The sequence below is a fragment of the Devosia sp. Leaf420 genome (assembly GCF_001425445.1).
Taxonomy (GTDB): domain Bacteria; phylum Pseudomonadota; class Alphaproteobacteria; order Rhizobiales; family Devosiaceae; genus Devosia.
Map to the genome: position 1 here is coordinate 342,269 of NZ_LMQU01000013.1, position 56,281 is coordinate 398,549.

General features: G+C 61.0%; 55 protein-coding genes and 1 pseudogene (2 of these 56 cut by a window edge). 23 read left to right on the top strand and 33 right to left on the bottom strand.

Features of this window, described 5'->3' with window-relative positions:
* Nucleotides 1-1,996, top strand: the 3' portion of a protein-coding gene (locus tag ASG47_RS17590) for a ComEC/Rec2 family competence protein (RefSeq protein ID WP_082511822.1). Its footprint begins 134 nt before the window's first position; only the last 1,996 of its 2,130 coding nucleotides appear in the window; its start codon lies off the left edge, out of view; it ends in the stop codon at nt 1,994-1,996.
* On the opposite strand, the gene ASG47_RS17595 is transcribed toward ASG47_RS17590, so the two are convergent.
* The 4 genes from ASG47_RS17595 to ASG47_RS17610 are packed head-to-tail and all read right to left on the bottom strand — an operon-like array spanning nt 1,965 to nt 6,343.
* Entirely contained in the window at nt 1,965-3,926 is a 1,962-nt protein-coding gene (locus tag ASG47_RS17595) for a beta-galactosidase (protein ID WP_082511823.1), read from the bottom strand. The genes ASG47_RS17590 and ASG47_RS17595 overlap by 32 nt on opposite strands.
* 8 nt (nt 3,927-3,934) lie before the next feature.
* Nucleotides 3,935-4,810, bottom strand: coding sequence for an SMP-30/gluconolactonase/LRE family protein (locus tag ASG47_RS17600; protein ID WP_061911443.1), 876 nt, complete (start codon nt 4,808-4,810; stop codon nt 3,935-3,937).
* Nucleotides 4,807-5,418 (bottom strand): 2-dehydro-3-deoxy-6-phosphogalactonate aldolase, encoded by a 612-nt coding sequence (locus ASG47_RS17605; RefSeq protein WP_061911445.1) that lies wholly within the window; start codon nt 5,416-5,418, stop codon nt 4,807-4,809. The genes ASG47_RS17600 and ASG47_RS17605 overlap by 4 nt, the downstream gene beginning before the upstream one ends.
* 13 nt (nt 5,419-5,431) lie before the next feature.
* The gene (locus ASG47_RS17610; protein ID WP_061911446.1) at nt 5,432-6,343 is read right to left on the bottom strand and encodes a 2-dehydro-3-deoxygalactonokinase; all 912 of its coding nucleotides are present in this window, start codon (nt 6,341-6,343) and stop codon (nt 5,432-5,434) included.
* A 283-nt stretch (nt 6,344-6,626) separates the two neighbouring features.
* On the opposite strand from ASG47_RS17610, the gene ASG47_RS17615 reads away from it, so the two are divergent.
* Nucleotides 6,627-8,432 (top strand): IlvD/Edd family dehydratase, encoded by a 1,806-nt coding sequence (locus tag ASG47_RS17615; RefSeq protein ID WP_061911449.1) that lies wholly within the window; start codon nt 6,627-6,629, stop codon nt 8,430-8,432.
* Nucleotides 8,433-9,137: 705 nt separating this feature from the next.
* On the opposite strand, the gene ASG47_RS17620 is transcribed toward ASG47_RS17615, so the two are convergent.
* The 9 genes from ASG47_RS17620 to ASG47_RS17660 all read right to left on the bottom strand — a co-directional run bounded on the left by ASG47_RS17620 (nt 9,138) and on the right by ASG47_RS17660 (nt 15,983).
* Complete coding sequence (locus ASG47_RS17620) at nt 9,138-9,443, bottom strand: nuclear transport factor 2 family protein (protein WP_061911451.1); 306 nt, start codon at nt 9,441-9,443, stop codon at nt 9,138-9,140.
* Nucleotides 9,443-10,156 (bottom strand): transcriptional repressor LexA, encoded by a 714-nt coding sequence (lexA, locus tag ASG47_RS17625; RefSeq protein WP_061911453.1) that lies wholly within the window; start codon nt 10,154-10,156, stop codon nt 9,443-9,445. Before lexA ends, ASG47_RS17620 begins: the two co-directional genes overlap by 1 nt.
* A gap of 143 nt (nt 10,157-10,299) precedes the next feature.
* Complete coding sequence (locus ASG47_RS17630; protein WP_061911455.1) at nt 10,300-10,716, bottom strand: HIT family protein; 417 nt, start codon at nt 10,714-10,716, stop codon at nt 10,300-10,302.
* 12 nt (nt 10,717-10,728) lie between these two features.
* Nucleotides 10,729-11,856: a hypothetical protein gene (locus ASG47_RS17635; RefSeq protein ID WP_061911456.1), complete on the bottom strand. Its 1,128-nt coding sequence runs from the start codon at nt 11,854-11,856 to the stop codon at nt 10,729-10,731.
* A 59-nt stretch (nt 11,857-11,915) separates the two neighbouring features.
* Nucleotides 11,916-13,088 carry a GNAT family N-acetyltransferase gene (locus tag ASG47_RS17640; RefSeq protein WP_061911459.1) on the bottom strand — a complete coding sequence of 391 codons (1,173 nt, stop codon included), beginning with the start codon at nt 13,086-13,088 and terminating at the stop codon, nt 11,916-11,918.
* Complete coding sequence (locus ASG47_RS17645; RefSeq protein WP_061911461.1) at nt 13,075-13,839, bottom strand: glycerophosphodiester phosphodiesterase family protein; 765 nt, start codon at nt 13,837-13,839, stop codon at nt 13,075-13,077. Before ASG47_RS17645 ends, ASG47_RS17640 begins: the two co-directional genes overlap by 14 nt.
* A 72-nt stretch (nt 13,840-13,911) precedes the next feature.
* On the bottom strand, nt 13,912-14,370 hold the full coding sequence (locus ASG47_RS17650; RefSeq protein WP_061911463.1) for a RidA family protein: 459 nt from the start codon (nt 14,368-14,370) through the stop codon (nt 13,912-13,914).
* A complete protein-coding gene (locus tag ASG47_RS17655) occupies nt 14,367-15,695 on the bottom strand; it encodes a DNA polymerase IV (protein ID WP_061911465.1) in 1,329 nt (442 codons plus the stop codon). The genes ASG47_RS17650 and ASG47_RS17655 overlap by 4 nt, the downstream gene beginning before the upstream one ends.
* Before the next feature lie 9 nt (nt 15,696-15,704).
* Complete coding sequence (locus ASG47_RS17660; protein WP_061911467.1) at nt 15,705-15,983, bottom strand: DUF3572 family protein; 279 nt, start codon at nt 15,981-15,983, stop codon at nt 15,705-15,707.
* Between the two features lie 123 nt (nt 15,984-16,106).
* On the opposite strand from ASG47_RS17660, the gene ASG47_RS17665 reads away from it, so the two are divergent.
* Both ASG47_RS17665 and ASG47_RS17670 read left to right on the top strand, forming a co-directional pair.
* A complete protein-coding gene (locus ASG47_RS17665) occupies nt 16,107-16,478 on the top strand; it encodes a response regulator (RefSeq protein ID WP_061911469.1) in 372 nt (123 codons plus the stop codon).
* 85 nt (nt 16,479-16,563) lie between these two features.
* Complete coding sequence (locus ASG47_RS17670; RefSeq protein WP_061911471.1) at nt 16,564-17,934, top strand: PleD family two-component system response regulator; 1,371 nt, start codon at nt 16,564-16,566, stop codon at nt 17,932-17,934.
* A gap of 396 nt (nt 17,935-18,330) precedes the next feature.
* Here the strand turns inward: ASG47_RS17670 and rpmG are convergent, their stop codons facing one another.
* The 5 genes and pseudogenes from rpmG to rnr all read right to left on the bottom strand — a co-directional run bounded on the left by rpmG (nt 18,331) and on the right by rnr (nt 21,974).
* Nucleotides 18,331-18,498, bottom strand: coding sequence for a 50S ribosomal protein L33 (rpmG, locus tag ASG47_RS17675; protein ID WP_046104197.1), 168 nt, complete (start codon nt 18,496-18,498; stop codon nt 18,331-18,333).
* Nucleotides 18,499-18,651: 153 nt separating this feature from the next.
* Nucleotides 18,652-18,938, bottom strand: a pseudogene (locus ASG47_RS20460) (type II toxin-antitoxin system RelE/ParE family toxin).
* Between the two features lie 2 nt (nt 18,939-18,940).
* Entirely contained in the window at nt 18,941-19,183 is a 243-nt protein-coding gene (locus ASG47_RS17680) for a type II toxin-antitoxin system ParD family antitoxin (protein ID WP_061911473.1), read from the bottom strand.
* 111 nt (nt 19,184-19,294) lie between these two features.
* The gene (locus ASG47_RS17685) at nt 19,295-19,693 is read right to left on the bottom strand and encodes a DUF983 domain-containing protein (RefSeq protein ID WP_061911475.1); all 399 of its coding nucleotides are present in this window, start codon (nt 19,691-19,693) and stop codon (nt 19,295-19,297) included.
* 4 nt (nt 19,694-19,697) lie between these two features.
* Entirely contained in the window at nt 19,698-21,974 is a 2,277-nt protein-coding gene (gene rnr / locus ASG47_RS17690; RefSeq protein WP_061911477.1) for a ribonuclease R, read from the bottom strand.
* A gap of 293 nt (nt 21,975-22,267) precedes the next feature.
* On the opposite strand from rnr, the gene ASG47_RS17695 reads away from it, so the two are divergent.
* Nucleotides 22,268-23,311, top strand: a complete 1,044-nt coding sequence (locus ASG47_RS17695; RefSeq protein WP_082511824.1) for a dipeptidase — start codon at nt 22,268-22,270, stop codon at nt 23,309-23,311.
* Between the two features lie 119 nt (nt 23,312-23,430).
* Here the strand turns inward: ASG47_RS17695 and topA are convergent, their stop codons facing one another.
* From topA to ruvX, 7 genes are all read right to left on the bottom strand, one after another.
* A complete protein-coding gene (gene topA, locus ASG47_RS17700; RefSeq protein WP_061911481.1) occupies nt 23,431-26,088 on the bottom strand; it encodes a type I DNA topoisomerase in 2,658 nt (885 codons plus the stop codon).
* Between the two features lie 79 nt (nt 26,089-26,167).
* Nucleotides 26,168-27,283 carry a DNA-processing protein DprA gene (gene dprA, locus ASG47_RS17705; RefSeq protein ID WP_061911619.1) on the bottom strand — a complete coding sequence of 372 codons (1,116 nt, stop codon included), beginning with the start codon at nt 27,281-27,283 and terminating at the stop codon, nt 26,168-26,170.
* Between the two features lie 17 nt (nt 27,284-27,300).
* Nucleotides 27,301-27,906, bottom strand: coding sequence for a glycerol-3-phosphate 1-O-acyltransferase PlsY (gene plsY, locus ASG47_RS17710; protein WP_061911483.1), 606 nt, complete (start codon nt 27,904-27,906; stop codon nt 27,301-27,303).
* 338 nt (nt 27,907-28,244) lie between these two features.
* On the bottom strand, nt 28,245-28,745 hold the full coding sequence (locus ASG47_RS17715; RefSeq protein ID WP_061911485.1) for a DUF1993 family protein: 501 nt from the start codon (nt 28,743-28,745) through the stop codon (nt 28,245-28,247).
* A gap of 186 nt (nt 28,746-28,931) precedes the next feature.
* Nucleotides 28,932-30,224 (bottom strand): dihydroorotase, encoded by a 1,293-nt coding sequence (gene pyrC / locus ASG47_RS17720; protein ID WP_061911487.1) that lies wholly within the window; start codon nt 30,222-30,224, stop codon nt 28,932-28,934.
* A complete protein-coding gene (locus ASG47_RS17725; RefSeq protein ID WP_061911489.1) occupies nt 30,221-31,186 on the bottom strand; it encodes an aspartate carbamoyltransferase catalytic subunit in 966 nt (321 codons plus the stop codon). The genes pyrC and ASG47_RS17725 overlap by 4 nt, the downstream gene beginning before the upstream one ends.
* A gap of 76 nt (nt 31,187-31,262) precedes the next feature.
* Entirely contained in the window at nt 31,263-31,715 is a 453-nt protein-coding gene (gene ruvX / locus ASG47_RS17730) for a Holliday junction resolvase RuvX (protein ID WP_156464154.1), read from the bottom strand.
* Nucleotides 31,716-31,785: 70 nt separating this feature from the next.
* On the opposite strand from ruvX, the gene ASG47_RS17735 reads away from it, so the two are divergent.
* From ASG47_RS17735 to ASG47_RS17765, 7 genes are all read left to right on the top strand, one after another.
* A complete protein-coding gene (locus ASG47_RS17735; RefSeq protein ID WP_061911492.1) occupies nt 31,786-32,304 on the top strand; it encodes a hypothetical protein in 519 nt (172 codons plus the stop codon).
* Between the two features lie 87 nt (nt 32,305-32,391).
* The gene (gatC, locus tag ASG47_RS17740) at nt 32,392-32,679 is read left to right on the top strand and encodes an Asp-tRNA(Asn)/Glu-tRNA(Gln) amidotransferase subunit GatC (RefSeq protein WP_061911494.1); all 288 of its coding nucleotides are present in this window, start codon (nt 32,392-32,394) and stop codon (nt 32,677-32,679) included.
* Nucleotides 32,679-33,161: a GNAT family N-acetyltransferase gene (locus tag ASG47_RS17745; RefSeq protein WP_061911496.1), complete on the top strand. Its 483-nt coding sequence runs from the start codon at nt 32,679-32,681 to the stop codon at nt 33,159-33,161. The genes gatC and ASG47_RS17745 overlap by 1 nt, the downstream gene beginning before the upstream one ends.
* Nucleotides 33,158-33,667, top strand: coding sequence for a hypothetical protein (locus ASG47_RS17750; RefSeq protein WP_061911498.1), 510 nt, complete (start codon nt 33,158-33,160; stop codon nt 33,665-33,667). Before ASG47_RS17745 ends, ASG47_RS17750 begins: the two co-directional genes overlap by 4 nt.
* Nucleotides 33,655-34,122: a hypothetical protein gene (locus ASG47_RS17755; protein WP_061911501.1), complete on the top strand. Its 468-nt coding sequence runs from the start codon at nt 33,655-33,657 to the stop codon at nt 34,120-34,122. Before ASG47_RS17750 ends, ASG47_RS17755 begins: the two co-directional genes overlap by 13 nt.
* Entirely contained in the window at nt 34,115-35,599 is a 1,485-nt protein-coding gene (gatA, locus tag ASG47_RS17760) for an Asp-tRNA(Asn)/Glu-tRNA(Gln) amidotransferase subunit GatA (RefSeq protein WP_061911503.1), read from the top strand. Before ASG47_RS17755 ends, gatA begins: the two co-directional genes overlap by 8 nt.
* Before the next feature lie 129 nt (nt 35,600-35,728).
* A complete protein-coding gene (locus ASG47_RS17765; protein ID WP_061911621.1) occupies nt 35,729-36,046 on the top strand; it encodes a hypothetical protein in 318 nt (105 codons plus the stop codon).
* Nucleotides 36,047-36,215: 169 nt separating this feature from the next.
* Here the strand turns inward: ASG47_RS17765 and ASG47_RS17770 are convergent, their stop codons facing one another.
* Nucleotides 36,216-36,473 carry a YjhX family toxin gene (locus ASG47_RS17770; protein WP_061911505.1) on the bottom strand — a complete coding sequence of 86 codons (258 nt, stop codon included), beginning with the start codon at nt 36,471-36,473 and terminating at the stop codon, nt 36,216-36,218.
* Between the two features lie 256 nt (nt 36,474-36,729).
* Between ASG47_RS17770 and ASG47_RS17775 the strand changes: the two genes are divergently transcribed.
* From ASG47_RS17775 to gatB, 3 genes are all read left to right on the top strand, one after another.
* The gene (locus ASG47_RS17775; protein ID WP_061911506.1) at nt 36,730-37,047 is read left to right on the top strand and encodes a chorismate mutase; all 318 of its coding nucleotides are present in this window, start codon (nt 36,730-36,732) and stop codon (nt 37,045-37,047) included.
* Between the two features lie 39 nt (nt 37,048-37,086).
* A complete protein-coding gene (locus ASG47_RS17780) occupies nt 37,087-37,596 on the top strand; it encodes a GNAT family N-acetyltransferase (protein ID WP_061911509.1) in 510 nt (169 codons plus the stop codon).
* A 100-nt stretch (nt 37,597-37,696) separates the two neighbouring features.
* Nucleotides 37,697-39,196: an Asp-tRNA(Asn)/Glu-tRNA(Gln) amidotransferase subunit GatB gene (gene gatB / locus ASG47_RS17785; RefSeq protein ID WP_061911510.1), complete on the top strand. Its 1,500-nt coding sequence runs from the start codon at nt 37,697-37,699 to the stop codon at nt 39,194-39,196.
* A 12-nt stretch (nt 39,197-39,208) separates the two neighbouring features.
* On the opposite strand, the gene ASG47_RS17790 is transcribed toward gatB, so the two are convergent.
* Genes ASG47_RS17790 through ASG47_RS17800 form a run of 3 tightly spaced genes read right to left on the bottom strand, consistent with a single transcriptional unit; the run spans nt 39,209 to nt 40,541 of the window.
* A complete protein-coding gene (locus ASG47_RS17790; protein ID WP_061911512.1) occupies nt 39,209-39,388 on the bottom strand; it encodes a hypothetical protein in 180 nt (59 codons plus the stop codon).
* Nucleotide 39,389: 1 nt separating this feature from the next.
* Entirely contained in the window at nt 39,390-39,596 is a 207-nt protein-coding gene (locus ASG47_RS20765) for a hypothetical protein (protein WP_156464155.1), read from the bottom strand.
* Nucleotides 39,597-39,644: 48 nt separating this feature from the next.
* A complete protein-coding gene (locus tag ASG47_RS17800) occupies nt 39,645-40,541 on the bottom strand; it encodes a DMT family transporter (protein WP_061911517.1) in 897 nt (298 codons plus the stop codon).
* Between the two features lie 166 nt (nt 40,542-40,707).
* On the opposite strand from ASG47_RS17800, the gene ASG47_RS17805 reads away from it, so the two are divergent.
* The gene (locus tag ASG47_RS17805) at nt 40,708-41,316 is read left to right on the top strand and encodes a nucleotidyltransferase family protein (RefSeq protein WP_061911519.1); all 609 of its coding nucleotides are present in this window, start codon (nt 40,708-40,710) and stop codon (nt 41,314-41,316) included.
* Here ASG47_RS17805 and purN read toward each other — a convergent pair.
* Genes purN through purM form a run of 3 tightly spaced genes read right to left on the bottom strand, consistent with a single transcriptional unit; the run spans nt 41,313 to nt 43,461 of the window.
* Nucleotides 41,313-41,912 carry a phosphoribosylglycinamide formyltransferase gene (purN, locus tag ASG47_RS17810; protein WP_061911521.1) on the bottom strand — a complete coding sequence of 200 codons (600 nt, stop codon included), beginning with the start codon at nt 41,910-41,912 and terminating at the stop codon, nt 41,313-41,315. The genes ASG47_RS17805 and purN overlap by 4 nt on opposite strands.
* Nucleotides 41,909-42,382, bottom strand: a complete 474-nt coding sequence (locus ASG47_RS17815; protein WP_061911523.1) for an AAA family ATPase — start codon at nt 42,380-42,382, stop codon at nt 41,909-41,911. The genes purN and ASG47_RS17815 overlap by 4 nt, the downstream gene beginning before the upstream one ends.
* Before the next feature lie 2 nt (nt 42,383-42,384).
* Nucleotides 42,385-43,461, bottom strand: a complete 1,077-nt coding sequence (gene purM / locus ASG47_RS17820) for a phosphoribosylformylglycinamidine cyclo-ligase (protein WP_061911525.1) — start codon at nt 43,459-43,461, stop codon at nt 42,385-42,387.
* A gap of 235 nt (nt 43,462-43,696) precedes the next feature.
* Here purM and ASG47_RS17825 point away from each other — a divergent pair, with 235 nt between their 5' ends.
* From ASG47_RS17825 to ASG47_RS17840, 4 genes are read left to right on the top strand one after another with little or no spacing between them, the layout of a single operon-like run.
* Complete coding sequence (locus tag ASG47_RS17825; protein ID WP_061911527.1) at nt 43,697-44,788, top strand: AI-2E family transporter; 1,092 nt, start codon at nt 43,697-43,699, stop codon at nt 44,786-44,788.
* A complete protein-coding gene (locus ASG47_RS17830; RefSeq protein WP_061911529.1) occupies nt 44,757-45,503 on the top strand; it encodes a hypothetical protein in 747 nt (248 codons plus the stop codon). Before ASG47_RS17825 ends, ASG47_RS17830 begins: the two co-directional genes overlap by 32 nt.
* Nucleotides 45,496-47,661: an RNA degradosome polyphosphate kinase gene (locus ASG47_RS17835; RefSeq protein WP_061911531.1), complete on the top strand. Its 2,166-nt coding sequence runs from the start codon at nt 45,496-45,498 to the stop codon at nt 47,659-47,661. Before ASG47_RS17830 ends, ASG47_RS17835 begins: the two co-directional genes overlap by 8 nt.
* Nucleotides 47,662-47,663: 2 nt before the next feature.
* Entirely contained in the window at nt 47,664-49,199 is a 1,536-nt protein-coding gene (locus ASG47_RS17840) for a Ppx/GppA phosphatase family protein (RefSeq protein WP_162243274.1), read from the top strand.
* 10 nt (nt 49,200-49,209) lie between these two features.
* On the opposite strand, the gene rnd is transcribed toward ASG47_RS17840, so the two are convergent.
* Nucleotides 49,210-50,379: a ribonuclease D gene (rnd, locus tag ASG47_RS17845; RefSeq protein ID WP_061911535.1), complete on the bottom strand. Its 1,170-nt coding sequence runs from the start codon at nt 50,377-50,379 to the stop codon at nt 49,210-49,212.
* A gap of 170 nt (nt 50,380-50,549) precedes the next feature.
* Between rnd and aspS the strand changes: the two genes are divergently transcribed.
* The 3 genes from aspS to ASG47_RS17860 all read left to right on the top strand — a co-directional run.
* Complete coding sequence (gene aspS / locus ASG47_RS17850) at nt 50,550-52,337, top strand: aspartate--tRNA ligase (RefSeq protein WP_061911622.1); 1,788 nt, start codon at nt 50,550-50,552, stop codon at nt 52,335-52,337.
* A gap of 141 nt (nt 52,338-52,478) precedes the next feature.
* Nucleotides 52,479-54,089: an EAL domain-containing protein gene (locus tag ASG47_RS17855; RefSeq protein WP_156352101.1), complete on the top strand. Its 1,611-nt coding sequence runs from the start codon at nt 52,479-52,481 to the stop codon at nt 54,087-54,089.
* Nucleotides 54,090-54,216: 127 nt separating this feature from the next.
* On the top strand, nt 54,217-56,281 hold the 5' portion of the coding sequence (locus tag ASG47_RS17860) for an NADP-dependent malic enzyme (protein WP_061911539.1). The gene runs 215 nt beyond the window's last position; the window shows 2,065 of its 2,280 coding nt (coding positions 1-2,065); it begins with the start codon at nt 54,217-54,219; its stop codon lies off the right edge, out of view.

The window sequence follows — 56,281 nt, forward strand, 5'->3', positions numbered from 1 at the left end:
TGATCGCCGCCTGTTTGCTGTGCTGCCGTTCAGCATGATCCTTGGCCTGGTTCTCTATGTCGCTTTGCCAGGTGAGCCTGCGATCCTTCATTTTGCCATTGGTTCGGTCGCCGTTACGGGTTTGGTCATTGCGGCTTTTGCGACGAACAGTATGGCGGTTCTGCGCTTGGCGGCCCAGATTGCGGCACTGTGGCTGGGCTTCGTTCTGCTTCCCCTGCACGCAGTTGTCTTTGGAACTCAAATGCTGGCCGTGCCTGCTTATGGCACCTATGCCGCGACTATTGACGAAGTCCTTTCTAGCGACGACGAGGGCATTAGGGTCGTCGTGTCTGGCCTCGAACCACTGGAGGATGCTCGCGCCGTTCCGATCCGCCGAGCCCGCGTGCTTTTGCAGACAGAACCGCAGGTGCAGATTGGCGACATCGTAAAGGGCCGGATGAGACTGGCGCCGGTGCCTGGTCCGATTTTGCCGGGCGCGTTCGACGGTCAGTTTCACGCCTACTTTGCCGGCATCGGCGCCTATGGCAGCGCCATTGCTCCCGTCGCAATCATCGAGGAAGGGAGCGAAGATGCGATCGCAAGGCGGGTTCAGAGCCTTCGGCGCGTCATAGCGGATCGAATTGATCTTGCGCTGACAGAGGACAGCGCCGCGATCGGCAAAGCTATGACCATGGGCGACCAGAGCGCGATCTCCGACGAGACACGCGAGGTCATGGCCGCGGCCGGGCTGGCGCATGTCTATTCGATTTCGGGCCTTCACCTATCGATCGTTGCCGGCGGCATATTTTGGCTGGTGCGGTTGGTTCTAGCGTGCCTGCCGTTTGCCGTTGCTTGGCCCAACAAACAAATTGCCGCGGTCGCCGGCCTTTCGACCGCCTTTGCCTATTTGATGCTGGCGGGCGGCCTCGACAACGTGCCGGCCTTTCGCTCCACATTGATGTTGGCGCTGATCTTTGGAGCCGTGCTTGCCGGGCGTCGTGCGCTGACCATGCGTAACGTCGCGATTGCGGCAATCGTCATTATCCTCATCGATCCAGCGAGCGTTTTCCGCGCCAGCTTCCAGCTTTCATTCGCAGCAGTTGTCGCCCTGATCGGTGTCTATGAACTGCCTCAAGGGCGGCCCAATAGCGGTAGCGGTGTTAGCCGACTGATCCGGTTTATATCTGCGACAGCGTGGACAAGTTTTGTCGCCGGCGCCGCGACGCTGTTATTCTCCGCCTATCATTTTCAACAGACCTCGCCCCTCGGTGTCCTCGGAAACGTGCTGGCCCTGCCGTTCGTCAGCCTGATCATGGGTTTCGGATCGCTGGCCATCGTCGCGATGCCATTTGCTCTTGATGGTCCGATGCTGCATTTGATGGGGTGGAACATCGATCGCATGGTCGATGTCTCGGTGCTTGTCGCCGGTTGGAGCGCATCACTGACAGGCAATCCCATATTGGAGGGATGGACCTTGCTGTTTGGCCTGGTTGCCTTGGCGTGGTTTGCGTTCTTCGAGGGACGATGGCGGTTTGCGGGACCAGCTCTCCTCGTGCCGGTCGTTCTCCTATGGGGATTTTCCCCGAGACCGGACATTCTGATCGCGGACACGACCCAGGCAGTGGCGGTGCGAAATGGGGCCGATCTGGCACTCATGTCTGGTAAGACAGGCAGTTTCGCAGTCGACGTTTGGAGCCGATACTACCAGACCGAGATCGGCTCCGCCCATCCTGAAGCCCGGTGCGACAGCCTCGGCTGCATTTTGAGAACAGACGATTACAGCGTCGCTGTTGTGCGCAATGCCGCTGCTTTCGCTGAGGACTGTGGAGGTTTTAACCTGATCGTCGCACGAGTACGGGCTCCGGCGAATTGCAATGCTGAGGCGCAAATCATCGGGCCCCAGGACCTCGCGGAAGGTGGCGTGCAGTGGCTCAAATGGAATGGCGAAGCCGGGCGTTTTGATATCCGCCCGGCCATAGAAACGCTCAGTCGGCCTTGGCGAGTCGTGCCACGGTGACGCCGGCCGCGGCGAGTTCCGTGCCGCCGACGACATATTCAGTTTCGTCGCTCGCCATCACCAGGCTCGCGTGACTGGCCGAATAGTTTACGTAAATGCGGAAGCCGCCGCGGCTGCGGGCGCGGACGCCGGCTGGCAGGGTGAGAACCGGCAGATCGGCCTCGGCAATCAGATAGTCAGCGATGCGCTGCATCAATCCGCGATCGCCACTCGCCGTGAGATAGAAGATCTTGCCCTGCGAGATCAGCACGGGCACGCCTTCATGGTCTTCCATGATGACTTCGCCGCGCGTTTCGACCTTTTCGCGCCAAAGCCGCGTAAAGCCGCCGCCCTTTACGGGCACGGACACATAGGCAGGGATGCTGTCGACGCGCATGACTTTTGCGTCGAGCAGATTTGGCGAGAGATCGGGACCAAGCTTGGCCGGAATGGCAAAGTTCTTGGTCTTGGAGCCCGTGCGCGGGCCGAGCAGCAGATAGCCTTCGAAACTCGCGACGGCTTCGCGCAGTTCATCGGTCCAGGCGAAGAGCGCTGGGATGGCGACGACGTCATACCCGGCAAAACTCTTGGTCTTGGGCGAGAGAATATCGATGTCGATGCCGTGTTTGCGGAAGGCGGAGTATATGTCGCGGACGTGGGCGCCGTGCTTGAAGCCGTCGGCTTGCGGCTGAACCTGCCAGGCCCATTCGCTGTCGTAATCGAAGACGATAGCGACGCGGGCTTTGCCGGCCTGACCGTCGATGCCGGTCTGCTTCAGTTCCTGCGCAACCTGGATCGCCTCGTCATAGGCAGGCGCGGGTTCGCTGTCAGGCCGGAGAAGGCCGGCATGCATCTGTTCCTGGGCGAAGGGTGCCTGGCGCCAGCGGAAATAGGAGACGACTTCGGCCCCATGGGCAAAGGCTTCCCAGGCCCAGAGGCGGGCCATGCCTGGTAGCGGATCGGGATTGAACTTGGCCCAATTCACCGGGCCCGGCTGCTGTTCCATGATCCACCAGCGACCGTGGCCGACAGTTCGGTAGAGATCGTGGTGGAAGGCCGCGTTATCCGGATCGCCCTGGCGCATATATTGGCGCTTGATGTCGTCGGGTTCATCGCTGACGGCGAGATGTCCGATCGGATAGGAATCCCAGCTCGCGACATCGAGCGTTTTAGCCACGTCGTAGTGGTCGAACTCGGTGTAGCGGCTCATGAAATTGTGGATGACCGGCAGGTCCGGGCGCTTGGCCTTGAGGATATCGTATTGGGTTTTGTTGAAGGCCGCGACCTGGTCGGACGAGTATCGCCGGAAGTCGAGCGCGTGGATCGGGTTAGGATCGGTGATCAGGAGGTTCGGCAGCTCGATCTGGTCGAAGCTGTTGTATTCCATCGACCAGAAGACATTGCCCCAGGCCTCGTTCAACGCCTCGATCGACCCGTAGCGGGACGCGAGCCATTTGCGGAAACCTTCGAGCGCAGCCGGGGAATAAGAATAGGTCGTGCCATGGCAGCCATATTCGTTGTCCGTCTGCCAGCCACCAAGTGCAGGGTGATCGCTGAGGGCATCGGCGAGGATCTGGGTGATGCGCGCTGATTCCTCGCGAAAAGGCAGGTGCGAGAAATCGTAGTGGCGGCGCGAGCCAAAGCCCTTGCGCTTACCCTGAGCGTCGACCGCCAGCATGTCCGGGTGCTTGTCGACCATCCAGCGTGGCGGCGTCGCCGTCGGCGTGCCAACGATGACCTTGTGGCCGTGCTTGCCGAGGACGTCCATCGAGCGGATCATCCAATCGAGCTGGATATCGCCAGGGGTCGGCTCCATCCGCGACCAGGCGAATTCGCCGATGCGGACATATTTGATGCCGACTTCGGCCATGCGGGCCGCGTCTTTCTCCCACCACTCTTCGGGCCAGTGTTCAGGATAATAGCAAACGCCGAGGGCGGGAGAGATGGACATGGAAGAGCTCAGATTATGATTTTGGGTTCAGGCTGACCGGCGACGTCGAGGTCGATGGCAAAGACGCCACCGGCGACTTTTTCCTCGGCCAGTTGCTCGGCGCCTAGGGTCTTGGCGGCCGTGGTGATGAAGAGCGTCTTGAGATCCTTGCCGCCAAAAGCGGGGCAGGTGACCTGGCTGACGGGTACTTCGATGATGCGGTCGATCGATCCGTCCGGCGCATGGCGGACGACGCAATTGCCGCCCCATTTGGCGTTCCAGAGATAGCCTTCGCTATCGACCACGGCGCCGTCGGGCCAGCCGCGGCCATCGGATACGTCAGCGAAAAGTTCCCATTCGCCCGCCGGCAGGCCAGTTTCGGGATCGGTCGCGCATTTGAGGATTTTCTTGGTCGGCGTATCGGTGAAATAGGCGGTCTTGCCATCGGGCGAGAAGCAGGTCGCGTTGGGGATGGCGACGTTTTCGATGATCTTGGTCAGCTTGCCGGCGCGGTAATGATAGACCGAGCCCTCTTTGGGGCCCTCTTCCTTGACCATGGTGCCGATCCAGAAAGCACCGGAGGGATGCACGCGACAATCGTTGCTGCGATTGGCTTCATTATCGCGCTCGATGTCGATTAAACGGTTAATGCCGCCGACATTGAGATCGAACTCGATGAGACCGTTTTCGGTGGCGAGGACGAGGGTGTGTTCGTCAACGATGGCAGCCGCGGTGACCGTTTCGTTGAAGAGCCAGCTATCTTCAATCTCGCCGCTTGCATTGGCGGCGAACAGGGACTGCTCATTGATATCGAACCAGAAGAGCTGCTGGCGGGCGGCGTGCCAGAACGGGCCTTCGCCCAGTTCGGATTTGCTATCGATGAGAAGACGTGCCGTTTCGGTCATGCCTTGGCTCCCTTGTCATAGGCGGCAACGGCGGTAGCGGCGCGCTCGGCGACGTCGGCTACGCTCATGCCGGGTTTGTAAATGTAAGTGCCGAGGCCGAAGCCGGCGCAGCCGACTGCGAAGAATTCGTCGAAATTATCGGGATTGGCGCCACCGACGGCGTATAGCGGCAGGGCAGGCGGCAGAACCGCTTTCATGGCCTTGATGCCCTTGGAGCCCAAGACTTCGGCGGGGAAGAATTTGAGGCCGGTTGCGCCTGTGCGGATCGCCTTGAAGGCGTCGCTGGGCGAGAAGACGCCGGGATAGGATTTGAGGCCGAGGCGGACGGTCTCGGCGATCACGGCTTCATTGGTGTCGGGCGAGACGATGAAGGTGCCGCCGGCCGCCGCGACAGCTCGGACGTCGTCTTCGGTGAGCACGGTGCCGGCGCCGATCTCGGCGCGGTCGCCCAGCGCCTTGGCGGCGCGCGAAATGCTCTCGATGGCGTTAGGCGAATTGAGCGGTACCTCGATCAGCGTGATACCGGCTTCGACGAGGGCGGTGCAGACCGGTACGGCTTCGTCATTGGTGATGCCGCGCAGGATGGCGATGATGTGGCGATGGGACATGGTGAGACTTCCTTCAAGCGGCGGCGCGGGCGGCCTTAAGGCCGGCGAGGACGACGGCGGTGGCATCGACGGGTCGGCCGGCGGCACCGGCCATTTCGAGCACCTGGCCATAAAGCGAGCAGAGAACGTGCGAGCCGATAAGCGGCACCGGCTCGTTACCGATCTGATGGCGATTGGCGGCGATCTCGGTGCCGATCAAAAGGCCAGAGAGATAGCCGGCGCACCAGTCGGAAGAGCGGCCGGAAACCAGCGCGCTGGCGCGGACGCGGAACAATTGGCCGAGCAGATCGGCGGGCCGCTCAAGGCCATCTCGCGCACCGGCAGAAAAGCCATCATGGCGCTCAGGGCCGTTTTGATCGCCGGTGAGCGAATGGCGCAGCACGGATTGGGTGGAGAGCAATTCGAACATTTCGCCGGTCATGGCCGTCGTAAAATGCTCGATTTTCGTGCCGTCGAGCAGCGCCCATTTCGAATGTGTGCCGGGCATACAGACGAGGCCGGAATAGCCGGGCAGGGTGGCTGCGAGCCCGAGGAGCTGGGTTTCTTCGCCACGCATGACGTTGTCGCCGCCTTGCCTTTGGCAGACGCCGGGCAGGATGGAGACGTTAAATTTGTCGGAGCCGCTATCGGGATGGACGGCGCCCCGAATGAGGCCGGAGAGGTCCGTCGGCGCTTCTAGATAGGGCGCTTCGAGCCAGCCCTGGCGGGCGCCGGCCATGCCGCAAACGACAACGTCGGTCTTTTCCGTCAGGGGAATATCGGCGAGCAATTCTGCAAGTGCGGCGGGAAATTCTTCGCGCGTCAGCTTGCCCATGCCTTTTGGCGAACTGCGCGAGGCAAGGACATTTCCCGCGTGATCGAGGGTCCAGCCGCGCAAATTGGACGTGCCCCAATCAACCGCAATCCAGGCAACAGATTCGCTCAAACAAGCCTCCTCGACGACCGCCTACACAATGCGGCGCGACCCTAATTGGGTTCTTGGCCCATGAACAGGGCAATCAGCGCAGGGGCTATCGGAGAGCCTGGATACGTTCTCCGCGATTGGTAAGATTTTCAGAGCGTTCCGGCACATATGCCCTCTGTTACCCCACCCAAATCAATTGTATGATTTTTTCGATGGGAGCCGTTCACAGCGGCCCTTGCCGTGCTAAAACGGCAACCAGCAAGGCCCACGGTCCGCGCGCTGCGGACGGATAAGGAATTTGACGATGACGACTGATAACAGCGGCGCTCCGAAGAAGCTGCGTTCGCGCGCATGGTTCGACAATCCCGAAAACCCGGACATGACCGCGCTTTATCTCGAGCGCTATATGAATTTCGGCGTCTCGCGCGAAGAACTTCAGTCGGGTAAGCCGATCATCGGCATTGCGCAGACCGGGTCCGACCTCAGCCCCTGCAACCGTCACCACATGGTACTGGCTGAACGCGTGCGTGAGGGCATTCGCGAAGCCGGCGGTATCGCCATAGAATTCCCGGTGCACCCGATCCAAGAAACCGGCAAGCGCCCGACCGCTGGCCTTGACCGCAACCTTGCCTATCTCGGCCTCGTCGAAGTGCTCTATGGCTACCCGCTCGATGGCGTGGTTCTGACCATCGGTTGCGACAAAACGACCCCCGCCATGCTGATGGGTGCGGCGACCGTGAACATCCCGGCGATCGCGCTGTCGGTTGGGCCGATGCTCAATGGCTGGCACAAGGGCGAACGCACTGGTTCGGGCACGATCGTCTGGAAGGCACGCCAGATGATGGCGGCCGGTGAGATCGACTATGCCCAGTTCATTGAACTCGTGGCTTCGTCGGCGCCGTCGACCGGCTACTGCAACACCATGGGCACGGCGACGACCATGAACTCGCTTGCCGAGTCGCTCGGCATGCAGCTTCCGGGTTCGGCCGCTATTCCCGCGCCTTATCGTGATCGCCAGGAAATGGCTTACCGGACCGGCAAGCGCATCGTCGACATGGTGCATGAGGACCTCAAGCCGTCCGACATCCTGACCAAGGACAATTTCATCAACACCATCGTCGTCAATTCGGCGATCGGGGGCTCGACCAATGCCCCGATCCATATCCAGGCGATCGCCAAGCATATCGGTGTCGAGCTTGAGTTGCAGGATTTCCAGACCTATGGCCACAAGGTGCCGCTGCTGGTGAACCTGCAGCCGGCCGGCGAATATCTGGGCGAAGACTACTACCATGCAGGCGGCGTGCCGGCTGTGGTCAACGAACTGATGTCGCAAGGCCTGATCCGCGAAAACGCGCCGACCGTCAACGGCAAGACCATTGGCGAGAATTGCCGCAATACGACGATCCAGGACGACAAGGTCATCCGCCACTTCGACAATCCGCTCAAGGTGGATGCCGGCTTCCTCGTGCTGCGCGGCAATCTCTTCGACAGCGCGATCATGAAGACATCGGTGATCTCGTCCGAATTCCGCGAACGCTACCTCGCCAATCCTGAGCATCCCGGCATGTTCGAAGGCAAGGCCGTGGTGTTCGATGGTCCTGAGGACTATCACCACCGGATCGACGACCCGTCGCTCGATATCGACGAAAACACGCTGCTCTTCATGCGTGGCGCTGGCCCGATTGGCTATCCGGGCGCTGCCGAAGTGGTCAACATGCGGCCGCCGGCCTACCTCATCAAGAAGGGCATTCATTCGCTCGCTTGTATCGGTGACGGCCGTCAGTCGGGGACCTCGGGTTCGCCTTCTATCCTCAACGCCTCGCCGGAAGCAGCTGCAGGCGGTAACCTTGCGATCCTCAAGACTGGTGACCGCGTACGCATCGATCTGAACAAGGGCGAAGCGGATATCCTGATCTCGGACGAAGAAATCGCGACCCGCCGCGCGGCGCTCGAAGCTGAAGGTGGCTACAAGTATCCTAAGCACCAGACGCCGTGGCAGGAAATCCAGCGCGGTATCGTCGGCCAGCTTGGCGAAGGCGCTATACTCAAGCCCGCCGAAAAGTATCAGCGGATTGCGCAGACGGAAGGTCTGCCCAGGGATAATCATTGATCGCTTGATCCTTGGGTCGTCACCACCTGGCTGGTCCGGGTGGTCCATCTTCGAGACGGATGGATTGCGCGGACAAGCCGGGCAATGACGATAGCGGAGAGGACAAACATTACAGGCCGGGCAGCACGAAGTGCCGCCCGGCCTTTTTATTGGCTGACGGTTTTTCACGGTGACGGGCGGCCATTGGCTCTACCTGTTTAGACATTGGGAGCCAAAGGCCGCCCGTCACAGGATCCGGAGTTTGCAGCGGGTCCGGGTTCAGGCGCGAACGTTATTTCAGTCGCGGCTGCCGTATTTCAACTCCCCGCCCAGACAGGCGCCCCCATCCACCGGCCATTCCGCCCGGCCCTGCGTGGGAGCCGTGTGACTGGCGGAATGGGGAGAGTATGGGCGAGGTTTTGGTGAGCGGGGAGAAGATGGATAAGTATTTTGGGGTTTTGGGGTTTACCCCACCTAGCCTTCCCCTCGCAGGGGGAGGGATCTGCCAGTGGCTCACAAGGGACGCAGCAAACTGCTTGGCTTCCAAGCCCAGGTGGGAGCCGCATATTTTGGATGCATCTGATCTATCGACCTAGCTTGAATCGAGATTAACCGAAGGTCACTTGCTCGGGAACAAAAGCTTATGGCTCCTGCACGGGCCCTCGGGTCAAGCCCGAGGGAAGAATAGGGGGTGGGGATTGTATGGAGGCAAACGGTCGTCAGGTCTCACTGCGTCGTGGCAGAGAAAGCGGAAAACTTATCGCAGCACACGGGATTCCCGCTTTCGCGGGAATGACGCCGGGATTTGAATAGTCCCAAGCGAGAAATGCCATTCCAGTACGTCTCGTTTTCAAGACGCTGCCATGTTCGTTCGAAGACACTGCGAATGGCATCGATGCCGGTGAAGCTGCCTGAACTGAACCAGAAGACTGCATCGGAATCGATCAGCGGGACCAGCAATGAAAAGTCGTGATGGTTGATCAGGTCGGCATAAGCCGCCATCACCGTTTTGGGTGTGGCGGCGCCGGGCATTAGTATTTGCGGAGGAGGCCGACGAGGCGGCCTTGAACTTTCACGCGATCAGGCGGGAAGATGCGGGTCTCGTAGGCCGGGTTGGCAGCTTCGAGTGCCACAGTATTGCCCTTGCGGCGGAGGCGTTTGAGAGTGGCTTCTTCGTCATCGACCAAGGCGACGATGATTTCGCCAGTGCTGGCCTGATCCTGTTTTTTGATAACGACCGTGTCGCCATCGAAAATGCCAGCATCGATCATCGAGTCGCCGCGGACTTCCAGGGCGTAGTGTTCGCCCGCGCCAAGCATTTCAGGCGGGACCTGAATAGTATGGGAATGAGTCTGGATCGCCTCGATGGGCGTACCGGCAGCGATGCGCCCCATGACGGGAATGGAGATCGGTCGGGCATAATCCTCGGCGGCGATACCGCGTGGCTGAGGCGCGCTAACTTTTCCGAGGCTGCCTTCGATAACCGACGGCTCAAACTTGGCTTTGCGCCCGCCGAGGGATGGGTTCATGGAATCCGGCAGCTTGACGACCTCGAGGGCTCTCGCCCGGTTGGGCAGGCGGCGGATGAAGCCACGCTCTTCGAGCGCAGTGATCAACCGATGGATGCCTGACTTCGACGCTAAATCCAGCGCATCCTTCATTTCGTCGAAGGATGGGGGAATGCCGCTTTCCTTCATCCGTTCGTGGATGAACATCAGCAATTCGTGTTGTTTGCGCGTCAGCATCGCCGGTGAGCCCTAGAATCGGAACGGATACGGAACGACTATATGTGTTCCGTCTATGTTCCGCAAGAGTCTCCCATCTTTGCCAAATGGAGGCGCAGTAGAGATTCTCGCTTTCGCGGGAAGACGTGGCGTCAGCAGCAAGACTAGAGCGCGGCGGCGAGGTCTTTCGCCAGTTGGGCGAGTTCGGCGTCGTCTGCACGTCCGCTGGCATGGGCGCCGAGGGCGGTGCCCTCGTAGGCAGGGATCAGATGGAAATGGAGATGAAAGACGGTCTGGCCAGCCGGGGCCTCGTTGAACTGGGCGAGGCGGATGCCGTCGGCTTTCGTTACAGTCTGCAGGGCCTTGGCGACGCGCTGGACGAGCGGCATGACGGCAGAAAGGGCCATGGGATCGGCATCGAGAAGGTTACGCGATGCGGCCTTGGGAATGACGAGCGTGTGCCCCTTGGACTGCGGAAAAATGTCGAGCATGACGAGGGCCGTGTCGTCCTCGTAGACCTTGTGAGAGGGCAGTTCACCCTTGAGGATTTTGGCGAAGATATTGGTTGGGTCGTAGGTCATCAAAGCCTCGGATTATTCGGCAGCGGCGAGCGCTTCGTCGCCGGCATTGTTGGCATATCGGAAGCGGAAGAAATTGAGGACGGCAAGGCCGGTAAGGGTCACCGGTACATATTTGAAGCCGCGGGTGATGAAGAAGAGAGCGATGCCGACCGCCGTTTCCGCCGACATCGCGCCCTTGCCCATGGCGGAGGTGAAGGAGGAGGGGACAATGTGGCGATAGATGAGGTCGTCGGAGCGATAATAGTGGCGGGCGCGGGCAGCGAAGGCGCGCTTCGAACTGGAATAATCGCGCAATCCATCCATGCCCATATCGCCGTGAAATTCGACCTCGGAGCCGAGCGCCCAGACCTCCGGCGCGAGGAGCCTATCCTTGCCCATGAGGGTGAAGCGCTCGATCAGGTCGCGAAACGTGACGTAATTGGCGTTCCAGCAATCGTCCGTTTTGGCGCCGTGCGAAAGGACCAGAACGTCGGCGCGCGCGAGCTTTTCGTCCATCGCGGCGTAATTTCCGGCGGTGAAATCGACGCCGGACTTTGCCGTTTCGACAATGCCGCCCCGCTTTTCGAGTGCTTTGACCATGGCCGAGCCGAAGGCGCCGCTTGCGCCGGTGATGAGGAAGCGCCGGCCGGGAATCTGGCAGGTGGTGCCGACCAGGAGATCAAAGGTATTGGCAAAGGACGAGAAAAAATTGTGCGGATAGACGTGGTGCATCGCGTGGTAATTGTTGTTTACCCACAAGAGGCCCTGTTTGCCGCCCACGCGGTCCATCGACATGTGATTGTAGTCGAGCCCTTCCTCGCGAAGGGTCAGGGCGAACATGACCGTGCGGATGACGGCAACGACGGCCACGGGCTGCCAGGGCAGCGCCAGGAGGAACAGCGCGATTGCGGCCATCGAGGTAAAGTATTCGGGCAGGACGTGAAACCAGATATTCTGGCGGGCATAGGCCGGATTGACCTGCATATCGAGGCCAAGGAATTTATGGTGGACCCAGTGCCAGGACGAGAAGGTGCGCAGCAGCGGGATCTTGGAATTTTCCCAGCGGTGCAGCAGCCAGTGCAGGGTGTCGAACAGGGTCGTTGCCACTACGAAGACGAGAAGGGCTTCGAGAATGAAGGCTACGACATCCCACAAATCCATTAGTCCCGGGTCTCCTGATCACTTGATGCGCGCTGTCTAGCACAATCGATCGGCTGGGGCTAACGCTCCTGCCGATCGCCGCGCCGGTATGGCGTAAACCCTTCAAGCGCCTCTTGTTCCCGCTCGACGGCAGGGCGTTCCGCCTCGAGATAATCCGCTACCGCGTCGCGTAAACCTGCATGAGCGATCCAGTGGACGGAGTGGGTGGTGACGGGAGTGTAGCCGCGCGCCAGCTTGTGTTCGCCTTGTGCGCCGGCCTCGACGACCGCGAGCTTGTTGGCTATGGCAAAGTCGATTGCCTGATAATAGCAAATCTCGAAATGTAGAAAGGGGACTTCGCGGGTCGAACCCCAATTGCGCCCATAGAGGCGATCCTTGCCGATGAAATTGATGGCCCCGGCAATGGGCTCGTCGCCATCATAGGCAAAGACCAGCACGATCCGCTCGGCCATATACCGGCCGAGAAGCGAGAAGAATTTCCGGTTGAGATAAGGCTGGCCCCATTTGCGCGCGCCTGTGTCTTCATAAAAATCGAAGAAGGCATCCCAGTGATGCTCCTTGATTTCATCGCCGCGCAGCCATTTGACGGTCAAGCCATCAGCGAGCGCGTCGCGACGCTCGCGGCGGATAGTCTTGCGCTTGCGCGAGGATAGCGTTTCGAGAAAATCTTCGAAGGTCGCAAAGCCCTGGTTGTGCCAATGGAATTGAGTGTCGACGCGGCCAAGCCAGCCAGTAGCCTCGGCGATGTCGGCGTCTTCATCGGGCAGGAAGGTCAGATGCACCGACGAAGCGTTTCGCTGCAAGGCGAGCTGCTGTGCGGTTTCGAGGAGCGCGGTCTTGATCTCAATTCTGTCGGACGGGACCAGAAGCTTTGGGGCGGTTGCGGGCGTAAAGGGCACCGAGCCCTGGAGCTTGGGATAATAATGCCCGCCGGCGCGCTCGAGGGCCTGGGCCCAGCCATGGTCGAAGACGTATTCGCCCATGGAATGGGATTTGAGGAACAGCGGCAAAAAGCCGACGGGCGTGTCGCCTTCCGAAACCACGACGTGTTGCGGTTGCCAGCCGGTACGGCCGGTGGCGCAGCCTGATTCTTCGAGCGCGCGGAAAAAAGCGAAGTCGAGGAACGGATTGTCGGGCACGCCATCGGTGCCCGGCACGAGTGCGTTCCACACGTCGGCCCCGATGGATGCCGTTGTGGGATGAATGGTGGCAGTCAGATTATTGGGAGACACTGTCCGGGTTGAACCCTTCGAACACGATCTGGTCGATGTAGGGGCGCGCGGCCTCTGCTTCAACCTTAGACCGGATCGTCCAGGCGGTCACGGGCTTGCCGAGCGCGCGCCAAAAGGTGATCGCGGGCAGGGTCAGGGCGTTCTTGTCGCAAGAGATGAAGTCGAACTGCGTCTCATGCCAGTGGAGAAGGTGGCGCAGGGAGTAGCGCTCGTCTTCGGAGATCCCCGGTGGGTAGTCCTCGCCCTCATAGTCATAGGTGATGATGCCCCGCGGGCCGGAGAAGCCGTAGTCGCGGATGAGGGTGATGAGCTTGGGATCAAATGATTCGACGGTGACGGGGCCGGCATATTTCGCGAGGGCGTCAGCGGCGACGCGGGCAAGGCGCTGAGTGGCTTGCGTGGTCGGCTGGTGCTTGAGCTCGATCTGAAGGAGGGCGCGGCCAGCGATCTGCTCGAGAAAGGCGTCGAGGGTTTGGGGGCAATCGCCGGCGGCGCTGTCTAGGAGCGTCAGCGCGGTCATTTCGGCGACGGTGCGGTCGCTGACGAGTCCGGTTTCGCCGGTCAGACGCTCCAGCTTTTCGTCGTGAAAAACCACCGCATGACCATCGCTGGTGAGTTGCAGGTCGCACTCAATGGCAAAGTTGCCCGCAATAGCGCCGGCAAAGGCGCTGGCGCTGTTTTCGATGACGCCGTTGGCGCGATCGTGGAGCCCGCGATGGGCGACGGGGCGGGGAAAGAGCGGCTCGGTCATGGTGAAGGTCTGCCAGCGAGAGTGGAGGCGTGGGGTTCGCACGCCTCCGTGACAGTGTGATTGCAATCCGGCTTAGACTTCGACGACCGCGTCGATTTCGACGGCAGCGCCAAAAGGTAGCGAGGTGACGCCGAAAGCTGCGCGGGCATGCTTGCCATTTTCGCCGAGGATGGCCACCAGCAGGTTTGAAGCGCCATTGGCGACGAGGTGCTGTTCGGTGAAGTCATCGGCGGAACAGACGAGAACCGTGAGCTTCAGGATTTTCTTGATATCCTGGAGCTGAACGCCAGCTGTGTGGACGATGTGTGCGAGAACGTTGAGAATGGCGAGTTCAGCAGCATTGCCGCCCTGCTGCACATTCATCGTGTCGCCGAGCCGCCCCTCGACGACGCCGGCTTCGCCGATCGAAATCTGGCCTGATACATAGATCAGGTTGCCGCTGCGGGTGATGGGGACATAGCTGGCGACGGGTGCCTTGGCGGCTGGCAGCTCATAGCCATATTCGCGGAGCTTTTGGATCGGATCGGTCATCTGGTCTTACCTTCCAGGTCTTCTGCTTCTTCTTCGGATGCCGGAGCCGAAAGAGTTTCGGACCGGTTGGTGTAAAGCTTGCCGCGAACGACCGCCGTGCGGCCGAAGCGGGATCGGACGCGGTCCATGGCCCGTTCCGCTGCAGCCTTCCGGGCCACTTGTGGTTCCAGAAGGTCGCTGGGGTCAGACCCATCTGCCGCATCGAGACCCGAGACACCGATGCCAATCAAGCGAAAGGACGTTCCGTCCGCTTCACGCTGCAACAGGGTCAGGCCGGCTTCGTAGAGGACGTTTGCAAGCTGTGTCGGCATCATCAGGTGTCTCGCCCGCGTGCGCAACTTAAATCCCGTGGTCTTGAGCTTGAGCGTCACTGTGTCGCCAACGAGCGACTTTCTTTTCAGCCGCTCAGACAGGCGTTCGCTGCATTTAAGAAGTTCGGTCGATAATTCTTCGAGTGTCGCGAGGTCGCGATTAAAGGTCGTTTCGGATGAGACGGTCTTCATTTCTCCATCGATAGAGACCCGGCGACTGTCCTGGCCTTGCGACAGCCGTGCAAGGCGCGCGCCTGATTCTCCATAGAGCCGCATGAGCTGCACCGGGTCTTCCTGCTGAAGCTGGCCGATGGTGTGATAGCCGTCTTTCTTGAGCGTTTCGGAGAACACCTTGCCAACGCCGTAGATTAGGCTGATCGGCCTTGGCGCGAGGAAAGACAGGGTTTCAGCGGCACCGATGACGGCAAATCCGCGTGGCTTATCGAGATCTGAGGCGACCTTGGCGAGGAATTTATTGTGGCTGAGACCGACTGAGATCGAAACGCCGATCTCTTCCTCGATGGCGCGCGAAAAACGCGCCAATGTCAGAGCCGGGGCGGCTTTGTGGACCTTTTCGGTGCCCGTCAGATCCATGAAGGCTTCGTCGATGGAGATGGGTTCGACGAGTGGGGTCAAGGCATCCATGTGGCGGCGGATTTGCCGGCTGACATCGACATACTTGGCCATGTTCGGCTTGATGATTACGGCGTCGGGGCAGAGTTCACGCGCCTTGAACATGGGCATTGCGGAGCGCACGCCGAACTGGCGGGCAATGTAGCAACAGGTGGAAACAACGCCCCGCGTGCCGCCGCCGATGATGAGAGGACGGTCGCGCAGGCTCGGGTCGTCCCGCTTTTCGACTGAAGCGTAGAACGCGTCGCAATCGACGTGGGCGATGGAGAGGCTGAAAAGCTCCGCGTGACTGCGAATGCGGGGCGAACCGCATTTCGGACAGCGGCGCGGTTCAGGCGCTGTCGATCCAAAGTTCAGACAATCGCGGCAGAGCCAATCCATCGTGCCGCGTTATCCGCTTGGATTGAGCTTGTGCCAAAGATGCATGAACGATTCCGGCGTTATGCCGGCATTGGCACAGAGCGCGAGAAGAATCGGTTCGTTTGAGGCAAAGTAATCGATGAGGCCGGTTTGCAGGCGCTTGGTGCCGACGGCCTGTCGAAGCGACTGCGGATCGAACCCGGCAAACTGCATGAAAGCCAGCAGCTCTTCAGGATTTTCGGCAAGATAACCGAGGCAGGCGTCAGCAACCGTGGCGAGATCGGGCGTTGACGGTTTGGCGAGGGGCACGGAAAGGCCTCATTTGAGGTTTTGTAACGGTTTCAATGTTACCCCATGCATTCGGGGAAGCGAAGAGCCGTGGATATATGGCCGGATAATCGGCCAGCATGCCAGGCGCGCAAGTGAGGACCAATGTCCAAGACTGTCATGATCGTGGAAGACAATGAGCTGAATATGAAGCTCTTCAACGATCTCCTCGAATCGCGCGGCTATCGCGTCATCCAGACACGGAACGGCCTCGAAGCGCTTGATTTGGCTCGTGCCCATATGCCCGACCTGATCCTTATGGATATCCAATTGCCTGAAGTTTCGGGGTTGGTGGTGACCAAGTGGCTCAAGGATGACGAGCACCTCGCGCATATTCCTGTGATTGCCGTCACCGCCTTTGCGATGAAGGGCGACGAAGAGCGCATTCTGCAAGGCGGTTGTGAGGGTTACATCAGTAAACCCATCTCCGTGTCTCACTTTCTGGAAACCATTGCCCGCTACATTGGACCAGCCTGACCAGATCGGGGCATGTCTCTGATCTGATTGGTATGCCCGGTCGCTTGAAGCGATCGGACTGGGGCGTGATTGCGGGAGAACTGACGTGACGGCGCGCGTATTGATTGTCGACGACATTCCAACGAATGTCCGGTTGCTCGAAGCGCGCCTAACGGCCGAATATTTTGAAGTTCTGACAGCATCTTCCGGGGCGCAGGCACTCGAAATCTGCGAGACGGCCGAGATCGACATCGTGCTGCTCGACGTGATGATGCCGGTGATGGACGGGTTCGAAGTCTGCCGGCGGCTCAAGTCCAATCCCAAAACCCACCATTTGCCGGTGCTGATGATCACGGCGCTCGATCAGCCCTCTGATCGCGTGAAGGGGCTCGAGGCGGGGGCGGACGACTTTCTGACAAAGCCGGTCGACGATACGCAGCTCATGGCGCGCGTTAAGAGCCTGTCGCGCCTCAAATCCTTGACTGACGAATTGCGTGCTCGCGCGATGACCGGCCAGCAGATCGCCATCGAAGATGCGCTGCGGGCGATGGATACGATTTCGGCGAGCGGCGGATCGGTGTTGATCATCGACAGCGATCGCCGCCATGCAGAACGCGTGCAGAGCTATCTTTCGGAAGAACACAAGGTCGACATTCTGCACGAGCCTGCAGACGCGGTTTTCCAAGTTACTGGAATAACTTACGAGCTTGTGCTCGTCAGCATGGCGCTTGGAGATTTCGACCCGCTCCGAGTTGCCTCGCAGGTGCGCACCATCGACCATTCGCGCAACATTCCTATTATCCTGATGGCGGATGACGGCGACAAGGCGCGAGTGGTGCGGGCGCTGGATCTGGGGATCAACGATTTCATCAGCCGGCCCATAGAGCGGAACGAACTGAAGGCCCGGGTGCGGACGCAAATCCGGCGGCATCGCTACGCCATGGAGCTGCGCGAAAGCGTCAATCATTCGATCGCCATGGCGGTGACGGACGATCTGACCGGGCTCTACAATCGCCGCTATTTCGATAGACATCTCAATGTGTTGCTGGGCAAGGCCCAAAGCCAGGACAAGAACCTGGCGGTGATGATTCTCGACATCGATCACTTCAAATCGGTCAACGATACCTATGGGCACGATGCCGGTGACGTGGTGCTCAAGGAGTTCTCGGCGCGGATGAAGCGGAATATCCGCGGGGTGGATCTGGCCTGCCGGTTTGGCGGCGAGGAATTCGTGGTGCTGATGCCCGATACTGACGTGCTGAACGCCGAGCTGGTGGCAGAGCGCGTGCGGCAGGCTATTGCCGAAAAGTCTTTTGATATCAAAGGGCAGCGGCCGTTGACGGTGACGGTATCGGTTGGCGTTTCGTTCAATGAGACGCACGCGGATACGCCGGAAAGTCTGATCAAGCGGGCGGACCTCGCGCTTTATCGTGCCAAGCGTGAAGGGCGGAACCGGGTTATCCTTGACGCTGCTTGATAAAATGCGACGCGTTAGGGTTATCTGTTATAATTAACAAGAGGTTACCGCTGCGCAAGCGACGGATCCGCTTGAGTTTTTCAGGCCTTAAAGTAGGTTGAATTTCAGACAGCAGCGGCTAACGGCCCAGCAGTCTTAGAGATCCCTACGGCTTTTCTCAGGTCCGCCGCAACTCCTGAGTTCCGTAGGGCGGTTGGTCCGGACGCGGCGAGAGTGGCCTCTTCGACGTGCCGCTCCGGACCAGCCACTCTTTTTCATACAGGTTATGGTTATGCGTCCCGATGTTAGCATTCCGTTAACATCGAGTTCTGCTTTTCTCAGATTTCGGTATTCCAGATGCGAAATGGCCCCGCACGATGTGCGGGGCCTTCAAACGCTTGGAAAGGTCAGATCAAATTACTTGATCTTGGCTTCCTTGAATTCGACGTGCTTGCGGACGACGGGGTCGTACTTCTTGAATGCAAGCTTTTCGGTCTGGGTGCGTGCGTTCTTCTTGGTGACATAGAAGAAGCCGGTATCAGCCGTCGACACGAGCTTGATCTTGATGGTGGCGGCTTTTGCCATTTTCGCAGTCCTTAATAAAACAAAGGGCGCTGCGAAACGGCAGCGCTGGAATTTGGGCGCAAACTACGGATTTGCGGCCGATTGTCAAGCAGGTAGAGGGTGCAGCATACATGACCGCTCGGAATCGCTGCCGCGTCTCGGCGAGGATTAGCCTCAGGCGTCGGGCCAGTTTTCGTGACCATGCCGCACGCGGATAATCAAGATGTCTCCGGCACCTTCCACGACATAGACGACGAGGTGAGCCTTGGAGGGATGGATCGGACAGGTGGGTGAATGTCGGGCCGCTCCGGGGCGATTCTTGGATTGGCGGCAATCAGATCGAACAGATCAAACAGTTCGTTGTGGTACCGCGCGGCCTGGTTTTCTCCGAAGAGGCGTATGCCGGCTTGGGCAATCTCGACCAAATCGATTTCGGCCTGCCTTGTAAGACGAAAGCCCATGATTAACCGGCCACAGCGCGCCTTTTGGCTTCAGCGAAAATGCCCTCTCTCGTGAGGGTGCCGGCGCCGCTGGCCAGGCCTTCATCGACATAGCGCTGCATGGTTGAGATTTTGTCGCTGCGTTCCTGATCCTTACGGATCAGATCGCGGACATAATCGCTCGCATTGGCATAGCGCCCGGTCTGCGCCTGGGCTTCGACCCAGTCTTTCATCGGACCGGGGAGTGAAACGTTCATCGTGGCCATATTTGCCTCCAAGAACGAATATCGCAGTTTTTGGCAAAGATTGTCAAAGCGTGTGGGACCTCGCCCTTCGACCGGCTCAGGGTGAGCTCTGGTGTGCTTCGCTAGGAGTGTTCAATCCGCCCGGCTGGGCGCGCCGAAGCCGTACATGCGGGCGGCCCATTGCAGACCCACGATCGAGCCCTTGATGGGGGGCAGGAGGGCGAGGCAGAGGACGATGGAGAGGGGAATCATCGTCAGGAGATAGGTGATCGGCTGGACATGGTAGGTCATGTCCATATGCAGCATCAGGAAGATGATGATGTGGCCGACAATGGTGATGGCGATATAGGGCGGGAAATCATCGGCGCGATGATGGCTTAGCTCTTCGCCGCAGACATTGCATTGGTCCGCGACCTTGAGATAGGCGCGGAACATCTTGCCCTGGCCACAGTGCGGGCAGCGGCAGAGGGCGCCGCGCCACATGGCCTGGCCGACACTGCGATTTTCGAGAGTGGTGGTGTTCTCTGGCATGGAACTACCTCTTTCTCCGGCCCTTGGGACCGAAGCTCTTAGATGGGCGTTTTTGCGGGCGGCGCCCAGATGGCGGATTGCCGCGGGTGCCTTCAGACAACAACTCGAAGCGGAGCGATCCGGCTACCGGAGCTGCTTCAAGTAAACGCACGGTCACGCGATCGCCGAGCGTAAAAGTTTCGCCGCCGCGTTCGCCGACCATGGCCTGCCGCTCTTCGACATAGCGATAATAGTCCTGGCCCAGGGTCGAGGCCGGGATGAAGCCATCGGCGCCGGTTTCGAGGAGGCGGATGAAGAGGCCCGAGCGGGTGACGCCGGAAACTCGGCCTTCGAAGCGGGCACCGATCTTTTGCGCGAGGAATTGCGCGAGGAGGCGATCGGAGGTTTCGCGTTCGGCCAGCATGGCGCGGCGCTCGGTGGCCGAGATGTGCTGAGCGATGCCGGTAAGTTTTGTTTCTTCCTGCTCGGTGAGGCCATCACCGCCGAAGCCGAGGGCTTTCACCAGCGCGCGGTGCACGATCAAATCGGCATAGCGGCGGATGGGCGAGGTGAAGTGGGCGTAGCGGTTGAGGTTAAGACCGAAATGGCCGTAATTCTCTGCCGAATATTCGGCCTGCGCCTGGCTGCGCAGCACCATTTCGCTGACCTGTTCAACATTGCCGGCCTTGCGGGCCTGATTGAGAATGCCGTTGAAATCGGACGCGCGGACAGAATCGGATTGTTTCACCGAAATATCGAGGCTGCCTAGGAAGTCGCGCAGGCTTTGGAGCTTTTCGGAGGAGGGCTCGTCGTGGACGCGATAGAGCAGTTCCTGGCGCTTCTGTTCGAGCGTTTCGGCGGCGGCGACATTGGCCGCGATCATCATTTCTTCGATCAGCCGATGGGCTTCAAGGCGGTCGGGGATGCGGATATCGGCGACCATGCCTTTTTCGTCGAGGATGATCTTGCGCTCGGGCAGATCGAGATCGAGCGGACCACGCTTGTCGCGGGCCGAGGCCATGGCGTCATAAGCGGCCCAGAGCGGGCGCAGGATAGGATCGAGCAGCGGGCCGGTCTTGTCGTCGGCATTGCCATCGATTGCGGCTTGCGCCTGCTGGTAGCTGAGCTTGGCGGCCGAGCGCATCAGGATGCGATGGAAAGAGTGGCTGATCTTGTTGCCATCGGCGTCGAGCACCATGCGCACAGCGAGGGCGGCGCGGGGCTCGCCTTCCTTGAGCGAACAGAGTTCGTTGGAAATGCGCTCGGGCAGCATGGGCACGACGCGGTCGGGGAAATAGACCGAATTGCCGCGGAGATAGGCTTCGCGATCAAGCGCCGTGCCGGGGCGCACATAGGCGGCGACGTCGGCGATGGCCACGGTGACCACGTGGCCGCCGGGGTTCTTCGGGTCTTCGTCGGGCGCGGCGTGGACCGCGTCGTCATGGTCCTTGGCGTCGGGCGGATCGATGGTGACCAAAGGCAGGTCGCGCCAATCCTCGCGGCCTTTCAGGGTCGCTTCCTTGGCTTCTTCGGCTTCGCGAACGACGCTGGCGGGGAAGACATAGGGGATTTCGAGATTGTGGATGGCGATCATCGAGACCGCACCTTCTGAGGCGGGGTTGCCGATGACATTGGTGACCCGAGCGCGCGGAATCATCAGCCGGCCCGAGAGCTTTACCTCCACTTCGACGAGGTCGCCGTCCTTGCTGTCGCCGAGATCGCCAAGCGGGATGCGCATTTCCTTTTGCTTGCGATCGATCGGAATGAGGCGGGCGCCCTCATTGTCCATGCGGACGATGCCGATCTGCCCACGACGGGGCTTGTCGAGCACCTTCATCGGCTTGGCGGTGTAATGCGGGATGTCGTCTTCGCCGGCATCGATCCGCGCGAGGATGCGGTCGCCGGGGGCGGGCGCTACGCGAGCGTCGCTGCCGACGAGAACTTCGACGCGCGGCTTTTCGCCTTCCTCGTCATTCCACTGGGCCGGGTAGGCGTGGAGCGCATCGGGATCGGCGTCGGACGGGATATCGAGGACAGTGACGTGGGGCAGGGCGGCGGTGCGGCGCAGCGCCTTGCGGGTGCGCGTGATGACACCATCGCCTTCTAGCTCGGCCAGCATGGCCTTGAAGGGCTTCCGCATATCACCGCGAATGCCGAAGACCTTGGCGAGATCGCGCTTGCCCTTGATATCGGCGTCCTGGGCGAGCGCGGCAAGAAGCTGTTCGCGGGTCGGCAATTCACCGGCGCGCGGCTGAACGCTGCGACGGGGGCCGGACGTGGTTTTTGGTTTTTTGGTTTTCATGTTGATGGATATGTAGGGGATTGGCGGGGTTTTGCCAATTCAACGCCGTCCCACAGGGCAAATCGCCCCAATGGGGCGATTTGAGGCGGGGAAGCCACGAGAGCCATGCTGGAATGGCCGGGACGGTACCCCCACCTAGCCTCCCCCTGGTAGGGGGAGGGATCTGCTGGTGGCTCACGAGTATTGCGGCATAGTCGATCGGTCCCTCCCCCTAGCAGGGGGAGGTTAGGTGGGGGTGCTTGCCCCGCACGGCTAACACCCGTTCAATGCGAGAGTTACAAGAAAGCGATTCCATGACTATTCCTTTTTTCGACGGCCATAATGATACGCTGCTGCGGCTGGTGGATGATCCGCGGCCGAACAAGGTGGAACTGTTCACCGACGGGATGGCGGAGGCGCATATCGATTTGCCGCGGGCCAAGTCTGCCGGGATGGTGGGCGGGTTCTTCGCGATGTTTCCGCCGCCGCTGAAGGCGAGCCTGAGCGATATTTCGACGCCAGCGAAGGCTGCGGGACAATTGCCGCCGGAACTGGATATCGCCGAGGCGCAGCGCTCGACCAATGCGATGGCGGCACTGATGTTTCAACTCGATCGCGCTGGGTCGCTCAAGGTTTGCCGGACGGCGGCGGAGATTCGCGCGGCGATGACGTCGGGGACGCTGGCAGCGATCTACCATCATGAGGGCGCCGAGGCGATCGACACCGATTTCAACGCGCTTGAGGTGCTTTACGCGGCGGGGTTCCGGTCACTGGGGATTACCTGGAGCCGGGCCAATGCTTTTGGGACGGGTGTGCCGTTCCGGCATGGGGTCGATCCCGACATCGGGCCGGGGCTGAGCGATGCAGGCAAGGAACTGGTGCGGGTGTGTGATCGCATGGGGATCATGATCGATCTCAGCCACCTCAACGCCGCGGGTTTTCGCGATGTGGCGGCGAACTCGAACAAGCCGCTCGTCGCGACGCATTCGAATGTCCACGCGATCTGTCCATCGACGCGGAATCTTGTTGATTGGCAATTGGCGGCGATCCGGGAGAGCGGCGGAGTCGTCGGGCTAAACTATGCGACTGGGTTCCTGCGGCCGGATGGGAAGATGGAGCCGGATATGGAGATCGAACTGATGGTTCGCCATGTCGATGCGCTGGTCGAGGCGCTGGGCGAGGACGGCGTGGCGCTCGGCTCGGATTTCGACGGGGCGACGATGCCGGCGCCGATCAAGGATGTGACGGGCGTGCCAAAACTGCTTCAGGCACTGCTGGATAAGGGCTATGGCGAGGGGTTGGTGCGCAAGATTGCGCTGGAGAATTGGTTGGGCGTGGTGGGGAGGACGATGGGGTAAGGGCGCTACCCCCACCTAGCCTCCCCCTGGTAGGGGGAGGGACTTATCGAGTTTGCCAAGATTTCCGAGTGCAGCCGAGCAGCTCCTCCCCTTGTCAGGGGGAGGTTGGGTGGGGCGCGTTAGAACGGCACGTCTTCGTCGGTGATGGTGCTTTTCTTGGCGGGGGCCTTTTTGGCGGCAGGCTTCTTGGCTGGCGCTTTTTTAGCCGCTGGCTTGTCTTCCGACGCTGCGGCCTTCTTTGCGGCTGGCTTCTTCGCCGCTGCCTTTTTGGCCGGGGCTTTTTTCACCTTGGTGCCGGTGGCTTCGGCGCGGGCGGCGATCCATTCGACGGCTTGTTCGACGGTTACCGCTTCGGGGGCGACGTCCTTGGGGATCGTCGCGTTGATTTTGCCCTGATTGACATAGGGGCCATAGCGGCCGGCGCGGACGGTGATCGGGCCGTTGTCGTGCTCAAAGGTCTGGATGGCGGCGACTGCCGTGCCGCCGCGCTTGAAGCCGCCAGCGGCCTTTTGGGCGAGAAGGTCGACGGCGCGGTTGAGGCCGACGGTGAAGACTTCTTCGACATCGGGCAGATTGGCATATTTGCCATCGTGCAGGATGAAGGGGCCATAGCGGCCAAGGCCGGCGGAAATGGGCAGGCCGGATTCTGGATGGAGCCCGACTTCGCGCGGCAGAGACAGAAGCTGCAGGGCTTTTTCGAGGGTCAGTGCGGCCGGTTCCCAGCCCTTGGGCAGGGACGAGCGCTTTGGCTCCTTGCCATCGCCAAGCTGAACATAGGGGCCGAAACGGCCCGATTTCAGATGCACTTCCTCGCCCGATTCGGGATCGGTGCCGAGAACGCCATCGCCGGCGGCGGCTTCAGAGGATTGGCCATTGGCGGCGTCCGACAACTGGGTCGTGTGCTTGCACTCGGGATAGTTGGAGCAGCCGATGAAGGCGCCGAATTTTCCCAACTTCAGCGACAGCGTGCCTGTGCCGCAGGTGGGGCAGCGGCGCGGGTCCGATCCGTCTTCCTTGGGCGGGAAAATGCGGCTCGCGAGAAGATCGTTGAGCGCGTCGAGAACTTCGGAGACGCGGAGGTCCTTGATCTCGTCGATATTGCCGTTGAAGTCCTTCCAGAAGTCGCGGAGGACCTGCTTGTAATCGAGCTTGCCATCGGAAATTTCGTCGAGCTGCTCTTCGAGGCCGGCGGTGAAACCGTATTCGACATAGCGCGTGAAGAAGCTTTCGAGGAAGGCGGTGACGATGCGGCCACGATCCTCGGGGACGAGCGCCTTGCCCTCGAGACGCACATAATTGCGGTCCTTAAGGGTTGTGACGATGGCGGCATAGGTCGAGGGACGGCCAATGCCAACCTCTTCCATCTTCTTGATCAGACTCGCCTCGGTATAGCGGCTCGGCGGCTGGGTGAAGTGCTGCTCGATCTCGACCTTTTGGAGGGTCGGCTTGTCACCCACCTTGAGGGGCGGCAATTCGCGGCTGTCTTCGTCTTCGGTATCCTCATCGCTCTTGGCTTCGACGCCATAGAGCTTGAGGAAGCCTGGGAAGGTCACGACGGAGCCGACGGCGCGGAGGGCGACGGTGCGGCCAGGGACGTTGACGGAGATATCGGCGGTCGTGCGGTCGATCTCGGCCGAAGCCATCTGCGATGCGACTGTGCGGCGCCAGATCAGGCCATAGAGCTTTTGCTGATCGGCATCGAGATGGAGATCGTCCGGGCGCTTGAACATATCCGTCGGGCGGATCGCTTCGTGCGCTTCCTGGGCATTCTTGGCCTTGGAGGAATAGACGCGCGGCTTATCGGGCAGGAATTCGGCGCCATAGTGCTTGCCGATGACCGAGCGGGCCATGGCGATGCCTTCGGGCGCCATCTGCACGGCGTCTGTACGCATATAGGTGATGAGGCCGTCTTCGTAGAGGCGCTGGGCGATCTGCATGGTGCGGCTGGGCGAAAGGCCGAGGCGCGAGGAGGCGTCCTGCTGCAGCGAAGACGTGGTGAAAGGCGCGTAGGGATTGCGCTTGGTCGGCTTCTTCTCGACATTGGCGACGTTGAACTGGCCGCCTTCGATGAGCTTTTTGAGCGCTGCCGCGTCTTCGCCGGTCTTGATATCGAGCTTGTCGGTCTTCTTGCCATCGACGGAGAAGAGGCGCGCCACGAAGCTCTTGCCGTTTTGCGCAAGCGAAGCTTCGACGGACCAATATTCATCCGCCTTGAATTTTTCGATCTCGGCTTCGCGATCGGACACGACGCGGAGGGCGACGGACTGCACGCGACCGGCCGAACGGGAGCCGGGAAGCTTGCGCCAGAGGATCGGCGAGAGGGTGAATCCGACAAGATAATCGAGAGCACGGCGGGCAAGGTAGGCATCGACCAGCGGCATATCCACTTCGCGCGGATTGGCCATGGCCGTCGTCACGGCATCCTTGGTGATGGCGTTGAAGACGACGCGCTGGACCGGCGTGTCCTTCTTAATCGCCTTTTTCTGGCGCAGCACATCGAGGATGTGCCAGGAAATGGCTTCGCCTTCGCGATCAGGGTCGGTCGCGAGGATCAGGCCGTCAGCGCCCTTAAGCGCATTGGCAATGTCGGCCACACGCTTTTTTGAGGCCGTATCGACCTCCCAGGACATCGCGAAATCTTCGTCGGGACGGACCGAACCATCCTTGGCCGGCAAATCGCGGATATGGCCGAAGCTGGCCAGGACTTCATAGTCCTTGCCCAAATATTTGTTGATTGTCTTGGCTTTAGCCGGACTTTCAACGACGACGACCTTCATGGAGAACCCATTCCGCAACGCTTTGACTGAGGTGGCGCAACATGGTGAACCGAGGGGGCAGTGTCAACGGGGCGCAGCATCACTCACTGGGACGAAGGGCCACGAGCTGCCCGCCGGACCATTCGAGACGGCCTTCGAGATCGAGTTCAAGGAGCAGGCCCTGCATGGCGGGCGGGGCGATCAGCGTTTGGCCGATGAGCTCATCGATGTCCATGGGTGTGGTCGAGAGCGCGCTCAGGAGGCGATGGCGATCATCGGGGTTTGACTGGTCTTCGATGGTTGTGTCGCTGGGGTCGGGGCTCCAGGCGGGATCGAAGAGAAGACTGCGCGCGGGATCGGCGACGGCGATGGATTCAATGATGTCGGCGGCCGAGGTGATGAGCTTGGCGCCCTGCTGGATGAGGAGATTGCCACCCTCGGCGCGCGGATCGAGCGGGGAGCCGGGGACGGCGAAAACATCGCGGTTTTGCTCGAGGGCGAGGCGAGCGGTGATCAATGACCCCGAGCGCTTTGCAGCTTCGACGACGACCGTGCCCAAGGAGAGACCGGAAACCAGCCGGTTACGTCTTGGGAAATCGCGGGCACGCGGCTCCCAGCCGAGCGGCATTTCGGTGATCAGCGCGCCGCCAGCGTCGAGAATGGATTGGGCGAGCGGCACGTTTTCATCGGGATAGATATGGTCGAGGCCACCTGCAAGGACGGCAATGGTGCCGGTGGTGAGGCTGGCGCGATGGGCGGCGGTGTCGATGCCGCGCGCGAGGCCTGAGACGACGGTGTAGCCGGCTTCGCCGAGATCGGTCGCGAGGATACGGGTCATCTTGGCGCCGGCGGCAGAGGCATTGCGGGCGCCGACTATGGCGACCGTGCGGTGCCAATCGAGCCGATCGCCACCGACAAGGGTGATGACGGGTGGGGCGCCGTGGATGTGGGAGAGATGAGTGGGGTAGGCGGCCTCGCCAATGGCGACGATGCGGGCGCCCCATTTGGCGAGGGCGGCGACTTCATCTTCCGCTTGGCTGAGACTGGTGATGCGGGCGGCGCGCCCCGTATTGCGGAGAAGACTTGGCAGCGCATCCAAAGCAGCTTCCGCCGAACCGAAGCGATTGAGCATCTGACGAAAGGTGACGGGGCCGACATTGTCGCTGCGCGCCAGGCGCAGCCAGGCGATGCGTTGGGCCGGCGTGAGCATCTGCATCACGCGGCCCTCCACGATCACGCCGTCTTTTTGCCGCTGATGGTTGGCTCGGTGCCCTTCAACAGACGCGCGATGTTTTCGCGGTGCTGGAAGAACAGAAGAACGGCGAGGACAAGGACGGTGGAGGCGAGCCGATCGCCCACGACGACATAAGCAAAGATAGGGGCCGTCGCGGCGGCAGTGAGTGCTGCGAGGGAGGACATTTTGCGCGTGTAGGCAATGAGGAGCCAGACGGCGCAGAATATCAGGCCGACGGGCCAGGCGAGGGACAGGAGCGAACCGATCATCACCGCGACGCCCTTGCCGCCCTTGAAGCCGAGCCAGACCGGAAAACAATGGCCGAGGAAGGCGCCGAGCGAGGCAAGCATGGCGGCATCTTCACCCCAGAAATAGCGGGCGACGAGAACGGGAATCGCGGCCTTGAGCGCGTCGAGAACAAGAGTCGCGGCGGCGACTTTCTTGTTGCCGGTGCGCAGCACATTGGTCGCGCCGATATTGCCCGAGCCGATATTGCGAATATCGCCGAGGCCGGCGGCGCGCGTCAGAATGAGGCCGAAGGGAATGGAGCCGAACAAATAGCCCAGAACGAGCGCCAGAATGAGCGGAATGAAATCGTTCGGCATGGTTTCTCCCTTATTAGCGAAGGATTAACGCCCGGGCGGGAGGGGGGCAAGTGGGGGACGGGGATTTTGTTGGGGCGCTTGACGCTGTGGCTCTCGCATCCCCCCCCGGCCTCCCCTTGGAAGGGGAGGTGTTGGATCGGTGGTGGGGATGCTACCGCGCCACGCACCATGTTTCCCTCGGGCCTGTCCCGAGGGTCGCTCGCATCAGCGTAGAGGCTTGTGGCTCCCGCGCTGGCCCTCGGGTCGAGCCCGAGGGAAGAACGGGGCCTGGGATGCTTTTCGAGGTCCAGAAGCGGCGTATTCAGATGTTGCCAACACGTAGGAACGCCGTTTTGGACTTAGCCCAGATAGTCTTTCTTGCCGATCGGCACGCCCTTGTGGCGGAGAATGTCGTAGGCCGTCGTCACGTGGAAGTAGAAATTGGGCAGACCGCGGTTGAGGAGGTAAGTCTCGCCGTCGAATTCGACGTCGTTGCCGCCGATCTTGAGAGTGACGGTGCGGGTGTCGGCGCCGGTGAAGGCTTCTGGCGAAAGCGTGGCGAGATAGTCGATCGCCTTTTGCAGGCGGGCGCGAAGCTCGGCCCAGGTGACTTCGTCATCTGGCCAGCTTGGGAGCGGTTGGCCGGCGAGGCGGGCGGAGACGCCCTTGGCGCCGTCGGTGGCGATCTGGATTTGGCCGCTGAAGGGGATCATGTCATCGGCGAGGCGGCTGCCGACATAGGTCTGGAGATCGATGTTGTTTGCCGCGGCGTGCGCTTCGGCCTTATCGAAAATGGCGAGCAGGTTCTTGAGCATGCGGGTGAAGACCGGCACGGAGGCGGAGTACATTGAGAGGGTCATTTGGGTACCTGATGGTGACGTGAGTGGGGATGGATGGGAGGCAGTTAGGATCGGTTTAGTCGAGGAAGTTAAGCTCATTCCAAGCATCCCCCTCATCCGGCGCTTGCGCGCCACCTTCTCCCCGAGGGGGAGAAGAATGGTCCGGTGGCTTTTCTCCCACAAAGGGCTAGGGAAAAGCTGAGGCTCTCAGTCCTTGTGGACGAAAACCGTTTCGCCGCCGACGATCGTTCGCATGACTTTGCCGGCGAGCCTTGCGCCTTCGAAGCTGGTGTTACGGGAGCGGGAGCGGAGGTCGGTTTCGCTGACCTGCCAGGGATAATCGAGGTCGACGAGGATGAGGTCGGCCGGTGCGCTCTTGGCGATGCGGCCGGATTCGAGGCCGAGGATTTCGGCGGGGCGGCTGGTCATGGCTTTGAGAATCGTCAGCAGCGGCAGATCTTCAGAGTGGACGAGACGCAGGGCCGAGGCGAGGAGGGTTTCGAGGCCAATGGCGCCGTTGGAGGCTTCGGCAAAAGGTTGGCGTTTGACTTCGCTATCCTGCGGATCGTGATCGGAATGGATCGTGTCGATGACGCCCGAGCGGAGCCCCTCGATGATGGCGCGGCGGTCGTCTTCCGAACGCAGCGGCGTGCCAAGCTTGAAATATGTGCGGTAGCGGCCGATGTCGTTTTCGTTGAGGCAGAGATTGTTGATCGAGACGCCAGCGGTAACGCGCTTGTTTCGCTTTTTCGCTGCGATGACGATTTCGACGGAGGTTTCCGTCGAGATCTGCGCGGCGTGGTAGCGAACGCCAGTGAGCGCGGCGAGCTGGAGATCGCGCGACAGCGGGATGGTTTCGGCCTCGCGCGGAATGCCCTTCAAACCCAGGACCGTGGCGAAGAGCCCGTCGTTCATGACGCCTTCGCCGGCAAGGCTCATATCGACCGTGTGGTGGACGATCGTCATGTCATAATTGGCGGCATAGGACATGGCGGTGCGCAGAAGCGCGGTCGACTGGATGGAATTGCGGCCATCGGTAAGGCAGACGGCGCCGGCTTCGCGCATGAGGCCGAATTCGGTGAGATCGGCGCCGGCGAGACCCTTGGTGATGCCGGCGGCGGGGAGGATGTTGACCTTGGCGGTCGCTTTGGCGCGGCGGACGAGGAAATCCACGACGGCGCCATCATCGACGGCCGGCATGGTATCGGGCATCATGACAAAAGAGGTGACACCACCAGCAGCGGCGGCTTCGCCGGCCGAGGCCAGGGTTTCGCGATATTCCCAGCCGGGCTCGCCGGTAAAGACCCGCATGTCGATGAGGCCGGGGGCGAGGACGAGGCCATTGGCATTGACGACTTCGGCGCCATCGGGGACGCCGACGGGACCGCCGAGGGCGAGATCGCTGATGCGGCCATTTTCGATGAGGACTGCGCCGCGCTGATCGGTGCCCGAGGCGGGGTCGACGACGCGGGCATTTTCAATGAGGAGGGGCCGGGTCATTCTTCGTTCCTCGAAGGCAGCAGGGCATCCAGGACGGCCATGCGGACGGCGACGCCCATCTCGACCTGATCGGTGATGACCGAGCGGGCGCCATCGGCGATGGCCGGATCGATCTCGACGCCGCGGTTCATGGGGCCGGGATGCATGACGATGGAATCGGGATTGGCGAAGGCGAGCTTTTCGGCGTCGAGGCCATAAAAGCGGTAATATTCGCGGACCGAGGGGATCATCTTGCCGCTGGCGCGCTCATGCTGGAGGCGCAGCATCATGACGACGTCGACGCCCTGCAACCCCTTTTCCATGTCGGTAAAGACTTCGGTGGCCAGGTGTTCGATGCCAGCGGGAAGAAGATTGCGCGGGGCGATGACGCGGGTGCGGACATTGAGCGCGCCGAGCAGCAGCAGATTGGAACGGGCAACGCGGGAATTGGCGATGTCGCCGCAGATGGCGACGGTGAGACCGGAAATGCGGCCCTTGTGGCGGCGGATGGTCAACGCGTCGAGGAGCGCCTGGGTCGGGTGCTCATGGGCGCCGTCGCCGGCATTGATGACCGAGCAGCCGACTTTTTGGCTGAGCAGTTCGACTGCGCCGGCGGCGCCATGGCGGACCACCAGCACATCGGGGCGCATGGCGTTGAGCGTCGCGGCGGTGTCGACGAGAGTTTCGCCCTTGGAGACCGACGACGTTTTGACCGACATGTTGACGACGAGCGCGCCGAGGCGTTTGCCCGCGATCTCGAAGGACGACTGCGTGCGCGTCGAGGGCTCGAAGAAAAGATTGATCTGGGTTTTGCCGGACAGCGTGGGGAGCGATTTGCGCTCCTGCCTGCTGACGGGGACCATGCGCTCGGCGCGGTCCAGAAGATCGATGATTTCGTGCTGTTTGAGATCAGCAATGGAAACCAGGTGTCGTTGGCGGAACGGGGGAAAGTCGCCGGAGGTGCGGGCGGGCGTATCGGCCATGCGCGGATCCCTTCAGATTTGCTGCGGTCTATCCGAGGGGGGCGCGGCGTTCAACCAATAGTTGAATTTTCAACCTTTAGTTGCGCAGCCGATCGAGCGCGCCCTGCAAAATGTAACTGGCGGCGAGCTTGTCGACGACTTCGGCGCGGCGGTCGCGGCGGAGGTCTGCTTCGATCATCATGCGGGTGACAGCGGAGGTCGACAGGCGCTCGTCCCAGAAGGCGATGGGTAGGTCGAGTTTCTGGCTGAGATTGCGGGCGAAGGCGCGAGTGGATTGGACGCGGGGGCCTTCGGTGCCATCCATGTTGAGTGGCAGGCCGAGGATCAGCGCAACGGCGTTGTTTTCAGCGACAAGCGCGATGATGCGTTCGGCATCCTGGGTGAATTTCGTTCGCTTGATGGTTTCGAGAGGGGAGGCGGAATAGCGCATGCCATCGGACACGGCGATGCCGATGGTTTTGGTGCCGAGATCGAGGCCGAGGATTTTGCCGGCGGGGGGGATGGCGGCTAGGGTGTCGGTCACGGTCACATGGGGCTCGCGGTTTTGGCTTCGTCTGTCCTATAGGCTCATAGGCATATTTTGGCGATGGGACGCGCTCATGAAACTAACCTGGTTCGGCGGCAATACGTTTCGCATTCATGCGGGGGGAGCGATTGTGGTTGTGGAAGGTGAGGGGGCTTTGCTTGGGGTCGATCGGGCGGAGTTGGTGAGTGGGGCCGATGTGGTGACGCGCTGGGGTGGCAGGGATGCGGGTTCGGAGGGTTGGAAGCCGCGGGTGCCGTTGCGGATGCTGGAGCTGGATGAGACCGTGCGGCAGCCCGAGGTGGTGGGGCTGGGGCAGGGGGCAATGGTCGTCGATGCCGATGGGGAGGTGCCCTTGGTTTTGGCGAGCGGAGATTTTTCGGCGGGTGGCCGCTGGATGGGGCAGGCGGTTGTCGTGCTGATTGGCGAAGAGTTGTCTGAGCGTGGGGCTGCGCTTTTAGAGCGGGCGGGGCTGCGGCTTATGGCGCTGGCTGGCAGTGAGGGCGAGGTCGATGCGGCTTTTGTGGCGCTGCGGAATCGGCTGGATGGGACGGGACTGATTGCGCTCGAGCGTGGATTGGCTGTGGAAGTCTGATCCCTCCCATAAGCCATTTTCATTGTCTTTTGGGGCCGGCCGTTGCTAAGAACGCGGCAAAGAAGGCCTTATTCGCTGGAGTTTGCCATGTCTGTCGACGCTGCCACCGTCAAGCGCATCGGGCGCCTTGCCCGTATCCGTATCGAGGAAGAGGAAGTCGCCAGCTATCAGAGCGAGATCAACGCCATTCTCGGCTTTGTCGAGCAGCTCGGTGAAGTCAATGTCGATGGTATAGAGCCGATGACCTCAGTGACGCCGATGCAGCTGCGCCGCCGCGATGACGTCGTGACGGATGGAGGCTATCCCGAGCAGATCGTCAAGAACGCGCCGCTGACCGAAGACAACTTCTTGATGGTGCCCAAGGTGGTCGAATAATGGCGATTTCGATCGCTGCCGAGACGCCCCTGCAGGACGATGTTCGCGGGCTGGTCGCACGGTTGAACGATCATTTGCTGCCGCTGTCGCCGCTGGAATTTCAGTTCAAGATGACCGTCGAGCAGATGGCCGATAGCGATACGACGCTGTTCGTGGCGCGGGACGAAACGGGCAAAGCCGTAGGTATGGGCGCGCTCAAGGCGCATGGGCCTGAGCTTGGCGAGGTCAAGCGCATGTTCACGGTGCCCGAAGTGCGCGGCCAGCGAGTCGGCAAGCAGTTGCTGGAGCGGATCGTCGCGCTGGCGCGAGAGCGTGGCATGGGAAGCGTGATGCTCGAAACCGGCACGGGCGAGGGCATGGCCGAGGCGCATCGGCTCTATACGCGTTACGGATTCGCGCCGCGCGGGCCGTTTCTCGACTATCCGGACAGCGAATGGTCGGCGTTTTTTGAACTGAAACTGCCGCAGGAGCAGGTTGCATGAGAACCGCAATTGTCGCGGCTTTGGTGGTGTGCAGCATTGGTGGCGCACTGGCCGACGATGCATATGACACCATCTATGTTTCCGACCCGGCCGTCTGCGATCAGGCCGGCAAGGGCGACATCGAGTCGGTGCTGTTTGATCTGCAGGCGAGCGCGGTCTTGCCGCGCGAGGCGATCTGGGTCCGTGGGGAAATGATCTGCCGGCTGGTCGATGTGCGCATGTCGCCTTCGGCGATGGGCTGGGATGACGGCGACACCGAAGTGTTGGCGACAGCGCGGTGCTATGGTCCTTATGAGGACTATATGGACCAGGTGGTGCTGACCAATGTCAGCCAGAATATCAATCTCCATTACGGCGATACCGGCGAGCCGATTCCGCCGAGCCTCGAGATCATTTCGATGCGCGCCGATCTCGGCGGCGAGGAAATGGCCAAGTCCGATGGTTATGACGGGATCTACACAGCCTGTCCGGCGCTGACGGCGAAGGATTTTGCATGGCCAAAATGATCGGGATCACGCTTGCCGCGATGCTCGCGCTGCCGCTGACTGCGGCGGCGCAGGAAGATTTGCGCATCGACCAGAGCAAGATCTATGTGACCGATCCGGCCGCTTGCGACAAGCTGGAGAAGAAGGGAATCGAAGCCTTCATGGACCTCGATTTCCTGGCATTGGGCTTTCCCAAGGGCATCCAGTCCATGGAATTCCAATGCAATTTCTTCGACGTGAAAAGCCGCGAAGGCTCGACCCATCTGTTCGTCAATGCCGTCTGCGAAGCGCCGGGCGAGCTCTATCCCGATACGATGGCTATCGCCCCATATTCCGAGACGCAGATCCAATTGGTCTCGTCCTATGATGCCGCCATGACGCTGGCCGGCATTTTCGAACCCACCAGTGCTGTTGCGACGCCCGGCGCAACGCTCTACACACGCTGCGACAATCTGAGCGAGATTACCGTTGACTGACCTGACCAAGCTGAGCCTCGCCGATGCCCGCCAGGGCCTCAAGGACAAGAGCTTTACCGCGGTGGAATTGACCGACGCCTATATCGGCGCGATCGACGCTGCCAATGACAAGCTCAATGCCTATGTGGCGACGACGCCCGAGCAAGCCCGCGACATGGCCAAGACCAGCGACGCGAAACTGGCGCGGGGCGAAGCCGGACTATTGGAAGGCATTCCGCTCGGCGTGAAAGATCTCTTTGCGACCAAGGGCGTGCACACTCAGGCGGCGAGCCACATTCTTGATGGGTTCAAGCCCGAATACGAATCGAGCGTGACCGCCAACCTCTGGCGCGACGGCGCGGTGATGTTGGGCAAGCTCAACATGGACGAGTTCGCCATGGGGTCGTCTAACGAGACGAGCTACTATGGCGCCGTGGTCAATCCCTATCGCGCCGAAGGCAGCAATGCCAATCTGGTGCCGGGCGGCTCGTCGGGCGGTTCGGCTTCGGCTGTGGCGGCGTGGCTCTGTGCCGGTGCGACAGCAACCGACACCGGCGGTTCGATCCGCCAGCCCGCGGCATTTACCGGCACGGTTGGCATCAAGCCGACTTATGGCCGATGCTCGCGCTGGGGCACAGTCGCTTTTGCGTCGTCGCTCGATCAGGCAGGCCCGATCGCCCGGACCGTGGAAGATGCGGCGCTGATGCTGCAGTCGATGTCGGGGTTCGATCCAAAGGATTCGACGAGTGTCGACCTCGCGGTGCCCGATTTTGCTGCTGCCGTCGAGCGCGGCGTAAAAGGTCTCGTCATCGGCGTACCGCGCGAATATCGCATGGACGGCATGCCGGCCGAGATCGAGGCGCTGTGGAATCAGGGGCTCGAATGGCTCAAGGCTGAAGGCGCGACGGTGAAGGATATTTCGCTGCCGCACACGAAATATGCCTTGCCGGCTTATTATATCGTGGCGCCGGCCGAAGCCTCGTCGAACCTCGCGCGCTATGATGGCGTGAAGTATGGGCTCCGCGTTTCGGGCAAGGACATCACCGACCAATATGAGTTGACGCGCGCTGCCGGTTTTGGTCGCGAAGTGAAGCGCCGGATCATGATCGGTACCTATGTGCTTTCGGCCGGGTATTTTGACGCCTATTACGTCAAGGCCCAGAAGCTGCGTACGCTGATCAAGAAGGACTTTGAAGATGCCTTCAACGCTGGCGTCGACACCATCCTGACGCCCGCAACGCCTTCTGCTGCCTTCGGAATTGGCGATGAGGCCCTGGCTGCCGATCCGGTTGCGATGTATCTCAACGACGTCTTCACGGTGACCGTAAACATGGCGGGTCTTCCCGGCATTGCGGTGCCTGCGGGCAAGGACGGCAAGGGTCTGCCGCTCGGTCTTCAGCTCATCGGCAAGCCGTTCGATGAAGAGACGCTGTTTGCGGCGGCGCGGGTGATCGAAAAGAGCACCGGCACCACTTTCGCCCCCACCCAGTGGTGGTAAGCCGCGGGGCCTTGCACGACGGCAGCGCTTGATTGCGCCGCCGTTCCGCACTATTTGCGCCCCATGCACAAATTTAAACTGGTTGTGACGCGCCCGATGGCAGCGTCCGGGCCAACAGGAATGTCGCCGATGGCCGTTGATATTTTTACGACGCTCGACTGGTCCGAGCCGCCCAAGGATATGAGCAAGCCGCTGCAGGCGCTCTGGTGGCTCAAGAAGGGCGAATTCCGCGTCGGACCCGAATGGGAAAGGGCGCACGCTATCGTTCAGTCGATGGAGGGTGTGCCCGCTTTTGATTGGGTGCACGCGCTGATGCACTGGATCGAGGCGGACATGGGCAATGCGGACTATTGGTATCGCCGCGCAGGCAAGCGCCGGGCGACGGCGAGCGTGAGTGCCGAATGGGAGCACATTTCGGCGGCGCTGAGCGAAGTGACCAAGCACTAGGGGTTTTGGTGGGTTTGGATTGAGGGCCGCAGCATTGTGCTGCGGCCTTTTTGTTTTTCTGGTTTCGGTGCCGATTTAGGGCAAGTCGATTTTGAAATCTCAGGATGGGCCCCGGCTTTCGCCGGGGTGACAAATGGTGGGCATCGAGTCAGTTTTCTCTGACTTAATCCTATCGGTTGTCGACTTGGCTCCTCACCAATTCCAGTCCGCGCTTGGTGATGCGGTAGGGTTTGCCGCCTTGGGATTTGATGGCCTTTTTCGCTTTGAGTTTGGAGAAGAGAACGGGCGTGAGCCCGCTCATCTGCCAGCCTTCGCGGTTGATGAATTCGAATTCGGCGATCTTGCCGCGGGAATTTTTGATGACGGCGATGTAGCCGCCTTGGGCGAGTGCATGGAGCACGCGCTGTTCGTCTCGGGAAATGTCCACTGTGTCTGATGCCTGAGAGGCGCGTTTTTGAACGCGCGAACAAACAAGACCGTGCCGCTGGCATCGCGCTCAGCGGCTGGTCGGTTCATTCATGCCCCGCCGCCAATAGGACGGGGCTTCAAGCGGTCTCGGACTGACTAGACATGGACTTTGTCTAGCGCTTGGACTGCGGGGCGTCCACATTCTGCGCGCGAGCGGTTGAAATCCACCTCAGGCCGGTGCAAACCAGCAACAGACCAAGATCTGGGGATGGACCGTGACTGCTGCCGCAAAACTGCCTGCCGAATGTGAAAGCAAGGATGACGTTCGGTTCGAAATCGACCGGATCGACCAAGCTTTGCTGGGCCTTTTTGCCGAGCGTCACCGCTATGTTACGCGTATGGCAGAGATCAAGACCGATCCGCACGAAGCCTTCGACCCGGCGCGGATCGAAGCCGTCGTCTCCAAGGTGCGGGCGCGGAGCCTTGATCTCGACCTCGACGAAGACCAGGCCGAGCTAATCTGGCGGACGCTGATCGACTGGAATGTGAACTACGAAAAGGGCATCATCGCCGCTCGACGCCGGGCACGATAACGCTGCGCCGCGGACACGGCGAGCGAGGAGCAGACTGGAATGGCTGTTATCGACATCCGCAAAGCTGAACTCGCAGACGTGCCGCGCATGGCGCATATTGCCTTTTCGGCCTGGGATTCCGGGATACGGCCGCTGCTCGACGAAAAGCCGGGGCAACGGGACAGCGAGCGATTGCGCTTGTCGCATGCGGCCGCGTCCAATTGGCAAAATGGCGTGGTGGCGACGATCGACGGGATCGTCGTCGGCTGGTGCTGCCGATCCCGGCGTCGGAACTACATTCCATTTCTCTTCGTGATGCCCGATATGCAGGGCCATGGGATCGGCGCGCGGCTGCTGAACCGCATGGAGACCATGCTCGAGCTCGAAGGGGCTGAGCGGGTCCTGCTGGAAACGCCGGCGGACAATGTGCGGGCAGTGCGGTTTTACGAGCGGCAGGGCTATCATATCCTGGCGCTGCGCACCGCGGCGCGGGCGGCGCATGAGCCGTTCATGAGCGTGCATCTCGAAAAGGAACTGCATCCGTTCGATGGCGAGATCGGCGAGGATTGAGCGCGGGTAGCGGGCGGATTTCCGGCCATCGCGGTTGCATCGCTGCGCCAATCTCAGTAAGCACTTACGTAGATTTTGCCTCGCCTTTCAGGACATTCAATTGACCCTCGTCGACACCCGCACCCCTGACAAGAAGCGCCTGATTTCCGGTTCGACCGGTGATTGGGAAGTGATCATCGGCATGGAAGTGCACGCGCAAGTCACGAGCGAGTCCAAGCTGTTTTCGGGGTCTTCGACGGCCTTCGGCAATCCGCCCAATGCGAATGTCAGCTTCGTCGATGCAGCCATGCCGGGCATGCTGCCGACCATCAACGAGGAGTGCGTGCGCCAGGCTGTGCGCACCGGGCTCGGGCTCAAGGCGCAGATCAACAAGCGCTCGGTGTTTGATCGGAAGAACTATTTCTATCCCGATCTGCCGCAGGGCTATCAGATTTCCCAGTTCAAGGACCCGATCGTCGGCGAGGGCAAGGTTTTGCTCGATGTCGATGGCGAGCAGATCGAAATCGGGATCGAGCGCCTGCATCTCGAGCAGGACGCCGGCAAGTCGATCCACGATCAGCACCCCAATATGAGCTTTGTCGATCTCAACCGGTCGGGCGTAGCGCTGATGGAAATCGTGTCGAAGCCAGATCTGCGCTCCTCAGACGAGGCCAAAGCGTATCTGGGTAAGCTGCGGACGATCCTGCGCTATCTCGGCACCTGTGACGGCAATATGGAGCAGGGTTCCATGCGTGCCGACGTCAACGTTTCGGTGCGCCGTCCGGGCGGCGAATTCGGCACGCGCTGCGAAATCAAGAACGTCAATTCGATCCGTTTTGCCGGTCAGGCGATCGAATATGAGGCGCGGCGCCAGATCGATATTTTGGAAGATGGCGGCAAGATCGACCAGGAAACGCGCCTGTTCGACCCCAAGAACGGCGAAACGCGGTCTATGCGCTCCAAGGAAGAAGCGCATGATTATCGCTATTTCCCCGATCCCGACCTGCTGCCGCTCGAATTCGACGATGCGTTCATTGCCAAAATGGCTGAAGGGCTGCCGGAGCTTCCAGACGAGAAGCAGACGCGGTTTATCGGTGACTATGGCGTTACCGCTTATGACGCGATGGTGCTGACGCTCGACCGCGAAACGGCGGATTACTATGAGGCTTGCGTGGCCCATGGCGGCACGAAGCGTGATGGCAAGGCCGTGGCCAATATCCTCAATGCGGACGTCGCGGCGTTTGCCAATAGCCAGGGTCTGGCTGTTTGGGAGACGCATCTGCAGCCGGCGCAGATTGCGGGGCTGGTCGACCTAATTGCAGGCGGCACGATCTCGTCCAAAGGTGGCAAGGATGTGCTGCAGATTCTCATTGCCGAGGAACCCGAGGGCGATCCGGCGGAGATCGTGGAGCGCCGTGGGCTCAAGCAGGTGACCGATCTTGGCGCGATCGAAAAGATCGTCGACGAGATCATTGCGGCCAATCCCGATCAGGTGGCCAAGGTGATCGCCAAGCCGACAATGATCGGCTGGTTCGTCGGTCAGGCGATGAAGGCCTCGGGCGGCAAGGCCAACCCGCAGGCTCTCAACGACCTGATGAAGCGCAAGCTCGGGATCGAATAAGCGCTGTCTGCGCTAGGGATTGATATCGTGGCCCGGCTCCGGCGGTAGTGCCGGGTCGGGCTTTTCCGTATCCTGATCATGCCGCAAGGGCGAGGTGTGCGGGTTGAGTGCATCGCCCGTGGGCAGGTTGATCGGCATGGGCTGTGGCGGATTGTGCGGCACTTTGGGGTCGTGATCGTGCGGATCGCTCATGTCAAATCTCCTGCGGCCGCGGGGGATCGCCGGGCATGGGTGGGACTTCGGGCTCGACGGACGGGCCGGGGTCTTCGACAGGTTGATCGGGCATAGGGATTTCCGTCGGGCCAGTGGGCACTGGATCGGCCGGGACGGGCTGTGGCGGCTCGGGCTGCGGGACGACAGGCTCGTCGGGCCGGGGATCGATTTCAGGTGAATTGGGCATGAGCACCTCCTGACGGGCCAACGATGGGCCCGGCGGGAGGTTCCGCAATCATGGGGTCGCGGCGCGGCGGCTCCAGATGTGGCGGATGCGGCCGTCGATAAACAGCAGGCCAAAAAAGATCACGAACATGCCCAGGATCTGGATCGGCAGGATGCTTTCGCCGAGGACGGTGACGCCGATGATCAGAGCCGAGATCGGGGCGATGAAGGTTGTCGTGGCGAAATTGGTGGCGCCGACGCGGGGCAGGATCCGGTACATGATCTGGAAGGTGAAGGCGGTCGAGAGAAGGCCGATGGCAAGGGCTGCGCCGAACGTTTCGGGACGCGTCATGACCGGGACGCCTTCAGAGAAGAATGCGATCGGGACCGCGACTATGGCGGCGCCAGTGAGGGCGATAGAAGCGAAAGCCGTGGGCTCGACGTGTTTATAGCTGCGGGTGATGTTGAGGGAGATGGCGTAGCAGAGCGTAGCGCCGAGGCAGGCGGCGATGGCCCAGAGCTGCGAGGAGCCGCCGCCCGCCAGTGCTGGTGACACCAGAATGGCCGCGCCGACAAAGCCGATCGCGACACCGGCAAATTTCGTGGGCGTCGCCTTTTCGCCACCGACCCAGGCATGAGAAATCAGCGCGGTGACCATGGGGGTCAGGGCATTGATGATCGCGGCGATGCCGCTCGCGAGGTGGGCCTGGGCGAGGGGGAAAAGCGCGAAAGGAATGGCATAGGCGATGATGCCGAGGCCGCCGAGCTGTAGCCAAAGTTTGGGATCGCGCGGCACCGACTTTTTGAGCGCCAGCATGACGACCCAGCAGCCGAGGGCGCCGATGCTGACGCGGAGCGAGGTGACCCAGAGCGGGCCGATCTCGCGGATGAGGATGGCGTTGAAGACGAAGGAGCATCCCCAGATGGCGCCGAGGAGAACAATCCAGAACCAATCACGCAGACTCATCTCGGGTGCCTTTCACTGAGAAGGCCGGACGCTACGCCCCGCAGGAACAAAGGTCGAACCGATTTTGACGATGGATCGCATCAATCGTGGTGATGGACGGAGTCTGCTGACATGAGGTGACAAGAGCAGGCGGTCGGATGTTTTGACTGGCGACTTGGGGACCTGAATGCCAAACCATCTCAGATTTGCGGGGGCCGACGCGGAGACCCAGCGGCAGGCGTTGGTGGACATAATCCGGGCGGACGATGCGCTGATGTATCTGCTTGAGGGGCTGGCGGCGCTCAAGCTGCCCGACGGTTTGCTGGTATCGGGCGCGATTTATAATACGGTTTGGAATGTTTTGACCAAGCGCGGACCGCGCCACGGAATCAACGATGCCGATCTCGCCTATTTTGACGCGAGTGATCTGAGCTATGAGGCCGAAGATCGGGTCATTCGGAGAGTCCGAATGCAGCTGGCAGGAAGTGCCATTCCCATCGAGGTGCGCAATCAGGCGCGGGTGCATCTCTGGTTTGGGGAAAAGTTCGGCATCGATTATCCGCGGTTGAGTTCGAGCGCCGAGATGCTGCGCTATTTCACGACCAAGGCGCATGCGGTTGGTGCGCGATTGGATCGTGGGGCGATGATCATCATCGCGCCGTTCGGACTTGATGATTTGTTCTCATTCCGGCTGCGGCCCAATCCGGTGCTGCCCAATAAGGCGACACATGAAGCCAAGGCCGCGCGGGCATTGGCGCTGTGGCCGGAACTGACGTTCGAGCCCTGGCCCGACTAATTGAGCACCTTATCTGCCGAAAGATCGCCGCTGGCGAGGAGGCGGAGGGCCTCGGGGTAGATGCGGTGTTCTTCGATGAGGATGCGCGCAGAGAGCGTTTCCGGCGTATCGCCGGGCAGGACAGGCACTTGGACCTGGAGGATGGCGGGGCCTTCGTCGAGACCGGGCGTGACGAAATGGACTGTGCAGCCATGGACCTTGCCGCCATCGGCGAGGACGCGGGCGTGGGTATCGAGGCCGCGGTAATCGGGGAGGAGGGAGGGGTGGATGTTGATCATCCGCCCCTGCCAACGGTTCACGAAATCCTCGCCGAGAATTCGCATGAAGCCGGCGAGGCAAACGATGTCCACCTCCCAGCTCTCAAGGATCTGGGTCATCGTGTCTTCGAACATGTCCCGGCTGAGGAACTTGCTCTGGGCAAGGGATGCCGTGGCGATGCCGTGCTGCTGTGCGATTTCGAGGCCAGGCGCGGCAGCCCTGTTCGAAAGGACGCCGACGATTTCGGCGGGATAGTCGGGCGCCTTGGCGGCTTCGATCAGAACCGACATGTTGGAGCCGCGGCCAGAGATGAGGATGGCGACCTTTTTGCGTGTCATGAAAGCGGCTCCGATGGGGCATCGTAGAGGGCCAGTTCTTCGGCTGTCGGCCGCTCGATAGCGGCGGAATAGGCCTGGAGCTGGTCCAGTGTCATGGGTGGATTTTCGCGGCCACGGGCACTCATCCGGGCGTAAAGAACGGCCGGCTCGGCATCGAGGAAGTGGAGTTCTGCTGCTGAGCCCAATGCACGCGCGCCAGTGCGCAGGATATCGCGCTCGCTGCGGGCCCAGGTGCCCCACTCGATGATGGCGGTGCCGCCAAGGCGTAGGATATCTCGCGCCTGTTGCCATTGCAGGCGTTCGACGGCGTCGCGGACGGCATTGTCCCAGAGATTGACGCCCAGCGCGTCCATCCAGTCGTCAGGAGAATAGATGGTTGCCTGGAAGCGCAGAGCGAGTTTTTTGGCGAGCGTCGATTTTCCGGTCCCGGGCAGTCCGGCGATGATGATCAGACGGCCCGGGTTCGACATGGTCAGAGCGAGAGGCGCCCGCGGAAGGTCACCGGCTCGCCGGACCGTGGCGTCAATTGGCCGACGATGGCGGCGGTCTCGCCGGAGGCGGTGAGGCTTTCGACGAGCTTTTCGGCATCTTCCGGAGCCACGGCGACGAGCATGCCGACGCCGCAGTTGAAGGTGCGTAGCATCTCGCGTTCGCTCATGCCGCCGACCTTGGAGAGCCAGCCGAAGACGGGCGGAACAGTAACGGCAGCGAGATCGACATCCGCCGCGAGGTCATCGGGCAGGACGCGGGGAATATTGTCGATGAAACCGCCGCCCGTAATGTGCGCCAGGGCCTTGATGCCGAGACCGGATTTCAGCGCGGCGAGCAGCGGCTTGACGTAAATGCGGGTCGGTTCGAGGAGCGCCTCGGAGAGGGTCTTGCCGCTTTTGAAGGGGGCAGCGTCGGTCCAGGCGAGGCCGCAGAGCTCGACGATCTTGCGCACAAGCGAATAGCCATTGGAGTGTACGCCAGAGGAAGCGATGGCTACGAGCGTATCGCCGGCAGCGATATCCTTGCGGGGGAGGAGGTTTTCGCGCTCGGCGGCGCCGACGGCGAAGCCGGCCAGGTCATAATCGTTGCCGTGATACATGCCCGGCATTTCTGCGGTTTCGCCGCCGATCAGGGCGCAGCCAGCGAGGCGGCAGCCATGGGCGATGCCGGTGACGATGGCTGTGCCTTGCGCAACATCGAGCTTACCGGTTGCGAAATAATCGAGGAAAAACAGCGGTTCGGCGCCCTGCACGATGAGATCATTGACGCACATGGCGACAAGGTCCTGGCCGATCGTGTCGTGCTTGCCGGTATCGATGGCGATCTTGAGCTTGGTGCCGACGCCGTCATTGGCCGCGACGAGGACCGGGTCCTTGAAGCCTGCAGCCTTGAGATCGAAGAGGCCACCGAAGCCGCCAATCTCGCCATCGGCACCAGGGCGGCGCGTCGAGCGCACGGCGGGCTTGATGGCTTCCACCAGCGCATTGCCAGCATCGATATCGACGCCCGCCTGCTTGTATGAGAGCCCATTTGATGGCAGGTTTTGCGCGTCGGACATGAGCTTCTTGCCAATGCTGGGGATATCGGGGACGCCGTGGCGCTCGAAACCCGGTCTGGTTGAACTTAACGGTGCTGGCCGCTAGAGCTTCTTGTGCGGTTCTCGAATCGCGCAATGCTCCAGGTCTTTGTTTTTATGGCGTTTCACGTGCACAAGGTGAACAAGACTTGTTGCTGAATTCGCCTGAGGGCCTGATAGCTTCTTGGATAGTCAGACGCAAGGGCCGCCGGGCGCTATGAACCTTAGAAATCAAGTGCTGATCTGGATCGGATTCTTCGTGGTCCTGATCCTCGCCCTGTGGATCTTCCGCGGCATCCTGCTTCCCTTCGTGGTCGGGGCGGCGCTGGCTTATCTGCTGAACCCGCTGGTGGCGCAGTTGCAGAAGTGGCGATTTAGCCGCGGCTGGGCGACTGCCGTGGTGCTCTTAAGCGTTTTGGCCATCATTATCAGTATCTTCGTGATGCTCTTGCCGATGGTCGCAACGCAGGTGCTGGGCCTCGTGCAACGCTTGCCTGGCTATGCCGTCGACCTCGAAGCGCTGGCGCGGCGCTGGGCGCCGGAACTCAATCAGTGGCTGGGGCCCGAGCGCGCTGCGCAAGTGCAGCGGACGATGTCCGATATGCTCGGACAGCTTGTTGGTCTCGTTGGTGTCGTCACCTCGGAAATCGTCAATTCGGGCATGACGTTGATCAGCGTGATCGGCTTTGCGATCTTTACACCGGTCGTCACGTTCTACCTGCTGCTCGATTGGCAGGGCATGGTGCGCGGCGTGCATGATCTGCTGCCGCGAAAACATCGCCCGGAAATTCTTGGGATCTTGCGGGATATCGACAGCTCCATGGCCGGCGTGATCCGCGGGCAGGGCGGTGTCTTGCTGATCGATGCGGTGTTTTATGCGACCGCCCTTTCGCTGGTGGGGCTCAATTTCGGGCTCGCCGTGGGGCTGATCGCCGGTTTCCTGAGCTTTATTCCCTATGTCGGGTTTGGCGTGGGCCTCGCCCTTTCGGTCGGCATCGCCATCGTCCAGTTCTGGCCGAACTGGTGGATGGTCGCCGTCGTCTTCGGCATCTTCATGGGCTGGCAGTTCATAGAGGGCAATGTGCTCTATCCAAAGCTCGTCAGCTCTTCGATCAACATCAATCCGGTGTGGTTGATGTTCGCGCTGTTGGCCTTCGGGGCGCTGTTCGGTTTCCTCGGGCTACTGCTGGCGGTGCCCCTGGCGGCGATTGGCGGGGTGCTCGTGCGCTATGGCGTGCGCAAATATAAGGGAAGCAGCCTCTATCTCGGATCAACCCATGGTGGTCACGGTGGTAACCCCACTGCGTGACCTGACCCCGCGGCAACTACCGCTCGAATTCGACCATACACCTTCGCACACAGCAGATGATTTTCTGGTGGGCGAAGGCAATGCGCTGGCGCATGCGCGGGTGTTGGCCTGGCCGCATTGGCCTGATGCCGTGACTTTGCTGATTGGGCCGGCCGCATCGGGCAAATCGCATCTGGCGCGGATTTTTGCCGATCGGAGCCATGCGGAGATCGTGACGCCGGATACGATCAAGGCCGTGGCCGAGGCGGATGGTCGCGGGCCACTGGTGATCGAGGATGTCGATCGGGACGGTTATGACGAGCCGAGCTTCTTTCACCTGCTCAACCAGGCGATGCGCGGAAACCGGACGATTTTGCTGACTGCGCGGGCCGAAATCGGCGATTGGCCTCTGGCGACGGATGATGTTCGCTCGCGGGTGCGGCGGGCGCCGGCGTTCCGGCTCGAGGCCAGTGACGACATAGAACTGTCACACATGTTCGCCAAGCTTTTTGGCGACCGGCAGATCAAGGTTGACCCCAAGATCATCCACTATCTCGTGGCGCGCATGGAGCGGAGCCCCGAGGAGGTGACAGCATTGGTCGAGAGCATGGACAGGCTGGCGCTGGCGCGGGCCACTGCCATTACGCGCGCTATCGCGGCCGAGGCCCTTTCGCTTCGCGACGCAGAGCGCGATAGTGCTGGCAAACAGGAGTGGGATCCTCTTCAAGATGAATGACATGAGCGAGATCACCGAAGCCGAAGCGACGGGGCCGGATATCGAAGCATTGCGCACGAGCCCGGCGCGCTTCGTCAACCGTGAGGTGAGCTGGCTCCAGTTCAACATGCGCGTGCTGGAAGAGGCGGGGAATGAATCCCACCCGCTGCTCGAGCGCCTGCGATTCGTCTCGATCTCGGCTAACAATCTCGATGAATTCTACATGGTCCGCGTGGCGGGCTTGAAGGGTCAGATCCGTGCGGGTCTGACCAAACAGAGCGCTGACGGGCTGAGCCCAGCCGAACAGCTCGAAGAAATCGCGACGCTCGCCCAGCACCTGCAGCGCGACCAGCAGGACCATTGGGAATCTCTGCGCGAAGAACTGTTCGCGCAGAACGTCGTCATTCACGAATCCAATGATCTGTCGGAAGAGCAGATCGCCTATCTGCAAAAACTGTTCCGGGAAGAGATTTTCCCGGTGCTGACGCCGATCGCCGTCGATCCGGCGCACCCGTTTCCGTTCATTCCCAATCTGGGCCTGGCGCTCGCATTTGAATTGAAGCGCCCCGATAGCGATCAGCATCTGACGGCGCTCGTGCGTATTCCGGGCAATCTCGATCGGTTCATCAACCTGCCGACCGGGCTGGTTTCGGATGGGCGGACCGAGGTCGTGACCATCGATACGCTGGTCAAGCTGTTCTTCCACAAGATGTTCCCGGGACATGAAGTCGTCGGCTCCGGCGCCTTCCGGGTAATCCGCGACAGCGAAATCGAAATCGATGACGAAGCGGCCGACCTTGTGGTCGAATTCGAAAGCGCGCTGCGGCAGCGGCGGCGCGGGCAGGTGATCCGGCTTGAAATCGAGCGCAGCATGCCGCGCGGCCTGCAGCGCCAGATCGGCGAGCAAATGGGCATCAAGGATGCCGATGTGTTCGTGGTGCAGGGTTTTCTCGGCCTCGCCGACGCGCGGAAGATCTGTGACGTCGATCGGGCAGACCTCAAATTCCCGCCCTATATCGCGCGCTTCCCCGAGCGCATCCGCGACTACAATGGCGATAATTTCGCTGCCATCCGCGCCAAGGATATTCTGGTCCACCACCCGTTCGAAAGCTTCGACGTGGTGGCGCAGTTTCTGATGCAGGCGGCGCGCGACCCGGATGTGGTAGCGATCAAGCAGACGCTGTACCGCACGTCGTCGGATAGCCCGATCGTCAAGGCGCTGGTTATGGCGGCCGAGGCCGGCAAATCGGTGACGTGCCTCGTCGAACTCAAGGCGCGGTTCGATGAAGAGGCCAATATCCGCTGGGCGCGCGATCTCGAGCGCGCCGGGGCGCAGGTGGTTTTCGGGTTTATCGAACTCAAGACGCACGCAAAGATGAGCCAGGTGGTGCGACGCGAAAAGGGCAAGCTCGTCAGTTACTGCCATATCGGCACGGGCAATTATCACCCGATCACCGCCAAGGTTTATACCGACCTCAGCTTCTTCACGATCGACCCGGCCGTGACGCGCGACGTGGCGCGGGTGTTCAACTTCATCACCGGCTATGCCAGACCGACCGAGCTTGAGACGATCGCGGTTTCGCCCGTGAACCTGCGCGAAACTTTGATCAACAATATCGGTCGCGAGATCGAATTTGCGCGCAGCGGCCAGCCGGCTTCGATTTTGCTCAAGATGAATTCGCTGGTCGATCCGCAGGTGATCGATGCGCTTTATGATGCGAGCCAGGCCGGGGTGAAAATCGACCTGATCGTGCGTGGAATTTGCTGTCTGCGGCCTGGGATTCCGGGGTTCTCGGACAATATCCGGGTGAAATCGGTCGTTGGCCGCTTCCTTGAACACAGCCGCATTTATTGCTTTGGCAATGGCGAGGCGATGCCATCGCAGCGGGCCCTGGTCTATATTTCATCGGCCGATATCATGGGTCGAAATCTCGACGGGCGCGTCGAGGTCATGGTTCCCATTCTCAACAGAACCGTGCACAAGCAGATTCTCGACCGGATCCTGGTTGCCTATTTGCGGGACAATCAGCAGAGTTGGGAAGTATTGCCCGATGGCAGTTCACATCGGCTACGCGTTGCCGAGGGTGCGGAACCCTTTAATGCGCACGACTATTTCATGACCAATCCGTCGCTGTCCGGTCGTGGCAGCGCGGGTATTGGGGACGGCGACGAGGGTTGAATTTGACGCAATTCTGGGGGGTCGATGCTGATCCCACCGCGCAGGGTCGTCTAAAAGGAGCATTGCCGGTGGCGGTGCTCGATATCGGCTCGAACTCGGTTCGTCTGGTTGTCTATGAGCGGCATGCCCGCTCGCTGACGCCGCTCTACAATGAAAAATCGGCCTGCGCCCTGGGGCGCGGCATCGCGCAAAGCGGACGTTTGGCGGACGAAAACGTCGCCAAGGCGATCGATGCCATCAAGCGCTTTGCGCTGGTTGCCAAGATGATGCGCGTGGGGCAGGTGCATATTCTGGCGACCTCGGCCGTGCGCGACGCCGCCAACCGCGAAGAGTTTGTCTCGGCGGTCGAAGCGATCATCGAAGCGCCGGTACGGGTGCTTTCGGGCGAGCAGGAAGCGCATTATGCGGCGCTCGGCGTCGTCGCTGGCATTCCCGGCTTTGAAGGTGTCATGGGCGACCTTGGCGGCGGCAGCCTCGAGCTCTCGGCGATTTCTGGCGGGCGAGATGGCGAGGGCCAATCCTACGAGCTCGGCGTGATTCGGCTGCAGGACGATGCGGATGGATCGCCGAAAAAGGCAGCGACGATGGTCCGCGAAAAGCTGGCGACATCGCTCCTGGCCGATGTGGTGCCCGGCAAACAGTTCGCTGCGATCGGCGGCACTTGGCGATCGCTCGCCAAACTTCATCTCGAGCTGCGCGATTATCCGCTGCATATGGTGCAGGACTATGTGGTGCCAGCCGAAGAGATGATTTCGGTCTGCGACGAGATCGTCGCGGCAGAATCGCTCAAGAGCTATCCCGGATCGGGCAGCGCCAGCAATTCGCGGCGCGAACTGGTGCCGTTCGGCGCGGCTGTGCTGGCCGAAGTGCTGCGGGCCGGAAAGTTCGAGAGTGTCGTATTCTCAGCGCTCGGTGTGCGCGAGGGCTATCTCTACGGGCTTTTGTCCGAGGCGGAAAAGCATGTCGATCCGCTGATCCAGGGCGCGGAAGAGCTTTCGGTGCTGCGCTCGCGCTCGCCGGCGCATGCGGCGGATCTGATTGAATTCACGGCTCAATATTTCGATGCTGTCGGGGTTGTCGAGACCGCCGAAGAAAAGCGTGTGCGGCAGGTTGGGTGTTTGCTCGCCGATATCGGCTGGCGCGCGCATCCTGACTATCGTGGGCCGCAGAGCGTCGATTCTCTGGCCTATGGTTCGCTGACGGGGGTCGATCACCCGGGCCGCGCGGTGCTCGCGCATATGATCGCCGTGCGGTACGACGGCCTCAAATCCAAATCGGCCAATAGTCTTAACACACTGGCGCCTGCCGAGATGATCCGGCGCGGACGGCTTTTGGGGGCGATGTTCCGCGTCGCTTATCCGATGAGCGCCGCCATGCCTGGGGTTTTGCCGCGCATCCGGTTCCGGCTCGAGGGCAACACGATCGTCCTCGCGCTGCCATCAGACTTTGCTTTCCTCAATGGCGAGCATCTGCGCAACCGGCTCAATCAGTTTGCCAGCTTTGCAGAGCATGAGGATTCGCGGGTCGAGGTCGGCTGACCCGCGAGATCTATTCTGCTGCTTCGGTCTTCGGGACGGTGAACTCAACGATGCCCTTGCGGGTCGCGACGAGGCCTATGCGGCCATGTTTGATCGCGAGCGCTTTTTCGCCGAACAGTTTGCGGCGCCAGCCTTTGAGGGCAGGGACGTCGGCCTCGTCATCGAGAACGAGCGCATCGATTTCGTCGGAGGTTGCCAGAATGCGTGCGGCAACTCCGTGCTGTTCAGCGACGGATTTCAACAAGACCCGGACCAGATCGCCGACGGCGCCTTTGGGCGACGGGCCTCGATAACGTTCGGGGAGAACCGGCAGCTCGGCCTTATTGATGGCTTCGACGCCCTTGAGCAATTCGATGATCTCGGCGGCGGCAGAGCTACGGCCGAAACCGCGCGGCACCGCGCGCAACTTGTCGAAAGCGTCAGGGGTCAGCGGTCGCTGCATGGCGAGATCGTAAAGCGCATCATCTTTGAAGATGCGGCTGCGTGGCTGATCGGTCAGCTGCGCTTTGCGCTCGCGCCATTCCGCCAAGACTTTTAGGGCTGCAAGATCGCGCGGACGGTTGATCTTCATCTTGAGTCGTTCCCAGGCCTCTTCCGGCTGGACGACATAGGTATCGATGCTGCGGAGCGTCGTCAGTTCGTCCTCGACCCAATCCCAGCGGCGGGTCTGTTCGACCTGCTTGCGCAGTTCACGATAGATATCGCGGAGATAGGTGACGTCGGCCAGCGCGTAGAGGCGCTGCTTTTCGGACAGCGGACGGGCGGACCAATCGGTGAAACGCGAAGACTTGTCGAGCTCGACCTTGCAGATGGCGCGGACGAGGCTGTCATAGGAGGCGCTATCGCCAAAGCCGCAGACGCTGGCCGCAATCTGGGTGTCGAAGATATTGTGCGGGACGGCGCCGGTCAGCTTCACGAATATTTCGATATCCTGCCGTGCGGCATGGAAAACCTTGGTCACCGCAGGATTGGCGAGAAGAGCAAAGAACGGCTTCAGGCTGAGGCCATCGGCCAACGGATCGATGAGAACGGCTTCTTCGTCGGTCGCTGCCTGGATCAGACATAGGCGCGGCCAATAGGTGGTTTCGCGCAAGAATTCTGTATCAACAGTTACAAAGTCGAACTGGGCTGCACGCTCGCAGAAAGCCGAGAGCGCCTCTGTGGAAACTATAAGGTCCATACGGCTACCGTCTCAATATCGTCAATATCGTTCCTAGCAGGTGCTGAAGGATTGCTCCACCTCGGAATTCCGCCTTGGGCACGGAATGCCCAAGAGCTTGACAAGCGGGGTGCTCCATGCGCTTTTCGCGCCCGAGAATCCGGCCCTTTTTGCTCAATTCGGAAAAGAAAATGACGACACATCGCTACCGTACCCACACCTGTGGCGCTCTCACGGCGGGTGATGCCGGCAATAATGTCCGTTTGAGTGGCTGGGTCCACCGTATCCGCGACCATGGCGGCCTGCTGTTCATCGACCTGCGCGACAACTACGGCATCACGCAGTGCGTCATCGATCCTGATTCTGCGGCTTTTGCGCAGGCGGAGAAGGTGCGCTCGGAATGGGTGCTGCGCATCGATGGCGAAGTGAAGCTACGCGACGCTTCGGCCGTGAACAGCAACATTCCGACCGGCGCGATCGAGATCTTCATTCGCGAGATCGAAGTGCTTTCGGTTGCCAAGGAGCTGCCGATGCCGGTGTTCGGCGACGCCGAATACCCCGAAGACATTCGTCTGCGCTACCGCTTCCTCGATCTGCGCCGCGAAAAGCTGCACGCCAATATCCTCAAGCGCACTAAGATCATCTCGGCTATGCGGTCGGGCATGGGCGGGGCGGGCTTTACCGAGTTTTCGACGCCAATTCTGACGGCCTCGTCGCCGGAAGGCGCGCGCGACTTCCTCGTGCCGAGCCGCATTCACCCCGGCAAGTTCTTCGCGCTGCCGCAGGCGCCGCAGCAGTATAAGCAGCTGCTGATGGTGGCCGGCTTCGACCGCTACTTCCAGGTGGCGCCATGCTTCCGCGACGAAGATCCGCGTGCCGATCGTCTACCGGGCGAATTTTACCAGCTCGACCTCGAGATGAGCTTCGTGACCCAAGAAGAAATCTGGGAAACGGTCGAGCCGGTGATGACTTCGGTGTTCGAGCAGTTTGCCGATGGCAAGCGCGTCACCAAGAGCTGGCCGCGCATTCCTTATGATACGGCAATCCGCAAGTATGGCTCGGACAAGCCGGACCTGCGCAACCCGATCGAGATCGGAGGCGTGACCGAGCACTTTGCCGGTTCGGGCTTCAAGGTCTTTGCCAACCAGATCGAGAGCGATCCCAAGGTCGAAGTCTGGGCAATTCCAGCCAAGAACAAGGCCGGTGCCGAGCCGATCGGACGCGCTTTCTGCGACCGTATGAACGCCTGGGCACAGGGCGAAGGCCAGCCGGGCCTTGGCTATATCTTCTTCAAGGACGGTGCCGGTTCAGGCCCCATCGCCAAGAATATCGGCGAAGAGCGCACGGCTGCGATCAAGGCCCAGTTCGGCCTTGAGGACGGCGATGCCGTGTTCTTCGTCGCTGGCCGCCCGGAGAAGTTCTACAAGTTTGCCGGCGAAGCCCGCACCAAGGTCGGCACCGATCTCGGCGTCGTCGATACCGAACAGTTCGCGCTGTGCTGGATCGTCGACTTCCCGTTCTACGAATGGAGCGAGGAAGAAAAGCGGATCGACTTCGCGCACAACCCGTTCTCGATGCCGCAGGGCGGAATCGAAGGGCTGAACTCGGCCGAGCCGCTATCGCTCAAGGCTTATCAGTATGACGCGGTCTGCAACGGCTTCGAAATCGCTTCCGGTTCGATTCGTAACCAGGAGCCGGAGACCATGGTCAAGGCGTTCGAGCTGACCGGCAAGTCGCGTGAGGAAGTCGAGGCACAGTTCGGCGGTCTCTATCGCGCTTTCCAATATGGCGCTCCGCCGCATGGTGGCGCGGCATTCGGTATCGACCGTATTGTCATGCTGCTCTGCGGCGTTGCGAACCTACGTGAAATCACAGCCTTCCCGATGAACCAGCAGGCGGAAGATCTGCTGATGGGCGCGCCAAGTCCGGCGGATAACAAGCAGCTCCGCGAGCTCAGCATTCGGCTCAACGTTCAATAAATTTGAGCGGTACTGCATAGGTAAAGGCGGGTCGCAAGGCCCGCTTTTTGCTTTTCGCCCAGCGCTCCAAAGGTGCTTAAGGGGTCTTTAAGTGGGGCTGCCTTAACAATGCGATAAAGCCATGTTGAAGTGGATTCGTCGGTGAAGGCCAAGTTCTCGCACGTCCTTATGTTGCTTGGCGGCCTTTTGGCCTTCGTGCCGATCCTGTCGGTCGACTTCGCACTCGACGCCTATGTGCGCTCCAAGGAGACCGCCGCGCTGCAGACGCGGATGGACGCCCTCAGCGCCGAGATCAATTACAACGCAAACAATGCCGTCAGCGTGTTGCGCAAGGTTGTTGCGGATAGCCCTTCGTTCTGCACGCCGACCTTTACGGGCATCGCGCAGGCGGCGATCGAAAACAGCTATAACGTCAAGCAGATCCTCGTCGAGAATATGGACGGCGTGCAGTATTGCGACGCGTTCGGGCGTGGCGTCTCGCATTCCCCGCTCTCGACATCGCTGCCCGTGCCGGGGCTGACCGAGACCATTACGGTGGTCAAGTTTGCCGACATGACGATGCCGGCGCTGAAGGTGACGCAGACGCTCGGTGGGGTGCGCCGGATTTCGGCGTTCGTCCCGCTGATGGCGACGACCGAGGAGTCGCTGGTCGAGAACCTGCCGCAGGGCGCGATGATCGATATTGCGCTGACGAGCGGCACGCCGGTGCTGTCGCTGGGTGAATCGATGGATTTCGACCGCTCGGTGAACCGGCAGGATTATCTGGCGGTGCAAAGCTATGCTGGCGAGTTGCCGATCAAGGTGCGTTATCTCCTGCCGTTCGCGGAAGCGCGGGCAGGGTATGCGGATCTCGATGTGGTTTTCACGCTGCTGTCGTGCGTTGGTAGCGCAATGTTGCTTCTCGTGACGCTGGCTTATGCCCGCCGGTCGCGGACGCCGTCTTTCGATCTCGAGCGCGCTATCGGCCGTAACGAAATCAAGCCGTACTATCAGCCGGTGATCAACCTCCGCACTGGCGGGCTTGTGGGCTGCGAAGTGCTGTGCCGCTGGGAAAAGCCCAATGGCGAAATCGTGCCGCCGGGCGTGTTCATCGACTATGCCGAGAACAGCGGCATGGCGATCCCGATGACGCTCTCGCTGATGCAGCAGGTGCGGTATGATCTGAGCGAACTGGCGCAGAAGATGCCGGGCCTGAAGATTTCGATCAATCTGTTCGAGGGGCACTTCCGCGATGTCGGCATTGTCGACGACGTGCAGGCCATCTTTGGGAATTCGCCAATCAGCTACGATCAGCTCGTGTTCGAAATCACCGAGCGCCGACCGCTCGAGAACTCGACGGCGGTCAATAGCGTCATCTCCGGTCTCCATGCGCTTGGTGCCAAGATTGCCATGGACGATGCTGGCACCGGGCACTCGAACCTGGCTTATATCGCGACGCTGGGTGTCGACGTGATCAAGATCGACCGTGTGTTCGTCGATATGGTCAAGCCGGGGACAACGCAGGTTGCGGTTCTCGATGGGCTGATTTCGATGGCCGCCAATCTTGGGTGCGAAATCGTCGCCGAGGGTGTCGAGACCGAGGCGCAGGCTGTTTACCTCCGCTCGCGTGGCGTGGTGCAGGCGCAGGGCTATATTTTTGCGCCTGCGCTAAAAGTGGGCGCGTTCAAGGAGTTGGCGCTAGCGCTACAGTCCGTGCCGCTCGGCTATGGCGATGCGCCTGACGCCAGCGAAATCGTTACCGACGCGGCCTGAGGCCAACCAAGACCAATTGCTTAGACGACCGGCGCTGATTCTTGCGACGGCTGTGGGCTGACGCCCCTTTTCTTCGGCGCCGATTGGTGGCAGGTACGGCACGTATTTGCCTGTGCCGGAGGAAAGCGTGTCGACCGATCCCAATGAGCAACGCAAGATCCTGCGCGACGCGGCTCTGCACTTCCACGAATTCCCCAAGCCCGGCAAGCTTGAAATCCAGCCGATCAAGCCGCTGGGCAACCAGCGCGATCTGGCACTAGCTTATTCCCCTGGCGTCGCCGCGCCGTGCGAGGAAATCGCCGAAAATCCTGAAACGGTCGCACGCTATACATCGCGGCAGAACCTCGTCGCCGTGATCTCCAATGGTACGGCTGTGCTGGGGCTCGGCAATATCGGGGCGCTGGCGTCGAAGCCAGTGATGGAAGGCAAGGCGGTTCTGTTCAAGAAATTCGCTGGGATCGACGTGTTCGATCTTGAAGTGGATGAAATCGAGCCGACCAAATTCGTCGATGCCGTGGCGCCGCTCTGGCCGACGTTTGGGGGCATCAATCTTGAGGATATCCGGGCGCCGGACTGCTTCGAGATCGAGGAAAAGCTGCGCGAGCGCATGCCGATCCCTGTGTTCCATGACGACCAACATGGCACGGCGATCATTGTCGGAGCAGCGGTACTCAATGGGCTCGAGCTGACCGGAAAGAAGATCGAAGAGGTCAAAATTTGTACGTCCGGGGCAGGGGCCGCGGCCATCGCTTGCCTTAACGTTCTCGTGGCACTTGGGGCCAAATATGAGAACATTTGGGTAGCGGACAAGGACGGTTTGGTTACCCATAAGCGCAATGACGTCAACGACAAGTGGCGCGGCCAATTCCGGCGCGAAAGCGACGCGACGACGCTGGCTGAAGTCATCGAAGGTGCCGACGTCTTCCTCGGCCTCTCGGCTGCCGGTGCGTTGAAGCCTGAAATGCTGATGAAGATGGCGCCCAAGCCGCTCATCCTCGCGCTCGCTAATCCAAATCCAGAAATCATGCCCGAAGTCGCCAAGGCGACGCGGCCCGATGCCATGGTCTGCACCGGCCGATCGGACTATCCGAACCAGGTCAACAACGTCCTCTGCTTCCCCTTCATTTTCCGCGGCGCGCTCGATGTGCATGCGACGACGATCAATGAAGAGATGAAGCTGGCGGCGGTGCGGGCGATCGCTAAGCTCGCGCATGAGCCAGGCCTTGAAGTGTCGCCTTCGGGCGCGCCGGCCGTGTTTGGACCGGACCACATCATTCCCAATCCGTTCGACCAGCGGCTGATCCTGCGCATTGCGCCGGCCGTGGCGCGGGCGGCCATGGAATCGGGTGTGGCGAAGCGCCCGATCGAAGATTGGGACGTCTATCAGGATCGCCTCAACCGCTTCGTGTTCCGCTCAGGCCTCGTGATGAAGCCGATCGTCGATCGGGCGCAGGGGCAGGGGAAGCGGATTGCTTTTGCCGATGGCGAAGACGAGCGCGTGCTGCGCGCGGCGCAGGTGGTGCTCGAAGAACGTATCGCCCGCCCGATTCTCATCGGCCGTCCCGCGGTCATCGAGGCGCGTATCGAACGCTTTGGCCTGAGCATTCAGCCTGGTCGCGATTTCGAGGTGATCAACCCTGAAGACGATCCGCGCTATCGCGACTATGTCAGCCTGTTCCACTCGCTGGTGGGCCGCAATGGCGTGACGCCGGATACGGCGCGTACGATCGTTCGCACCAATACCACCGTCATCGGGGCGTTGGCGGTGAAGCGTGGTGAGGCGGATGGCCTGATCTGTGGCTTGCAGGGCCGCTTTATCAAGCACGTCCGCGATATCCGCTCGATCATCGGGCTGCAGGACGGTGTCAACGACGCCTCGGCGCTGTCGATGCTGATCATGCCGCGCGGCGCGTTCTTCCTCGCCGACACCTATGTGAACATGAACCCGTCGGCCGATGAGCTGGTGAGCATTACGCTGCAGGCCCGTGATCACCTCAAGCGCTTCAATATCGAAGCTCGCGTGGCGCTCCTGAGCTATTCGAACTTCGGTTCGCGCGATGGCGACAGCGCCTTCAAGATGCGCGAAGTCTATGCCAAGCTGAAAGTCGCGGCGCCAGACCTGATCGTGGAAGGCGAAATGCAGGGCGACTTGGCGCTCAACCAGGAACTGCGCGAGCGCTATGTGCCCGAGA

Bases quoted from the DNA above. Each gene is read 5' to 3' on its own strand.
- ASG47_RS17725 (WP_061911489.1), bottom strand. From the start codon at position 31,186: ATGGCCGATACGCCCGCCCGCACCTCCGGCGACTTTCCCCCGTTCCGC.
- aspS (WP_061911622.1), top strand. From the start codon at position 50,550: ATGACGACACATCGCTACCGTACCCACACCTGTGGCGCTCTCACGGCG.
- ASG47_RS17605 (WP_061911445.1), bottom strand. From the start codon at position 5,418: ATGTCCCATCGCCACATCATCGCCATCCTGCGCGGCATCACCAATGAC.
- ASG47_RS17800 (WP_061911517.1), bottom strand. From the start codon at position 40,541: ATGAGTCTGCGTGATTGGTTCTGGATTGTTCTCCTCGGCGCCATCTGG.
- ASG47_RS17790 (WP_061911512.1), bottom strand. From the start codon at position 39,388: ATGAGCGATCCGCACGATCACGACCCCAAAGTGCCGCACAATCCGCCA.
- ASG47_RS17685 (WP_061911475.1), bottom strand. From the start codon at position 19,693: ATGCCAGAGAACACCACCACTCTCGAAAATCGCAGTGTCGGCCAGGCC.
- ASG47_RS17780 (WP_061911509.1), top strand. From the start codon at position 37,087: ATGGCTGTTATCGACATCCGCAAAGCTGAACTCGCAGACGTGCCGCGC.
- gatC (WP_061911494.1), top strand. From the start codon at position 32,392: ATGTCTGTCGACGCTGCCACCGTCAAGCGCATCGGGCGCCTTGCCCGT.
- pyrC (WP_061911487.1), bottom strand. From the start codon at position 30,224: ATGACCCGGCCCCTCCTCATTGAAAATGCCCGCGTCGTCGACCCCGCC.
- ASG47_RS17615 (WP_061911449.1), top strand. From the start codon at position 6,627: ATGACGACTGATAACAGCGGCGCTCCGAAGAAGCTGCGTTCGCGCGCA.
- ASG47_RS17825 (WP_061911527.1), top strand. From the start codon at position 43,697: ATGAACCTTAGAAATCAAGTGCTGATCTGGATCGGATTCTTCGTGGTC.
- ASG47_RS17630 (WP_061911455.1), bottom strand. From the start codon at position 10,716: ATGACCTACGACCCAACCAATATCTTCGCCAAAATCCTCAAGGGTGAA.
- ASG47_RS17830 (WP_061911529.1), top strand. From the start codon at position 44,757: ATGGTGGTCACGGTGGTAACCCCACTGCGTGACCTGACCCCGCGGCAA.
- ASG47_RS17735 (WP_061911492.1), top strand. From the start codon at position 31,786: ATGAAACTAACCTGGTTCGGCGGCAATACGTTTCGCATTCATGCGGGG.
- dprA (WP_061911619.1), bottom strand. From the start codon at position 27,283: ATGCAGATGCTCACGCCGGCCCAACGCATCGCCTGGCTGCGCCTGGCG.
- ASG47_RS17620 (WP_061911451.1), bottom strand. From the start codon at position 9,443: ATGCCCGGCGCCGCCACACCCAAAACGGTGATGGCGGCTTATGCCGAC.
- purM (WP_061911525.1), bottom strand. From the start codon at position 43,461: ATGTCCGACGCGCAAAACCTGCCATCAAATGGGCTCTCATACAAGCAG.
- topA (WP_061911481.1), bottom strand. From the start codon at position 26,088: ATGAAGGTCGTCGTCGTTGAAAGTCCGGCTAAAGCCAAGACAATCAAC.
- ASG47_RS17750 (WP_061911498.1), top strand. From the start codon at position 33,158: ATGAGAACCGCAATTGTCGCGGCTTTGGTGGTGTGCAGCATTGGTGGC.
- ASG47_RS17715 (WP_061911485.1), bottom strand. From the start codon at position 28,745: ATGACCCTCTCAATGTACTCCGCCTCCGTGCCGGTCTTCACCCGCATG.
- ASG47_RS17600 (WP_061911443.1), bottom strand. From the start codon at position 4,810: ATGACCGAAACGGCACGTCTTCTCATCGATAGCAAATCCGAACTGGGC.
- ASG47_RS17805 (WP_061911519.1), top strand. From the start codon at position 40,708: ATGCCAAACCATCTCAGATTTGCGGGGGCCGACGCGGAGACCCAGCGG.
- purN (WP_061911521.1), bottom strand. From the start codon at position 41,912: ATGACACGCAAAAAGGTCGCCATCCTCATCTCTGGCCGCGGCTCCAAC.
- ASG47_RS17645 (WP_061911461.1), bottom strand. From the start codon at position 13,839: ATGACCGAGCCGCTCTTTCCCCGCCCCGTCGCCCATCGCGGGCTCCAC.
- ASG47_RS17680 (WP_061911473.1), bottom strand. From the start codon at position 19,183: ATGGCCACGATGAACGTTTCACTCCCCGGTCCGATGAAAGACTGGGTC.
- ASG47_RS17595 (WP_082511823.1), bottom strand. From the start codon at position 3,926: ATGTCCATCTCTCCCGCCCTCGGCGTTTGCTATTATCCTGAACACTGG.
- ASG47_RS17765 (WP_061911621.1), top strand. From the start codon at position 35,729: ATGGCCGTTGATATTTTTACGACGCTCGACTGGTCCGAGCCGCCCAAG.
- rnr (WP_061911477.1), bottom strand. From the start codon at position 21,974: ATGAAAACCAAAAAACCAAAAACCACGTCCGGCCCCCGTCGCAGCGTT.
- ASG47_RS17755 (WP_061911501.1), top strand. From the start codon at position 33,655: ATGGCCAAAATGATCGGGATCACGCTTGCCGCGATGCTCGCGCTGCCG.
- ASG47_RS17655 (WP_061911465.1), bottom strand. From the start codon at position 15,695: ATGGATTGGCTCTGCCGCGATTGTCTGAACTTTGGATCGACAGCGCCT.
- ASG47_RS17635 (WP_061911456.1), bottom strand. From the start codon at position 11,856: ATGGATTTGTGGGATGTCGTAGCCTTCATTCTCGAAGCCCTTCTCGTC.
- plsY (WP_061911483.1), bottom strand. From the start codon at position 27,906: ATGCCGAACGATTTCATTCCGCTCATTCTGGCGCTCGTTCTGGGCTAT.
- ASG47_RS17745 (WP_061911496.1), top strand. From the start codon at position 32,679: ATGGCGATTTCGATCGCTGCCGAGACGCCCCTGCAGGACGATGTTCGC.
- ASG47_RS17665 (WP_061911469.1), top strand. From the start codon at position 16,107: ATGTCCAAGACTGTCATGATCGTGGAAGACAATGAGCTGAATATGAAG.
- ASG47_RS17695 (WP_082511824.1), top strand. From the start codon at position 22,268: ATGACTATTCCTTTTTTCGACGGCCATAATGATACGCTGCTGCGGCTG.
- ASG47_RS17650 (WP_061911463.1), bottom strand. From the start codon at position 14,370: ATGACCGATCCGATCCAAAAGCTCCGCGAATATGGCTATGAGCTGCCA.
- ASG47_RS17835 (WP_061911531.1), top strand. From the start codon at position 45,496: ATGAATGACATGAGCGAGATCACCGAAGCCGAAGCGACGGGGCCGGAT.
- rnd (WP_061911535.1), bottom strand. From the start codon at position 50,379: ATGGACCTTATAGTTTCCACAGAGGCGCTCTCGGCTTTCTGCGAGCGT.
- ASG47_RS20765 (WP_156464155.1), bottom strand. From the start codon at position 39,596: ATGCCCAATTCACCTGAAATCGATCCCCGGCCCGACGAGCCTGTCGTC.
- lexA (WP_061911453.1), bottom strand. From the start codon at position 10,156: ATGCTGACGCGCAAACAACACGAATTGCTGATGTTCATCCACGAACGG.
- rpmG (WP_046104197.1), bottom strand. From the start codon at position 18,498: ATGGCAAAAGCCGCCACCATCAAGATCAAGCTCGTGTCGACGGCTGAT.
- ASG47_RS17815 (WP_061911523.1), bottom strand. From the start codon at position 42,382: ATGTCGAACCCGGGCCGTCTGATCATCATCGCCGGACTGCCCGGGACC.